The sequence below is a fragment of the Halobacillus sp. AWM4_238 genome, from assembly GCF_056158265.1.
This window is the reverse complement of sequence record NZ_JBSWSY010000002.1, coordinates 3905649-3957191: the sequence shown is the minus strand read 5'-3', so window position 1 is coordinate 3957191 and position 51543 is coordinate 3905649. Positions and strand designations below refer to the sequence as shown.

General features: G+C 43.3%; 58 protein-coding genes, 1 riboswitch and 1 other annotated feature (1 of these 60 cut by a window edge). Of the genes, 21 read left to right on the top strand and 37 right to left on the bottom strand.

Annotated elements, in window-relative coordinates; all coding sequences use genetic code 11:
- Positions 1 to 231: 231 nt before the first annotated feature.
- Entirely contained in the window at positions 232 to 1116 is an 885-nt protein-coding gene (locus tag ACXACN_RS19695) for a nucleotidyltransferase-like protein (RefSeq protein WP_474966770.1), read from the bottom strand.
- A gap of 132 nt (positions 1117 to 1248) precedes the next feature.
- On the opposite strand from ACXACN_RS19695, the gene ACXACN_RS19690 reads away from it, so the two are divergent.
- Complete coding sequence (locus ACXACN_RS19690; RefSeq protein ID WP_474966769.1) at positions 1249 to 1623, top strand: YgzB family protein; 375 nt, start codon at positions 1249 to 1251, stop codon at positions 1621 to 1623.
- A gap of 98 nt (positions 1624 to 1721) precedes the next feature.
- Here the strand turns inward: ACXACN_RS19690 and perR are convergent, their stop codons facing one another.
- The 5 genes from perR to ACXACN_RS19665 all read right to left on the bottom strand — a co-directional run bounded on the left by perR (position 1722) and on the right by ACXACN_RS19665 (position 4822).
- Positions 1722 to 2165, bottom strand: coding sequence for a peroxide-responsive transcriptional repressor PerR (perR, locus tag ACXACN_RS19685; protein WP_474966929.1), 444 nt, complete (start codon positions 2163 to 2165; stop codon positions 1722 to 1724).
- A gap of 120 nt (positions 2166 to 2285) precedes the next feature.
- Positions 2286 to 2843, bottom strand: coding sequence for a cob(I)yrinic acid a,c-diamide adenosyltransferase (locus ACXACN_RS19680; protein WP_474966767.1), 558 nt, complete (start codon positions 2841 to 2843; stop codon positions 2286 to 2288).
- A gap of 1 nt (position 2844) precedes the next feature.
- On the bottom strand, positions 2845 to 3798 hold the full coding sequence (locus ACXACN_RS19675) for a D-2-hydroxyacid dehydrogenase (protein ID WP_474966766.1): 954 nt from the start codon (positions 3796 to 3798) through the stop codon (positions 2845 to 2847).
- 79 nt (positions 3799 to 3877) lie between these two features.
- Positions 3878 to 4348, bottom strand: coding sequence for a thioredoxin-dependent thiol peroxidase (gene bcp, locus ACXACN_RS19670; protein ID WP_474966765.1), 471 nt, complete (start codon positions 4346 to 4348; stop codon positions 3878 to 3880).
- A gap of 63 nt (positions 4349 to 4411) precedes the next feature.
- Complete coding sequence (locus ACXACN_RS19665; protein WP_474966763.1) at positions 4412 to 4822, bottom strand: potassium channel family protein; 411 nt, start codon at positions 4820 to 4822, stop codon at positions 4412 to 4414.
- 190 nt (positions 4823 to 5012) lie between these two features.
- On the opposite strand from ACXACN_RS19665, the gene ACXACN_RS19660 reads away from it, so the two are divergent.
- The 3 genes from ACXACN_RS19660 (at position 5013) to ACXACN_RS19650 (ending at position 7990) form a co-directional block, all read left to right on the top strand.
- The gene (locus tag ACXACN_RS19660; RefSeq protein WP_085030712.1) at positions 5013 to 5099 is read left to right on the top strand and encodes a YjcZ family sporulation protein; all 87 of its coding nucleotides are present in this window, start codon (positions 5013 to 5015) and stop codon (positions 5097 to 5099) included.
- A gap of 198 nt (positions 5100 to 5297) precedes the next feature.
- On the top strand, positions 5298 to 6593 hold the full coding sequence (locus ACXACN_RS19655; RefSeq protein ID WP_474966762.1) for a glutamate-1-semialdehyde 2,1-aminomutase: 1296 nt from the start codon (positions 5298 to 5300) through the stop codon (positions 6591 to 6593).
- Between the two features lie 329 nt (positions 6594 to 6922).
- On the top strand, positions 6923 to 7990 hold the full coding sequence (locus tag ACXACN_RS19650) for an FUSC family protein (RefSeq protein WP_474966761.1): 1068 nt from the start codon (positions 6923 to 6925) through the stop codon (positions 7988 to 7990).
- A gap of 156 nt (positions 7991 to 8146) precedes the next feature.
- Here ACXACN_RS19650 and ACXACN_RS19645 read toward each other — a convergent pair whose 3' ends face one another.
- The 4 genes from ACXACN_RS19645 to ACXACN_RS19630 form a co-directional block, all read right to left on the bottom strand.
- Positions 8147 to 9919, bottom strand: coding sequence for an ABC transporter ATP-binding protein (locus ACXACN_RS19645; RefSeq protein WP_474966759.1), 1773 nt, complete (start codon positions 9917 to 9919; stop codon positions 8147 to 8149).
- A 69-nt stretch (positions 9920 to 9988) separates the two neighbouring features.
- Positions 9989 to 10516: a nucleoside tri-diphosphate phosphatase gene (gene ntdP, locus ACXACN_RS19640; RefSeq protein WP_474966758.1), complete on the bottom strand. Its 528-nt coding sequence runs from the start codon at positions 10514 to 10516 to the stop codon at positions 9989 to 9991.
- 878 nt (positions 10517 to 11394) lie between these two features.
- The gene (locus ACXACN_RS19635; protein ID WP_146818761.1) at positions 11395 to 11571 is read right to left on the bottom strand and encodes a gamma-type small acid-soluble spore protein; all 177 of its coding nucleotides are present in this window, start codon (positions 11569 to 11571) and stop codon (positions 11395 to 11397) included.
- Positions 11572 to 11684: 113 nt separating this feature from the next.
- The gene (locus ACXACN_RS19630; protein ID WP_474966757.1) at positions 11685 to 12758 is read right to left on the bottom strand and encodes a C40 family peptidase; all 1074 of its coding nucleotides are present in this window, start codon (positions 12756 to 12758) and stop codon (positions 11685 to 11687) included.
- Between the two features lie 264 nt (positions 12759 to 13022).
- Between ACXACN_RS19630 and ACXACN_RS19625 the strand changes: the two genes are divergently transcribed.
- Entirely contained in the window at positions 13023 to 13247 is a 225-nt protein-coding gene (locus tag ACXACN_RS19625) for a cytosolic protein (RefSeq protein WP_474966755.1), read from the top strand.
- Here ACXACN_RS19625 and mutY read toward each other — a convergent pair.
- Positions 13237 to 14325, bottom strand: coding sequence for an A/G-specific adenine glycosylase (gene mutY / locus ACXACN_RS19620; RefSeq protein WP_474966753.1), 1089 nt, complete (start codon positions 14323 to 14325; stop codon positions 13237 to 13239). The genes ACXACN_RS19625 and mutY overlap by 11 nt on opposite strands.
- A 64-nt stretch (positions 14326 to 14389) precedes the next feature.
- On the opposite strand from mutY, the gene ACXACN_RS19615 reads away from it, so the two are divergent.
- The gene (locus ACXACN_RS19615; RefSeq protein WP_474966752.1) at positions 14390 to 15379 is read left to right on the top strand and encodes a metal-dependent hydrolase; all 990 of its coding nucleotides are present in this window, start codon (positions 14390 to 14392) and stop codon (positions 15377 to 15379) included.
- Between the two features lie 63 nt (positions 15380 to 15442).
- Here ACXACN_RS19615 and ACXACN_RS19610 read toward each other — a convergent pair whose 3' ends face one another.
- Positions 15443 to 15709, bottom strand: a complete 267-nt coding sequence (locus ACXACN_RS19610; RefSeq protein WP_474966751.1) for a YfhJ family protein — start codon at positions 15707 to 15709, stop codon at positions 15443 to 15445.
- Between the two features lie 111 nt (positions 15710 to 15820).
- On the opposite strand from ACXACN_RS19610, the gene sspK reads away from it, so the two are divergent.
- Both sspK and ACXACN_RS19600 read left to right on the top strand, forming a co-directional pair.
- Positions 15821 to 15994, top strand: coding sequence for a small acid-soluble spore protein K (gene sspK / locus ACXACN_RS19605; RefSeq protein WP_089653803.1), 174 nt, complete (start codon positions 15821 to 15823; stop codon positions 15992 to 15994).
- A complete protein-coding gene (locus tag ACXACN_RS19600; protein WP_474966749.1) occupies positions 15987 to 16130 on the top strand; it encodes a YpzG family protein in 144 nt (47 codons plus the stop codon). Before sspK ends, ACXACN_RS19600 begins: the two co-directional genes overlap by 8 nt.
- Positions 16131 to 16168: 38 nt before the next feature.
- Here ACXACN_RS19600 and ACXACN_RS19595 read toward each other — a convergent pair whose 3' ends face one another.
- Positions 16169 to 16510 (bottom strand): YfhH family protein, encoded by a 342-nt coding sequence (locus ACXACN_RS19595; protein WP_474966747.1) that lies wholly within the window; start codon positions 16508 to 16510, stop codon positions 16169 to 16171.
- A gap of 90 nt (positions 16511 to 16600) precedes the next feature.
- Between ACXACN_RS19595 and ACXACN_RS19590 the strand changes: the two genes are divergently transcribed.
- Positions 16601 to 17260, top strand: coding sequence for an SDR family NAD(P)-dependent oxidoreductase (locus ACXACN_RS19590; protein ID WP_474966745.1), 660 nt, complete (start codon positions 16601 to 16603; stop codon positions 17258 to 17260).
- Between the two features lie 84 nt (positions 17261 to 17344).
- Here the strand turns inward: ACXACN_RS19590 and ACXACN_RS19585 are convergent, their stop codons facing one another.
- The 3 genes from ACXACN_RS19585 to glcT all read right to left on the bottom strand — a co-directional run bounded on the left by ACXACN_RS19585 (position 17345) and on the right by glcT (position 20776).
- Positions 17345 to 17611, bottom strand: coding sequence for a phosphocarrier protein HPr (locus ACXACN_RS19585; protein ID WP_089653809.1), 267 nt, complete (start codon positions 17609 to 17611; stop codon positions 17345 to 17347).
- A gap of 15 nt (positions 17612 to 17626) precedes the next feature.
- Positions 17627 to 19615 (bottom strand): glucose-specific PTS transporter subunit IIBC, encoded by a 1989-nt coding sequence (ptsG, locus tag ACXACN_RS19580; RefSeq protein ID WP_474966927.1) that lies wholly within the window; start codon positions 19613 to 19615, stop codon positions 17627 to 17629.
- A 318-nt stretch (positions 19616 to 19933) separates the two neighbouring features.
- The gene (glcT, locus tag ACXACN_RS19575) at positions 19934 to 20776 is read right to left on the bottom strand and encodes a glucose PTS transporter transcription antiterminator GlcT (RefSeq protein ID WP_474966743.1); all 843 of its coding nucleotides are present in this window, start codon (positions 20774 to 20776) and stop codon (positions 19934 to 19936) included.
- 186 nt (positions 20777 to 20962) lie between these two features.
- Here glcT and ACXACN_RS19570 point away from each other — a divergent pair, with 186 nt between their 5' ends.
- Entirely contained in the window at positions 20963 to 21781 is an 819-nt protein-coding gene (locus tag ACXACN_RS19570; RefSeq protein WP_474966741.1) for an HAD family hydrolase, read from the top strand.
- Between the two features lie 20 nt (positions 21782 to 21801).
- Here the strand turns inward: ACXACN_RS19570 and recX are convergent, their stop codons facing one another.
- Positions 21802 to 22614, bottom strand: coding sequence for a recombination regulator RecX (recX, locus tag ACXACN_RS19565; RefSeq protein ID WP_474966739.1), 813 nt, complete (start codon positions 22612 to 22614; stop codon positions 21802 to 21804).
- Positions 22615 to 22724: 110 nt separating this feature from the next.
- Here recX and ACXACN_RS19560 point away from each other — a divergent pair, with 110 nt between their 5' ends.
- The 5 genes from ACXACN_RS19560 (at position 22725) to ACXACN_RS19540 (ending at position 27366) form a co-directional block, all read left to right on the top strand.
- Entirely contained in the window at positions 22725 to 23627 is a 903-nt protein-coding gene (locus ACXACN_RS19560) for a TIGR01777 family oxidoreductase (RefSeq protein ID WP_474966737.1), read from the top strand.
- 92 nt (positions 23628 to 23719) lie between these two features.
- Positions 23720 to 24847 (top strand): amidohydrolase, encoded by a 1128-nt coding sequence (locus ACXACN_RS19555; RefSeq protein WP_474966735.1) that lies wholly within the window; start codon positions 23720 to 23722, stop codon positions 24845 to 24847.
- A 214-nt stretch (positions 24848 to 25061) separates the two neighbouring features.
- Positions 25062 to 25862 carry a DUF4397 domain-containing protein gene (locus ACXACN_RS19550; protein WP_474966734.1) on the top strand — a complete coding sequence of 267 codons (801 nt, stop codon included), beginning with the start codon at positions 25062 to 25064 and terminating at the stop codon, positions 25860 to 25862.
- A 1-nt stretch (position 25863) separates the two neighbouring features.
- Positions 25864 to 26544, top strand: coding sequence for a class F sortase (locus tag ACXACN_RS19545; RefSeq protein ID WP_474966732.1), 681 nt, complete (start codon positions 25864 to 25866; stop codon positions 26542 to 26544).
- A 273-nt stretch (positions 26545 to 26817) separates the two neighbouring features.
- Entirely contained in the window at positions 26818 to 27366 is a 549-nt protein-coding gene (locus tag ACXACN_RS19540) for a GNAT family N-acetyltransferase (protein WP_474966730.1), read from the top strand.
- A 199-nt stretch (positions 27367 to 27565) separates the two neighbouring features.
- Here the strand turns inward: ACXACN_RS19540 and ACXACN_RS19535 are convergent, their stop codons facing one another.
- The 4 genes from ACXACN_RS19535 to ACXACN_RS19520 all read right to left on the bottom strand — a co-directional run bounded on the left by ACXACN_RS19535 (position 27566) and on the right by ACXACN_RS19520 (position 30970).
- Positions 27566 to 28258 carry an RsiV family protein gene (locus tag ACXACN_RS19535; protein WP_474966728.1) on the bottom strand — a complete coding sequence of 231 codons (693 nt, stop codon included), beginning with the start codon at positions 28256 to 28258 and terminating at the stop codon, positions 27566 to 27568.
- Positions 28259 to 28419: 161 nt separating this feature from the next.
- Positions 28420 to 29421, bottom strand: a complete 1002-nt coding sequence (locus tag ACXACN_RS19530; RefSeq protein WP_474966726.1) for an aliphatic sulfonate ABC transporter substrate-binding protein — start codon at positions 29419 to 29421, stop codon at positions 28420 to 28422.
- An 18-nt stretch (positions 29422 to 29439) separates the two neighbouring features.
- A complete protein-coding gene (locus ACXACN_RS19525) occupies positions 29440 to 30198 on the bottom strand; it encodes an ABC transporter permease (protein WP_474966725.1) in 759 nt (252 codons plus the stop codon).
- A complete protein-coding gene (locus tag ACXACN_RS19520; RefSeq protein ID WP_474966723.1) occupies positions 30182 to 30970 on the bottom strand; it encodes an ABC transporter ATP-binding protein in 789 nt (262 codons plus the stop codon). Before ACXACN_RS19520 ends, ACXACN_RS19525 begins: the two co-directional genes overlap by 17 nt.
- A gap of 162 nt (positions 30971 to 31132) precedes the next feature.
- Between ACXACN_RS19520 and ACXACN_RS19515 the strand changes: the two genes are divergently transcribed.
- A complete protein-coding gene (locus tag ACXACN_RS19515; RefSeq protein ID WP_474966721.1) occupies positions 31133 to 31492 on the top strand; it encodes a Lin0512 family protein in 360 nt (119 codons plus the stop codon).
- Between the two features lie 91 nt (positions 31493 to 31583).
- On the opposite strand, the gene ACXACN_RS19510 is transcribed toward ACXACN_RS19515, so the two are convergent.
- From ACXACN_RS19510 to ACXACN_RS19485, 6 genes are all read right to left on the bottom strand, one after another.
- The gene (locus tag ACXACN_RS19510; protein ID WP_474966719.1) at positions 31584 to 32258 is read right to left on the bottom strand and encodes a TraR/DksA C4-type zinc finger protein; all 675 of its coding nucleotides are present in this window, start codon (positions 32256 to 32258) and stop codon (positions 31584 to 31586) included.
- Positions 32259 to 32358: 100 nt separating this feature from the next.
- On the bottom strand, positions 32359 to 33495 hold the full coding sequence (locus tag ACXACN_RS19505; RefSeq protein WP_474966717.1) for a bifunctional cystathionine gamma-lyase/homocysteine desulfhydrase: 1137 nt from the start codon (positions 33493 to 33495) through the stop codon (positions 32359 to 32361).
- Positions 33496 to 33499: 4 nt separating this feature from the next.
- On the bottom strand, positions 33500 to 34417 hold the full coding sequence (locus ACXACN_RS19500) for a PLP-dependent cysteine synthase family protein (RefSeq protein ID WP_474966716.1): 918 nt from the start codon (positions 34415 to 34417) through the stop codon (positions 33500 to 33502).
- Positions 34418 to 34440: 23 nt separating this feature from the next.
- The gene (locus tag ACXACN_RS19495) at positions 34441 to 34896 is read right to left on the bottom strand and encodes an S-ribosylhomocysteine lyase (RefSeq protein ID WP_474966714.1); all 456 of its coding nucleotides are present in this window, start codon (positions 34894 to 34896) and stop codon (positions 34441 to 34443) included.
- A 4-nt stretch (positions 34897 to 34900) separates the two neighbouring features.
- Positions 34901 to 35545, bottom strand: coding sequence for a class I SAM-dependent DNA methyltransferase (locus ACXACN_RS19490; RefSeq protein WP_474966712.1), 645 nt, complete (start codon positions 35543 to 35545; stop codon positions 34901 to 34903).
- A gap of 155 nt (positions 35546 to 35700) precedes the next feature.
- The gene (locus tag ACXACN_RS19485) at positions 35701 to 36873 is read right to left on the bottom strand and encodes a DEAD/DEAH box helicase (RefSeq protein ID WP_474966711.1); all 1173 of its coding nucleotides are present in this window, start codon (positions 36871 to 36873) and stop codon (positions 35701 to 35703) included.
- Between the two features lie 428 nt (positions 36874 to 37301).
- On the opposite strand from ACXACN_RS19485, the gene ACXACN_RS19480 reads away from it, so the two are divergent.
- Positions 37302 to 38489 (top strand): M14 family metallopeptidase, encoded by a 1188-nt coding sequence (locus ACXACN_RS19480; RefSeq protein ID WP_474966709.1) that lies wholly within the window; start codon positions 37302 to 37304, stop codon positions 38487 to 38489.
- Positions 38490 to 38572: 83 nt separating this feature from the next.
- Here the strand turns inward: ACXACN_RS19480 and ACXACN_RS19475 are convergent, their stop codons facing one another.
- From ACXACN_RS19475 to ACXACN_RS19465, 3 genes are all read right to left on the bottom strand, one after another.
- Positions 38573 to 38911, bottom strand: coding sequence for a hypothetical protein (locus tag ACXACN_RS19475; protein WP_474966708.1), 339 nt, complete (start codon positions 38909 to 38911; stop codon positions 38573 to 38575).
- 105 nt (positions 38912 to 39016) lie between these two features.
- The gene (gene argH, locus ACXACN_RS19470) at positions 39017 to 40390 is read right to left on the bottom strand and encodes an argininosuccinate lyase (RefSeq protein WP_474966707.1); all 1374 of its coding nucleotides are present in this window, start codon (positions 40388 to 40390) and stop codon (positions 39017 to 39019) included.
- Entirely contained in the window at positions 40383 to 41618 is a 1236-nt protein-coding gene (locus ACXACN_RS19465) for an argininosuccinate synthase (protein ID WP_474966706.1), read from the bottom strand. The genes argH and ACXACN_RS19465 overlap by 8 nt, the downstream gene beginning before the upstream one ends.
- Positions 41619 to 41670: 52 nt before the next feature.
- Positions 41671 to 41883 (bottom strand) — a binding site (T-box leader).
- 328 nt (positions 41884 to 42211) lie between these two features.
- Here ACXACN_RS19465 and ACXACN_RS19460 point away from each other — a divergent pair.
- The 4 genes from ACXACN_RS19460 to queE all read left to right on the top strand — a co-directional run bounded on the left by ACXACN_RS19460 (position 42212) and on the right by queE (position 44694).
- Positions 42212 to 42355: a hypothetical protein gene (locus ACXACN_RS19460; RefSeq protein WP_474966704.1), complete on the top strand. Its 144-nt coding sequence runs from the start codon at positions 42212 to 42214 to the stop codon at positions 42353 to 42355.
- Between the two features lie 353 nt (positions 42356 to 42708).
- Positions 42709 to 42753, top strand: a riboswitch (PreQ1 riboswitch).
- 87 nt (positions 42754 to 42840) lie between these two features.
- On the top strand, positions 42841 to 43506 hold the full coding sequence (gene queC / locus ACXACN_RS19455; protein ID WP_474966703.1) for a 7-cyano-7-deazaguanine synthase QueC: 666 nt from the start codon (positions 42841 to 42843) through the stop codon (positions 43504 to 43506).
- The gene (gene queD, locus ACXACN_RS19450; protein WP_474966701.1) at positions 43506 to 43973 is read left to right on the top strand and encodes a 6-carboxytetrahydropterin synthase QueD; all 468 of its coding nucleotides are present in this window, start codon (positions 43506 to 43508) and stop codon (positions 43971 to 43973) included. Before queC ends, queD begins: the two co-directional genes overlap by 1 nt.
- On the top strand, positions 43966 to 44694 hold the full coding sequence (gene queE / locus ACXACN_RS19445; RefSeq protein ID WP_474966700.1) for a 7-carboxy-7-deazaguanine synthase QueE: 729 nt from the start codon (positions 43966 to 43968) through the stop codon (positions 44692 to 44694). The genes queD and queE overlap by 8 nt, the downstream gene beginning before the upstream one ends.
- 44 nt (positions 44695 to 44738) lie before the next feature.
- On the opposite strand, the gene ACXACN_RS19440 is transcribed toward queE, so the two are convergent.
- From ACXACN_RS19440 to ACXACN_RS19410, 7 genes are all read right to left on the bottom strand, one after another.
- Positions 44739 to 44906 carry a YqaE/Pmp3 family membrane protein gene (locus ACXACN_RS19440; RefSeq protein ID WP_474966699.1) on the bottom strand — a complete coding sequence of 56 codons (168 nt, stop codon included), beginning with the start codon at positions 44904 to 44906 and terminating at the stop codon, positions 44739 to 44741.
- Positions 44907 to 44913: 7 nt separating this feature from the next.
- The gene (locus ACXACN_RS19435; protein WP_474966697.1) at positions 44914 to 45657 is read right to left on the bottom strand and encodes a phosphatase PAP2 family protein; all 744 of its coding nucleotides are present in this window, start codon (positions 45655 to 45657) and stop codon (positions 44914 to 44916) included.
- A 370-nt stretch (positions 45658 to 46027) separates the two neighbouring features.
- A complete protein-coding gene (locus tag ACXACN_RS19430; protein ID WP_474966696.1) occupies positions 46028 to 46816 on the bottom strand; it encodes an ABC transporter ATP-binding protein in 789 nt (262 codons plus the stop codon).
- 53 nt (positions 46817 to 46869) lie between these two features.
- Positions 46870 to 48051 carry an ABC transporter substrate-binding protein gene (locus tag ACXACN_RS19425; RefSeq protein WP_474966926.1) on the bottom strand — a complete coding sequence of 394 codons (1182 nt, stop codon included), beginning with the start codon at positions 48049 to 48051 and terminating at the stop codon, positions 46870 to 46872.
- Positions 48052 to 48145: 94 nt separating this feature from the next.
- The gene (locus ACXACN_RS19420) at positions 48146 to 49207 is read right to left on the bottom strand and encodes a branched-chain amino acid ABC transporter permease (RefSeq protein WP_474966694.1); all 1062 of its coding nucleotides are present in this window, start codon (positions 49205 to 49207) and stop codon (positions 48146 to 48148) included.
- A 4-nt stretch (positions 49208 to 49211) separates the two neighbouring features.
- Positions 49212 to 50096: a branched-chain amino acid ABC transporter permease gene (locus ACXACN_RS19415; RefSeq protein WP_474966692.1), complete on the bottom strand. Its 885-nt coding sequence runs from the start codon at positions 50094 to 50096 to the stop codon at positions 49212 to 49214.
- Position 50097: 1 nt separating this feature from the next.
- Positions 50098 to 51543, bottom strand: the 3' portion of a protein-coding gene (locus ACXACN_RS19410; RefSeq protein ID WP_474966691.1) for an AMP-binding protein. 438 nt of this gene lie beyond the right edge of the window; the window shows 1446 of its 1884 coding nt (coding positions 439–1884); the start codon falls outside the window, past its right edge; its stop codon occupies positions 50098 to 50100.

Genomic DNA, 51543 nt, shown 5'->3' with positions numbered 1-51543 from the left:
TCATGATTTTTTTGTGATCCGTTTTCGGCTTGTCACTCTCTTAATGCGACAAGTAATAATTTATCATGTCTGTCGTTTTGTGTCAACAACTTTTTTCATGATTTTGTTTGGCTCGTTGTCGCTCTCTTAATGCGACGCTTATTAATATAGCACGGGGTGAATTCTTCCGTCAATAACTTTTTCAAAAAAAAGATCCCCTCTTCTTTATCTGAATTAGAAGAGGGGGCTGTTTCATTTTTCTGCATATTGTTCGGCAGGCTTGTACCTTCTATGGAATATATGTGGTCCCTTCGTATCCTGCGGCACGACTTCAATGACATCGTAGTCCACAAGATACTCGATCATTGAAGATAAATCCAAAATATATTCTTGAATCTCAGGATGTACTTTCAGCTCACCGAACGACCAGGGCTCTTCTCTCTCATTCATCAATTGCAACAAATGCTGAGCACTTGCCCTCGCTCTCTTACTAATTGAGTGTTCAACAGCTAAAATCATCAACTGTATTCTTTTATCTGTTGGTTCACCACTTTCAATAAGTTCCTGGTAAAGTTTATAGATTTCCGGTTCAATTCGCTTCACCTGGTTCCACACGGTCACTTCAGGGTGAAAACCTTTTTCAATAATGGATAGCCTCGCTAAATAATGAAGAGAGTTAACCATACGACTGTATGAATCCAGGTACTGTTCAGAATCATACAAGTCTTTGGACTCACTATAACTACGAATTAATTTAGCAAATTCAATGGCTTTCTTTAGATTGCGGTTTTGTTGAGGGAACTCCCGCAAGTGTTCTTTCAAAACCGTCAGGTACTCATTTCTCTCAAAAATGATATGTCCGTTAATCACCCACTCTACAGCTCGGCGATACGAACTTGTATCGATCCAATGCTGTAGAAGCTTTTCATCCACAATATGCATTGCTGCTGATTTATTCTCAAATTCATAATGTTTTACATACCATAATTCCTCCGCGTCTCGGACAATAATGAATAGAATGACATCAAAATTATCCGTTACAGGACTAATCGGTTTCTTCTTTTCTAATATAAGAATGCCTAGTGTATTGCTTTGACTGGCTTTTTCTTGATAAATCGGGCGTAATAGATCTTCCATATTCTTTCCCCCACATTCAGTTTCCCTTTCTTTGTGTTTATTCGCTATGTTTAGGCAAAATCCTTTTTTCCTATTATATTTGCCTAATGAAAATATGCTATACTCGTGATAGATAGTAAGGAGGGACCCTGAGTGGCGTTAAAATACAGCAGCAAAATCAACAAGATTCGTTCCTTTGCTTTCTGGCTGATCTTCCTCGGTATCGGCGTAATGTACATTGGGTTGTTATTCAAAGATACGATGTGGGCGATGGCAACATTCATGATATTAGGCGTAGGTTTTGTCGGTCTCAGTACCGTCGTATACTTCTGGATCGGCATGCTGTCAACGAAGACCGTACAGATCGTTTGTCCGTCCTGTGAAAAACCAACCAAGATGCTCGGACGCGTGGATGCTTGTATGCATTGCGATCAACCTCTTACAATGGACAAGTCATTAGAAGGAAAAGATTTTGATGAGAAATACAATAAGAAACGGTACAAAAAGGAAACGCAAGGCCAGCAATAAATAAACGATAAAGTGACTTCGATCAAAAACCTCCGCTGCACATGCAGCGGAGGTTTTTTTATAGTAAATAAAAAACTGAAAGCCTTGCGCTTCCAGTTTTAGTGAGCGTTATCCGATTGGCATTCTGTACACGTTCCATAGACTTCCATGCGATGATGACTTACATTAAATCCAGTCACCTGTTCAGCTAATGATTCCACTTCGTTCAAACTTGGATAGTGGAAGTCAACGATTTTACCGCATGATTCGCAAATCGCATGATAGTGATCACTTGTATTACAATCAAAGCGGCTTGAAGAATCACCGTAAGTAAGCTCCCGTACGAGTCCATTTTCTCTAAATACACGGAGATTGTTATAAACCGTGGCTACACTCATATTTGGAAATTTACTTTCCAAAGCTTTGTAAATTTCATCAGCTGTTGGGTGAGTCATAGAATTCAGCAGGTATTCAAGCACCGCATGACGCTGTGGAGTAATTCGTACACCAGAGCCTTTCAGTGTATCAACGGCATCTTGGAGTCGATGGTCTGACACGGTCATGCACCTCGCTTTCATAAACTGATTCTTGATTTATAATATTATTAAATTAGAATCCTTACAATTAGTGTAACCTTACCTTTAAGGAATTGTCAATATTAAGCACCCTTAGAACGTAGGACTTCACACATCCGGATCTAATGGTGTTTCTGTTCCCCCAAGTTGAAGATTCACATAACGCGCCGCTACGAAAAGAAGGTCTGATAGTCGGTTCAAATACGACACGACCAATTCATTATCCAAATCTTCTTCAAGAGCCACGGCCATCCTTTCCGCTCTTCTAACCACAGTGCGAGCAAGATGAAGGGCGGCAGATGCCTGGTGGCCGGATGGCAGGATGAAATTTTTCAATGGTTCCAGTGACTGATCCCATTCATCAATGTGCTTTTCCAGCTCTTCAATATGCTCTTTCTTCAATTTCCACATAACATCTTTCCCTTTTGGTGTGGCCAGTTCTGCACCAACATGAAACAAAACCGTCTGGATTTTTTGGAAAGTCTGTAGAAAGGCCTCCTTATCGGTCCAATCTTCATTATTCAAATGGCTGAGCGCCAGACCGATCATCGAGTTCGCTTCATCACATGTTCCATAAGCCTCTACTCTGATATCATTTTTAGCTACACGTTGACCATATATTAAAGAGGTTTTCCCTTTATCCCCTGACCGTGTGTAAATCCTCATCTTAATACCCCCGTTTTGAATCGATAATATTTCGTAATTCTCCTTCTCCACTTAGAAAAACAGACAGATTCTCTTCAAAAAGATTAAATCCCCTTGGAACATAGTGAGGCGAGATCCCTGAAATGTGCGGTGTCACCGTTATGTTTTCTTCCTGCCATACCGGGTGATCTTCAGGTAAAGGTTCTTCTTCAAACACATCCAGAACCGCATGGGCAATATGGTTCTTACGCACCGCATGCAAAATCACTTCTGTTGAAACTAGATCCCCTCTCCCCATATTGAGGAAAATGGCGTGTTCAGGCATTTCTTTAAAATGTTTCTCCTCGAGTAAATATCTCGTATCCGGAGTACTCGGAAGAGCAGCCACAACGAAATCCCCGAGAGGAAGGACCAGTTCCATTTGTTGAACCGGAAAAGTTTGATCAAAATACGGTTTTTCATTTCCAGATTTAGATACACCGATGGTCTTTATTTGAAAGGCTTTCGCTAAACGAGCCACTTCTTGCTGAATAGCTCCTGTCCCTAACAATACCATCGTCTTTCCACTTATTTCGTGCATGACAGGGCGACGATTCCACTCTGCCTTTTGCTCTTGTTGTATGAGGATTTTCGCTTTTCGTGAGACTTGCAGCAACATGGAAATCGCGTACTCTGCCATAGGTTGTGCATGAATTCCCCTTACATTCGTGACAAGAATATCTCTTTTGGCAATTTCATCAAAAGGCATTCGGTCCATTCCTGCAGATAATACCATGATCCATTTCAGCTTTTTGGCAGACTGTATTTTTTCTCTATCCAAGTCTTCTCCATATGTAATGAAGACATCCGCTTCCTCGAGGTAATACTTCGCTTCATCCATCCCATGACAAAAAATAAAAGCCGCCTCAGGAAAACGCGTTTGCAGCCTAAGCTGGATTTCGTCTGGGACTCTTTTTATAGCAGAAACGATCTTCATGGTAACAACCCCTTCCCTTTTCTTTCTATATTAGATGAAAAAGAAACCATAGTCACTTATGGACTATGGTTTGATTCATTTATGATAGGTTTTCACGGATATACTCCAGAGCAGATTCTACGTGACCCTCAACTTTCACTTTGCGGTACTCTTCCTTAAGTACCCCTTCTTTATCAATGATAAAAGTGGATCGCTCAATGCCGTAGTATTCTTTACCGAAGTTTTTCTTCAGTTTCCAGACACCAAATTGTTCAGCTACTTGGTGATCTTCATCTGCAAGCAGAAGGAACGGGAGGTCATGTTTGTTAATGAATTTTTCGTGTGATTCCACTGGATCAGGGCTGACACCCAGGATGACGGCATCCAAATCCTCGAAGCTTTCGTGATGATCACGGAAATCACAGGCTTCTGTCGTGCAACCAGGAGTCATGTCTTTAGGGTAAAAATAAAGGACTACGTTTTTCCCTTTATAATCAGAAAGGGATACGGATTCGCCGCTGTTTGCTGGTAGTGTGAAGTCTTGTACTTGTTTTCCTTTTTCAACTGTCATTGAAGACCCTCCTAAATGGTTTCTACCACCTAGGTTACCTTAAATGCGGACAAACTTCCAACCTCAGCGTTCCTCTTTATGTTTCAACCAAACTTTTGCAACGAGCGCAGCCGGCAGAGTATAACCCACCATCGCCTCGATAATAGCAATCCACTTCCCGACCCCCACAGGCGTCAAGTCCCCATAACCGACTGTAAATAACGTCACCCCACTGAAATACACACTTCTGACTATTTCGTGTATCCAGTAATCGTATATAAATGGTGTGTCCGCCTTGTAAACTTCCATCCCTTGAAGGATCAGGGCTGCATAAATAACACCGAACCCCACCATGACAATGGTATACAACATCATGATGGACACAAAAAGTTGAAAGGAGAATATTTTGTGTTCAAATTCCAGGGAATGAAAAATCTGACGCAGGCTCACTCCAATCACAGCGAGGGAAAGAGCAGAGATGATGATCGTTATCATAGTTAAGCTCCTTAATAAAAAGAGTAAACAAGCCCTAATTGTTCATATGAGTGCCTAGGACTAATTATGCCCTCCCTCCTCCAGTCAAACTGGTTGAAGGTCCATTTTTCATGGAAAACCGGGCGAACGCACAGCCCGCAAGTCGAAGGCTGCATAAGATACAGTAAACAACGGAAAGGGGGAATTGTGAATGGGTTACGGATATGGCGGAGGCTTTGCGCTAATCGTTGTTCTTTTCATCCTTCTAATCATCGTTGGTGCAGCATTCCTATACTAAGAACAGCTCACACTGAACATTGCGTGTGTTCAGTGTTACTTTCCTCGTAATTGATCGGATTACTGTTTCAACGCTCTAGAGTGAAGGAACCTTTCAAAGGCTGCTTCCCGGATCCAAATACCGGGAAGCAGCTTTGTGATTCCGGATGGACAAGCATGCTACAATAAACAGTGAACAGCAATGTCTAGGAGGTTATTTATGAATATCAATCAATCGGAACAATTATATAAAGAAGCAACAGAACACATCGTCGGAGGTGTCAATTCGCCTTCCCGTGCTTATAAAGGTGTAGGGGGCGGGACTCCCGTTTATATGGACCGTGCACACGGATCACGTTTTTATGATGTCGATGGAAATGAATACATCGATTACCTAGGAGCATACGGACCGATTATCACTGGACATGCTCACCCACATATCACAGAAGCCATAACCAAAGCTGCACAGAACGGCGTGCTGTACGGAACACCAACTGTCCTTGAAAATCGTTTTGCTAAAATGCTAAAAGAAGCCATTCCTTCTTTGGATAAAGTGAGATTCGTCAATTCAGGTACAGAGGCCGTCATGACGACCATTCGAGTTGCCCGCGCCTATACAGGGAGAAACAAAATCATTAAATTTGCCGGCTGTTATCACGGTCACTCTGATTTAGTTCTTGTAGCCGCAGGTTCCGGTCCATCAACTCTTGGTACACCTGATTCCGCAGGCGTACCCGCATCAATTGCACAGGATGTCATCACCGTACCTTTTAATGACATCGAACCATTCAAACAAGCCATTGAAAAATTTGGTGATGAAATTGCCGGTGTACTCGTTGAACCCATCGTAGGAAACTTCGGAATCGTCGAACCTAAACCAGGCTTCCTAAAAGAAGTAAACGAACTCACTCACAACGCTGGCGCCTTAGTGATTTATGATGAGGTCATCACAGCTTTTCGTTTTACATACGGAAGCGCTCAGCAACTTTTAGATATAGAACCGGATATGACAGCCATGGGTAAAATCATTGGTGGAGGCCTTCCGATTGGTGCTTACGGTGGTCGTGCGGACATCATGGAACAAGTCGCTCCATTAGGCCCCGCGTACCAAGCAGGAACGATGGCAGGGAACCCTGCTTCCATGTCTGCAGGAATCGCATGCCTTGAGGTTCTTCAAGAGGACGGGGTGTATGATGAAATGGACAGGCTCAGTGCCCGTTTGGAAAAAGGAATTCTGGATCACGCCGAGGATTATGGAATTCAAATTCAAATCAATCGATTAAAAGGCGCGCTGACCGTATACTTCACAGATGAAAAAGTAGAAAACTATGAACAAGCAGAAAATACGAATGGAGACCAATTCGCCCGCTTCTTCAAACTTATGCTAGCTGAAGGGATCAATCTCGCTCCATCAAAATACGAAGCATGGTTCCTGACAACCGCTCATACGGATGAGGATATCGATCAAACATTAAAAGCGGTGGAAAAAACATTCCATACCATGGCTAACGACTAACCACTCTCTCCCCTGTACACCAGGGGAGATTTCTTTCGCTTCTTTTTTCTGAATATTTAGTTGATTAACTGGAAGGTTCATGCTATTATATATACATAATTCTGAATATTCCCACGAATTATGATCTTTGTTTCATTTCTTTCCCTTTTCATAGGTTCCAGCCTTGGCTGGTTCCCCTTTGGCTTATGCGGATGACGCATAAGCTTTTTCTTTTGTTCTCACTCATGTGAAATGATGTATAATGGGAGCATCCAACTTTACAAGTTGAAAGTCTTTCACAATGACTTTCAGTTACTAAGCTATTCTATGTTTAAAGGATGATGTCTTCCATGAAATTAGGCGCACGAATGATGAAGACAGGATTAGCTGTAGGGATTGCCCTTTATATTGGTCAATTGATCGGTTTCGTCTCTCCCCTACTTGCAGCAATCGCTGTCGTTTTTTCCATTCAACCTTCCATTTATCGATCTTATCAATCCATCATCGAACAAGTACAAGGCAACATAATTGGGGCACTGATCGCCATTATGGCCGTCTTTACGCTCGGCAACGACCCGTTTATCGTAGGGTTCGCCATCATCCTTGTCATCGGATTGACTACGACACTAAAAATGAACGAAAATACGATTGCTCTAGCTGTTGTCGCTGTCATCGCCTTGATGGACTCGACGGATCAGACCTTTTTATACTTCGCCGGTTCTAGGTTGTCTTCCATGTTGCTCGGTATTTTGGCTGCATTTATCGTCAATCTCGTTTTTCTTCCACCGCGATATGAAACACGACTATTTACCAAAATCGACCGTGCAACCAATGATATTCTGCAATGGTTGAGGGTGACGACAAGAAACTTGTCCGATGAACCCGCCCTCAAATATGAAATTACAAGAATTCAGGACGATATGCGTTGGGTTGACCATACCTATCTTCTCTATACAGAAGAAAGAACCTATTTTAAAGGAAGTCACTTCTCTAAGGGAAGAAAAATGGTACTCTTCCGTCAATTGATTACGACGACCAAAAAATCTTTTGATGTCCTGAAAGCTTTTTACCGACTGGAACATAAAATTGAACAGATTCCAGAACCGTTTCAAGATGCCGTCGTACAGGAACTTGATAAATTGATCAATGCACATGAAAAATTGATTCTTAGTCTTAAAGGCCGTATCAAACATACGCATAAACAGTCATTGAGGCGAATTGAAGAGCCTGACATTCCTTTGCTTGTCGAACGCCTGATGAGCGTTTATGAGAAAACCAACAATCCAGACAAACTCGTATTCCTTCCACTTGCCTCCCAATTGATGGAGTACCATTATCAGCTGGAGCGACTCAAAAAGTTATTGAAAAGTTACCAGGCCCACCATCAGGATGACTTTATTAAAACATCAGATAAATGAATATCAAAAGCCGAGCATGCCTAGCATGCTCGGCTTTTCTATTTGGATGTCCGTTTGGATCTCCATGTGAGATGTTTCCAACGTAATCCATAATGTCCCCGGTCCTTTTACATACAAAAGCTCAAGGTCCATGGTGTTTGAACCTTGAGCTTTAGATTACGTTCCCATATATTCTTGTTTGTGATCATCCAGCTCCTGCACTTGGTACAGGTCATAATAATGGCCTTGTTTCTTCATTAACTCCTGATGAGAACCGACTTCTACGATTTCACCGTTTTCAATGTGAACAATACGGTCCGCGTGGGTGATGGTAGAGAGTCTATGGGCCACGATAAATGTTGTCCGCTCAGAAGCTAAACGTTCAAGCGCATTTTGGATAAGGTTCTCACTTTCCAAATCAAGAGCAGACGTTGCTTCATCCAAGACAAGTAACGGCGGGTTTTTCAAGAAAACCCGGGCGATAGCGACCCTTTGTTTTTGACCACCAGACAATTTCACACCCCGTTCACCAACCAGCGTATCATAGCCATTTGGAAGGTCCATAATGAAATCATGAGCATTAGCTGCTTTGGCAGCCTCGACCACCTGTTCATCCGTGGCATCTGGATTTCCCATTCGTATATTCATCTCAATGGACTCACTGAAGAGGATATTATCCTGAAGGACCATCCCGATGTTGTCCCTGAGGGATCGCGCTTCAAAATCTCTAATATCTGTTCCATCAATAGAAATTCGCCCATCAGTGACATCGTAGAACCGAGGGATTAAACTGATCAGAGTCGACTTTCCTCCCCCACTCATCCCTACAAAAGCGATGGTCTCTCCTTGTTTGATGTCCAGATTGACATTTTTAAGGACGAGTGGATCGTCCTCATCATACCTAAAGGAGACATCCTCTACTTTGACATCCCCTCTTACATGTTCCATTTTCTTTGCATCAGGTTTATCGACGATATCGTATTTTTCATCCACAAATTCAAAAACCCGATCCATAGAAGCTATGGATTGTGTAAGGACGGTCGCTGAATTGACAAGGCGACGAAGCGGACTATACACCCGATCCATATACCCGACAAAAGCAACCATCGTACCAACAGTCAGGGAACCTGTGATGACTTGATAACCCGCGAAGGCAATGACTAATAATGGAGCAAGATCCGTAATCGTATTCGTCACGGAATAGGTGTAGGCATTCCAGTTTGTATGAGTGATCGCTTTATCAAGGAAGTTCTTATTCTTCACATCAAACTGTTCTTGTTCATGAGTCTCAAGAGCGAAACTCCTCGTTACAGGAACCCCTTGGACCCGTTCATGCAAATGGCCCTGAACTTCTGCAAGAGCCTGTGAGCGATCTCTGGTAAGCTTTCGTAACCTTGCATAGAAAAATTTGACCGCAAAGCCGTAAAAAGGAAACAAAGCAATCGATACCAACGTGAGCCACGGATCCATGGTCAACATGATAACAATCGCAATGATGATGGTAATCATGTCCAGCCATATATTCATAAGCCCCGTGATGACAAACGTTTTCGTCTGCTCCACATCATGAATGACGCGGGAAATGATTTCGCCTGTTTTCGTTTTCGAATAAAAACGTAGACTCAACCGCTGGATATGGTCGAAAAGCTTCTCTCTAATATCATATAAGATGTTACTTCCAATCCATTGCGCCATGTATTGCCTGATGTATTCAATGGGCGGACGCAAGATGAGAAAAACAAGAAAAGCACCTCCTAAAATGAGAAGCAGTTGATCCAATCTTTCCGCCTGGGTCATGTCCTCTGCATTGATGATATCATCAATTACATATTTAATAATGAGCGGCATCAACAAAGGGATAGAGAATTTAACGATTCCAATAAGTACAGTAAGAATGATTTTTCCTTTGTAGGGCTGCACAAATCGTAAATACCTTTTTATACTGTCCAAAACAACACCTTCTTTCTAAACCTTTCAAACAACAATGAAGCGCACTTTTTATAAGTGCGCAAACAGTCGTTATCTATACGTTAAATACCTTTCATACCACTGATCGATGAATTCCGGGGAGAACGGTCCTTTCCGTTGGCGGATCCACCTGATTAAAATATCGATGTTGTTATAGAGGATGCGATCCAGTACGTGAGGATAGTTCATCCTTTTTTTGTGAATTTCATATTCATCTTCATCGAGTATTTTATATGTCATATCCGGGAAAATTTTCACGTCCAGGTCATAATCAATATATTTGATCGTTTCCTCTTCATAAACGAAGGGAGAACTAATATTGCAGTAATAATAGACGCCATCATTTCTCAACATACCGATAATGTTAAACCAATACTTGGAATGAAAATAACAAATGGCCGGTTCCCTGGTAATCCACCTTCTGCCATCGCTTTCTGTTACTTCCGTACGGTCATTAGCCCCGATGATCACATGTCTTGTCCCTTTTAATATTGTGGTACTGTTCCAAACTCGGTGTAACTGCCCATTGTGCTTATAACTCTGGATTTCTATCCGTTTACCTGCTTCTGGGCCGGGCATACAATCCCCCCTTCCCTTTCTATTCCATATCACTTCTACCTATTATAACGACAAATGAAGTGGATTGAAAATAATTGCACCAAATACAAGCGTATCGAACCAAACCTCTCCCTCTAATCCATAGCAGCTCCCTATTCTTGAAAACTCAGTTTCGAGATGTTTGTGAGAGGTTCTAAGGGCTCCGGGAAAAGGTTCGCTTTCCATGGGGCGGGCGGTGAGCCTCCTCAGGCTACGCCTTCCGGGGTCTCACCTGTCCCACACGTCCCATAGGAGTCTCACCGTTTCCCTCCGCCCCTTGACCATAAGAGGATCTCGAAACTACTCACCTGATGAGCTGCTTTACCTACAATGAGTGGAGGATGTTAACTTCCATGGACACTATTCTGAATACGAAGCATGGTATAGAGATCATTATGCCTAACACCAATGTAGTAAGTGACACTCTTCCCTCCTACGCAGGAATGAAGCGCTATGGATCGAGTTTTCAGGTCCTGAGTACCCGACGCCGGGAGGTTAATATTCTCACCTTTATTCAATTATACAAGCTGATTTTTTCAGAAGTGATTTCGATAATCTCCCATAGCAAAGGGGCGGAGGGGAATGGCGAGACTCCTGCGGGAAAAAAGTGCTTGGTGAGACCCCACAGGACGCAGTCCGAGGAGGCTCACCGCGCTCCCGCGGAAAGCGAGCTATTCGCCGCAGCCCCATCCACTCAACAAAAGTCTCGAAATCGATTCTTCAAGTATCCTGCCATATAGTTGAATGAGGATAATAAAGATATGTAAATAAAAGAAGCCGCCCGCTTAGGGGGCGACTTCTTCAATCGGGGGATTGATACAGGCTAAAAAACAGCCTGGCCAACCTACCAACGACTCAGGTTACTTTTTCTTAGCCTGAGATTTTTGGTTCTGCTGCTGTACGTGCTGAGGATCAGTTTGTTGAGCAAATTCAGCTCCGTACTGGGATTTCCCTTGTGCAGCTTGTTGGTTTTGTTGTTTCACGTGGTTAACGTCTGTACCAGCTGCTGTTTTGTTTTGTTTCGGTTGCTTAGCCATGTTTATCACCTCCGCAAAAATTATTGTGTACAGGAGGTGGTCGTTTCATTCGAAAAAAACAAAAATTTTTATATAAAAAATACCGCTCCTTGGTTAAGGAGCGGATATAAGGATTAATGAGATAATCTTTTCGTTCCGATATAACGTTGGCTCCAGTAGTTACTGGACAAGGAACTAATTTCAACACCATTTGTAGATCCAGTGTGAATGAATTTGTTGTTCCCTACATAAATTCCGGCATGGGATGCGCCCGGCTTGTAAGTTTCAAAGAAGACAAGGTCCCCGACTTGACGGTTTGAACCACTTACAGAATCCATTCTGCTATCCGCATAGATTGACGCGACCGTACGAGGGATGTTGACACCTTCCTGTTCATAAACATAATGAAGGAAACCACTGCAATCGAATCCTGCAGGAGAAGTACCTGCCCACTGATACGGGGTACCAATATGCTTTTTAGCTTCTTGAATTAATCCATCTACAAATCCTGAGTTTGAAGATGATGTATTCGTGGTAGAAGTATGACTAGAACCTGATGATGAATCAGAAGAAGATCCGGATGATGCAGGTTCTCCAGTCACTTTCAACTTCTGACCTACATGAATGACATTCCCAGAAAGACCATTAAGACTCTTTAGGTTTGAAACAGAAGTTCCATGATTGTTCGCAATTAACCACAAGGAATCTCCACTTTGCACTGTGTACGTGCTTGTGGATTGGGAAGAACTGGAACTACTGCTACTTGAAGAACTAGTATTGCTGCTAGAGCTTGATGCACTTCCTGAAACCGAAAGCTTTTGACCAGGGTGAATAGTGTTACCAGACAAATTGTTAAGACTCTTCAGTTTAGAAACAGACATACCGTGACGATTAGCGATTAGCCATAAGGAATCTCCAGACTTTACAGTATATGTACCGTTAGAGCTTGAAGATGATGATGAACTGGATTGAGATGCAGCTGATGAATCTTTTTCAACAATCAAAGACTGACCGACATAGATCGTATTCGAACTAAGATCATTCCAAGATTTGATTTCTGAAATAGACCCGTCATATTGATAACTCAATTTCCAAAGTGAATCCCCAGATTTCACTTTATGCAATTCATCAGCAAAAACAGAAGTTCCCCACAAAGATGCCCCAATCAAAGCTCCACTGACAGCCGTTACCAATTTCTTTTTATTCATTATATGTTTACTCTCCCCTATGTAATAATTGTTTAAATTGTTTGGTCAAATAACCTAAGTCCTATTATTCACAAATGCCAACAATTTGTAAATACTCCAAAACTTCTACAAATATCAACATTTGCCCACAAGCCCTGTCATATAGGGGATGAACTTGTTTCGTTACAATTACTTTACAGGTTTGTTACATAGCGGTTTGCAGGACTTTTATTATGTATGACATCAATTTTTTTACATAAATTAATACCGAAGGAGGGTCTCTCTATGTATGTGGGACGAGATTTGTCCGCTCTAACTATGGAACCAAAGCAAGAATGGCAAGAGAAAGAACTCGGTTATTTTCACTATGCTCTTTCCCAATCCTCTCCATATTTGAATGCTGAAGGAATAACCCTTTTACGTGAAATCAATGAGGAAATAAAGCGCCGCGGGGGCTTGGAGCAGCAAGAAGCTACTTGGACCAGCGGCACTCATCCTGTCATCGATTAATATAAGGGTGAGCTTTTTGGTGGGACACCGGAAATGGATAGTCTTCCATGTCTTCAGGTGCAACAAAGATTGCCCGCTCATGGTCAAGGGTTCCTTCTTGGACAGTAACCTTGATGACTTCCATTTCCCAAATTAAATGAGAAAAGACATGCCTGATGCGATCGACTGACTCCCCTACTTCCACCTTCAGTCCATATTCACCATAAAACCAATTCCTCACCGCTTCATGGCCTACATCTTCAAGAGGAACCATTGGAAACTGCCACAAGGAAGCCAGCAGACCTGTGTTCGGTCTTTGCTCGATGAGCACTTCCCCTTTCTCATTTTGCACGAGAAGCAGTAAATAAGGAGATTTCTTTTGTTTCTTTTTAGACGCCTTAACAGGCAGCTCTGTTTCTACTCCTTCATCAAAGGCTCTACAGTGGTCTTGTACTGGACATAGCATACAGGAAGGGGTTTTAGGTGTGCAGATAAGTGCTCCAAGTTCCATCAATCCCTGGTTAAATGAAGAAGGATCCTCTTCCGATATTATCTGCTTCACAAGCTCTTCAAAAAGCTTCCTCGTGCTTTGTTTGCTAATATCATCTTCGACTCGAAGAATTCTTGATAACACCCTCATGACATTCCCATCCACAGCAGGTTCCGGAATATCATAAGCGATACTCAAAACAGCTCCTCGTGTGTAAGGACCCACGCCTTTGAGCTGACCTAACTCTTCAGGATTAGCTGGAACGATCCCCCCGTATTCAGATACAACTTCTCTCACTGCGTTTTGCAAATTTCGTGCACGGGAATAGTATCCTAGGCCCTCCCATGCTTTCAGGACCTCCTGTTCATCAGCCTCAGCTAGAGCTTTAGGTGTAGGGAACTTATCCATAAAATGATTAAAATAGGGAATGACCGTATCAACCCGTGTCTGTTGGAGCATAATTTCTGATACCCACACCCGGTAAGGGTCCTGATTTTCCCGCCATGGGAGAATCCTCTGTTCTTGTTTAAACCATTGAATAAGATCCTTTTTATAGGATTCCTTGTCGAAGTTATTTAAAATGTGATTCACTCTTTCAGTTCTTTTCATCTTTCTTCACCCTTCGTGATAAACTACTGTTGAAACGTCCGATCCGCCAAAGGAGGTATGGAACTTGGATACAGGCACACATGTCGTCATGGGCGTCGCATTGGGGGGACTGGCTACATTAGATCCCGTTGTCAATGCAGACCCAGACCTTTTCAATGCGGTTCTTATCGGAACGATGATCGGTTCACAGGCGCCCGATTCAGATACAATATTAAAATTAAGGAATAATGCGGTCTATATCCGGCACCACCGTGGCATCACACATTCCATTCCTGCTGTGATTCTATGGGGGATCAGTATTCCGAGCATCATTCACTTGTTCACTCCTGAGGTGGACTTTCTGCACCTCTGGCTTTGGACTTTTCTTGCTGTGATCTTACACGTATTCGTAGATGTTTTTAATGCTTATGGCACCCAGGCGTATCGCCCCATAACAAAAAGATGGGTCGCTTATGGGTTTATTAATACATTCGATCCTTATATTTTCACCCTGCATATCGCAGGCATCGTCGCATGGAATTTAGGTGCAAACCCAGGAACATTGTGGTTAATCTTATATTTTGTCATCGCTCTTTATTATTTGAAAAGGTACTTTGACAAAAGAGAACTGGTTCGTCTGATTCATGAAAACATCAAGGATGTCAAACAAATTGCCACCTCCCCCACTATTCAGCAGAATGTTTGGAGGATTGCCATCACTACAGACACTCATTATTATGTCGGGAGGGCCGAAAACGGACATTTAACCATCCTTGATACGTTCACTAATAAACCGATTGACTATGATGATCCCGTTATTCAAAAAGCATTGACCGATCATAACATCAAAGCCTTCTTATCGTTTTCTCCAGTATACAGGTATGAAATGAGCTATTATGATGAGTATACAGAAGTGAGGTTCATCGACCTTCGGTATCGCTCAAGGGGACGTTATCCTTTTGTAGCCTTAGCTCAAATTGATGATGAGCATGGGGACAATCTGAAAATACTCAATTCCTATACAGGATGGGTGTTTACAGAAGAAAAACTGCAGAACAAAGTAAGCCCGATGTAAAGGCATAAAAAAATAAAGAAGGAGTCTCTCAAGATGAGAGGCTCCTTTTCAAATCCTGCGTTATTAATGAAGATACCCTTTCTTCTCCAGCATCTTTTTGTACTTTGGATTTGTCGCGACAAATTCATGCAGTTTTGGGCCATAATGATGGATCCACTGCAGGACAATCTGTTCAGTTACCTGTTTCCCTTGGTAATCATGACCAGCTTTTGCTCGCGTCGATTCAAAATCTTCCCAAAGAAGTTCCACCCATGTTGTCGCTTCCTCTATCGTGAGCTCTGGATTCTTCTCATATAATTTTTCAGCTAAACGCTGGTAAATTTCATTCATGTGACCACTCCATATTTGGCAATGTTTACACTGCCATTGTAACACATACAGGCTTTAAGAAGGTACATACTAATATTGTCTCTTCATTGAGACTCATGAGGAGGGTGACTGATGCGTAATAAGGCAAAAAACTTCCCTAACGTAAAAATGACGCACGCCCCGGACGACCAAAGCGAATATCTCGCAAAGCGTCCAGACGGTACGATCAATAGCAAACCCCAAGAAAGAGCAGCTCGATCAAGACACCGTGACGTTAACGATGTAGGGAGGAATTACCATGGGTAAACGTAATTTCAAATCAAAAGCCTCTGGTATTTATTCACACCGCAGCATCAAACATTTAAGCAGTCGTGTGAATGGAGAAACAGAACAGACGCAAGCAGACCAAATCACTGAGATCCAAATGCGTAAACGCAACTAAAAATACCGGGCACGTCTAAAGCGTGCCCGGCTTTTTTTTTAGGTTTCATCCACTTTGTTTCCTAACATAGAAATCGGCAAAGCCTCTTGTTCATCGCTTATTTTCTCACCTTGGTTATTTTTCCTGTATCCCCAGGCAAAAACACCATTCATATATTCAATATAAAACGTATATCCAGGATCCCCTTCAATTTCATAGGTTTCTCCTGCCTTAAAATCATTTGGGTTCATCATATAGGATTTAGCCATAATGATTTTTCGTTCGTGAACGGCAAACTCGTTGACCATTCCTAATTGTTCCGCCTTTTGAGCTTTTTCCGTCAACTCAGCGATTTCAAGGCGCAATTCTTCATGCGTATATTCACTGTATCTTTTCTCCATGTTGTAACCTCCTCCGTACAAGCTCTCTTTACATTCTAGCAGGGTTTGGTCACAATGAATACAAAGCTATACACATAAGGAGAGATGAGAATGAAGAATGTTTGGATTACAGGGGCTGGAACAGGCTTGGGACGTGCTCTTGCCCAAATGTACGCAAAGAACGATTATAAAGTTTTCCTATCAGGAAGAACGGCTGAACATTTACAGGAAACGCAAAAAGAGATCATACAAAGAGGCGGAGAAGCTGAGGTCCTCATCTGTGATGTGACAGATCAATCATCAATCAGAGAAGCAGTGAATCAAATCGATTCCTTACATGTATTGATTAACAACGCTGGCCTTGGTCATTTTGGCGAGCTTTCTTCTTATACTGAAAAGAATATTGATCAACTCCTCAACACGAACGTAAAAGGTACCATTCTAACCACTCAACTCGCCGCTCCAATGTTGGAAGCTACCGAAGGTCGTGTGCTGAACATCATCTCCACTGCCGGCCTACGTGGGAAAAAGAACGAGAGTGTTTACTGTGCAAGTAAATTTGCTGTACGCGGATTCACTGAAAGCTTACACAAAGAATGGGAAGACGCTCCATTGACAGCGACAGCCGTGTACATGGGTGGAATGAACACCCCATTCTGGAACGAAACAGATCATGTGGCAAATCCAGAAAAGCTAAAAGGTCCTGAGGTCGTGGCTGAACAAATCTTTGAAGAGGATGACGGACGACAAGAAATTTTCATCGACCGCTAAATTGAGAAAAAGAGTCACTCCCACTAATTTTATCAATAAAAAAAGCTTGCCATAATGGCAAGCCTTTTTTATTAATCGAGGAGATTACTCTCCAAGACCTTCTTCTTTTGCTTTTGCTACAACAGCTTCAACAGCTTCCGCTTCATCAGAACCTTCTGCTTTGAACGTGACTTCAGCACCGTTTGGAATTCCCAGGGACATAACGCCCATGATGGACTTCATATTTACAGATTTACCTTTATACTCGATGTTCACATCGGATTGGTATTTTCCTGCTACTTGTACAAGTGCTGTCGCTGGACGTGCGTGTACGCCGTCAGCTGCTGTGATTTTCATTGTTTGTTCTGCCATGTTAAACTCTCCTCTTTATTCGTTTATTTCAATGATATCTGGATCATTGTGATTGACTTGACCTGATGCTTTGATGTTTACAGATTGGCCTTCTTGAAGGTTCGTAAAGACAATCGGCGTAACGATAGATGGAGCATTTTCTTTTACGAAATCCAGATCCACTTCCATCAGTGCCTGCCCTTGTTTCACTTCGTCTCCTTCAGAGATCTTAGCTGTAAATCCTTCCCCTTTCAATCCGACCGTATCGATTCCGATGTGGATCAGGATTTCCATACCATTTTCAGCTTCAAGCCCGATGGCATGTTTAGTAGGGAATACGTTCAGGACTTTACCGTTAATCGGTGAAACTATATTACCATCTTCCGGCTCAATTGCAAAGCCATCCCCCATCATTTTACCAGAGAACACTTGATCCGGCACTTCTGTAATCGGCATAATCTTTCCTTTGATCGGACTTACAAATTCCAGTTCCCCTTCAGTAACCGGAGCTTCTGCAGCTTTTTCGTCGTTCTTCATTTCAGAAGCATCTTCTCTAGATCTTGGTGTCTTACCGTCGATGATGTCTTGCATTTGGCCACGCAGTGTATCGGAAACAGGGCCGAAGATCGCCTGAATGTTGTTTCCAACTTCCATGACACCGGAAGCACCAAGTTTTTTCAATCGATTCTTGTTCACTTCGTTTTTATCATTAACAGAAACACGTAGTCGAGTGATACATGCATCCAGGTGATCGATATTCTTTTGTCCACCCATTGCTTCTAGAATTTCAAATGGAAGATCGCCTACTTCGCCATCCTCTTCTGCATCGTCGGCTTCATCTTCACGTCCAGGTGTCGCCAAGTTGAACTTGAGGATCGCCCAACGGAATCCAAAGTAGTAGACCACAGAGAATACGAGACCAACGATGATGACCCACCACCAGTCGGTACGGTTTGGTAGAACACCGAACAGAATGAAATCGATTAAACCACCAGAGAATGTCTGTCCAATTTTAACTCCAAGAATCTCCATAATCATGAAAGAGAAACCAGCAAATACAGCGTGAATCGCGAACAACAATGGAGCTACGAATAGGAAAGAGAACTCGATAGGTTCTGTGATTCCTGTTAAGAAAGAAGTCAAGGCTGCTGAAGCCATGATTCCTCCGACTACTTTTCTGCGCTCAGGTTTTGCCGTGTGATAAATGGCAAGAGCTGCAGCTGGAAGACCGAACATCATGAACGGGAACTTACCAACCATGAATGTTCCTGCAGTGAATTCAACTCCGTCTCTCAACTGTTCGAAGAAAATCGTCTGGTCCCCACGAATGACCTCACCAGCAGCATTGGTGTAAGAACCAAATTCAAACCAGAAAGGTGAATAGAAAATGTGGTGCAGTCCAAATGGAATCAAGGAACGCTCAATCAAACCAAAGAAGAAAGCAGATATCGTTTGGTTACCTTCCAACATTAAGTGGGATAGAGCATTCAATCCTGATTGTGCAAACGGCCATACCCACAGCATGATGATCCCTAAGAACAGGGAAGAAAAAGCGGTGATGATTGGCACGAAACGCTTCCCGGCAAAGAACCCGAGAAACTGTGGCAATTCAATATTAAAGAATCGGTTATACAGAGCAGCAGCCAAAATACCAACGATGATACCACCGAACACTCCCGTTTGAAGCGTTGGTATACCAAGAACTTCAGCATACGCCGGGTCTGAGGTCATGTCGGCATCGACATTTCCAAGTACCCCCATAACCACATTCATAATTAAGTAACCAATGATGGCAGCAAGTCCTGCTACCCCGTCCCCTTTCGCCAAGCCGATGGCTACACCGACAGCGAAGAGTAATGGTAAGTTCGCAAAAACAATTCCTCCGGCTTCAGCCATTACTTGTAGTAATGTTTGAACCCAAGGTGTTCCGAAGAATGGCACTTTATCTACAAAATTGTCTTGTGCAAAGCTTGTACCAAAGGCAAGAAGAATACCGGCCGCAGGTAGAAGTGCGACAGGAGTCATCAAAGCTTTACCGACTTTTTGCAATGTGCCGAAAGCATTCTTAAACAATGTGTTTTCCTCCTTTTTTTGTAACGCAAGCTCCAATTCCCCATAAAAAATCTCTTTAGAGAGATAAAACGTTTTCAACAAGAAAGGAACGATAAGCGCCCATCCTTGGACGCCGACTATGGATAAAAGCTCATTCTGCCTTTCTTGTACAGGACATAAAAAAAGCATGAGCACACGAGGGAAGTGGGTTCCATAAGGATAGTCCTATCCCTATGATAACCACTTCACCTTCATGTACTCATGCCTGATCGTGTCAGTAACACGTACGTTTTAGGTTTTATGGGTTAAACGCTGTAAATGGATCGTTAAATAGATCGCTTCCGACTCATCTACAGGTTTATTCAGTTGCTTTTGCATCACTTTTATCAGTTTCCAAGCTAAATTATAGCACACAGGATATTCTTCTTTCAACATGTTAGCTAAACGAATTTCATCTCCCACATGTTCGTCTTGATATACACGGTCGATGGCCCGGTGTAAATGCTGGACAAGCCTGTGGTAATCCACACTTTTTTTATCAATTTGAACTTCCATCGTACCTTCTACAAGCTGAACAAGGTGAGTGATGAGCTGATTGTGACGGTTCAGTTCTCTCAATGTCTTGTCCGTTACCGCACTGTGAATATGAAGAGCAATGAAGCCTACCTCCCCTTCCGGAAACTGAATGCCCATTTTATCGTAGATCATCGTCACGACTTCCATCGCAATTTGATATTCTTTCGGATATAGGGATTCAATTTCAAGTAAAAAAGGATTCGAAAATTGAAGGTCTTTTTTTGCTCGATTGATGGCGAAGGCAAGGTGATCGGTGAGCGCTACGTGGATATGCTGGTTGAGCTCCTGCCCCATCCTCGATTCTACGTGATGAAGGATATCACTCATAAAGTCAATCAAATTTTCATCGATGTACGGCAATAAACTCACATATTGTTCTTTTTCCTGTTCATTACTAAGCAAAAATGTCTTGTCGGCATTCTCGGAAGATATTTCGTCTCCTTTCTTCCGGTTAAAACCAATCCCCTTCCCAATTAACACCACTTCTTCATAAGTTGGGTGGGAAGCAATGACGACATTATTATTGAGCACTTTTTTTATCTTTATCTGCTTTTCCATAATGGTCCCCCACTTAAATTACACTAAAAGCGTTTTCAGTCATCTCATAACTTCTATCCTATATTTGATTTGTTTTTTTTACAAGTGGGATGCTAAAGAATAAGCTTTCCTCTTTGTGTGAAAGCGATTACGTCGTGTACAATCATTTAAGTGTTGGAGCACGCCTCCATGAAAGGAGTTGAAACGATGATCAAATTATTTGTCACAGACCTTGATGGTACTCTTCTTGGTGTTGATCATTATATAAAAAACGAAGATATTGATGCATTGAAGCAGCTGATCGATAACGGACCACCTCTTGCTGTCGCCTCCGGGCGTATGGACCATGAAATCGTAGAGGTTCTAAAACGTGTAGGTGTGAACGGTCACCGCGTGAGTCAAAATGGAGCTTTTGTATTCAACGATGAAGATACACAAATCCATGCAAAAACCTTTGAGTCAGAACTGGCACAACGAATCATACAGACGATCGATAAAGAACCGATGATCAAAACCGTTTCCACCGCAGATGAAACATTCACCAAGGAGTCGCACCCTTTTGTGGATATGATTTCTGAACAGATGTTCCACGACATCATCATTAAACCTGAATTAAATGAGGAAGTCGGCGAAACGATTACCTCTTCAAAAATTGCGTTACATGGAAAAGAAGAAGATATCCTGAAGGCTGCCGAAAGAATAAAAGAGATGTTCGGGGAAGAGATCGACAGTTTCGTCTCCCATGAAACCTGTGTCGATATGATGCCTAAATCCATCAACAAACAAACCGGTCTCAGACGGTTGATTGAAGGGCTTGGGATTAAACCCGAAGAAATCGCGTGTGTTGGTGATTCTTTCAATGATTTGAGTATGTTTGAAATGACACCTCATAGCTATGCCATGTCCACCGCACATGATGGGGTGAAGGAAAAGGCAGGTTCAGTCGTCAATCATGTGCATGAAGCGATTGAAGACTTGGATAAAAAAGGACTTCTAAGTAAGAAAGAACAAGCGGCTGACGTTTAAGTCAGACGGCTTGTTCTTTTTTATTCCTCCACATTCTCATCGATAAAACGATCAATAAGATCAAAGGTGAACCCTTTTCTGTATAATCCGCTTTTAATCTTCTGTTTCAATTCGTACCCTTCCGCTTTGGAGTGAAATTTACGAAGCAGCTTTTCTCCTTGATAAACGACCGCTTCCCACTCTGTGTCTTCTTCCTTATCTTCAGGTAAGTTCGCAAGTACTTCCTGAATAACATCCCCCTGAAATCCCTTTTGCATGAGCGTCTGCTGCACATTCTGAATTTGCTGACGGTAAGATTTCCGGCCATCGTTCTTCATTTTCTTTTCAGCGAATTTCAATGCCTTCTCATATTGCTTGTCAAAAGAATAATGTGTAATGGCTTCTTCTGCTTTCACGACAGCGACGCCTTTTTCTAACAATTCTTTCTTTAAGAGAAGTGGGCCTTTGCTGGATGTCATAATCCTTGTCCTTACTAGGGAGTTGGCAAACTCTTGATCATCCAACAAACGTTCCTTGTTCAACCGTGAAACGATTTCTTCTATATGCTCCGGGTCCGTCTCTTTATCTTTTAAATAATCACGGATTTCTTTTTCTGAACGCATGCGATAGCTTAAATAATTGATGGCAAGGGTATAGGATTTATGAAGCGTATCGGTCTGAATCAATGCCTGGATCAGGGCATTGTCAAGTTCCATGTTTTTCTGAAGACGATATTTCACGAGAACGTCTTCATCGACACTGAACCCGTACTCTTCTCCCTTTCCTTTATCAAGGAAGATATTGTATCGATTCTTATGCTTTTTCTGGGTCGTAATTTTCGTAAGTTTAGCCATCCGTTTCACCTCTCTACCTATATTTTATCATGTATTCCGGCTTTCGTATCGTCAAGCCGAGCCAAATGGAGTAAACTATTAACAACCTCACATGGACAGGAGGAATGAACATGAAGATCGCCATCACAGGTGGTACCGGATTTGTTGGTACTGTATTAAAAGAGAAGCTCGTTCAAGAAGGGCATGACGTGTACATATTGACACGGAGTCCTAAGAAGTACAAAGACACAGACCAAGTGACTTATGTTGGTTGGTTGAAAGAGGAATTCCACCCGGAGCAAGAGCTCCCTGTTCTCGATGCCATCGTAAACTTGGCAGGGGAATCATTGAACAGTGGACGCTGGACAGAGGAACGCAAGCAGTCAATCTTGGAAAGCCGCATCAAGTCAACAGAAGGCGTATTGGACTTGATTGATGAACTCCCTGAAAAGCCGGATGTGCTCGTCAACGCTTCTGCTGTAGGGTATTATGGCCAGTCAAAAACGAAAACCTTCACAGAAGAAACGACGGAACCCGGAAATGATTTTCTTGCTAATGTTGTGGAGGAGTGGGAGGCGCGCGCTTCACAAGCAGCCGAAAAAGGGATTCGTACGGTCTACGTCCGCTTCGGCATTATTTTAGGGGAACAAGGAGCACTTCCAAAAATGATTCTTCCTTATAAAATGATGATCGGGGGGAATTTAGGTTCAGGTGAGCAATGGATGTCATGGGTCCATATCGATGATGTGGTTGGACTTGTTCTTTTTGCTCTTGAAAATAACGAGATCCACGGACCCTTAAACGGAACGGCTCCCAACCCAAAAAGGAACAAAGACTTTGGTCAAACCCTTGGTGAGGTATTGAACCGCCCCCACTGGATCCCAGCTCCTGCCTTTGCACTGAAAGCTGCACTCGGGGATATGAGTACACTTCTTTTAGACGGACAATGTGTCATCCCTAAAAAAGCGATGGCTTCTGGTTACACGTTTCATTACCCGGAACTACAACCTGCCCTTTCATCTATTTTAAAATAAATCCTTCATGAGCAAAGATGATCTTTGCTCATTTTTGTTATCCCGCTTGTTTTTTTGAAGTATAATAATTGTATATCGAAAGGAAAGGCTGTATGTCTATGAACACGGTTATAAAAAATGTCAATATCCATCCCATTACATCCCCTTCTATCAAAAATGGTTATGTCCATGTAATGGATGGGAAAATACAGGATTATGGGGAAACGATTGATTTTCCGGAGCAAGCAGAATTCATCGATGGCAAAGGGCTGGATTTATACCCTGGATTCGTTGATGTCCACACCCATCTCGGCCTGTACGATGAGGGAACAGGTTGGGCTGGCAGTGATGCAAATGAAACGATTGAAGCGGTGACCCCCCACCTCAGAGCGATCGACGGGGCCCATCCCCTTGATCCTGCGTTTTTTAACGCGAGGAAAGCTGGCGTTACCACAGCCCATATCATGCCCGGAAGTGCGAATATGATTGGTGGAACAACCTCTGTGATCAAAACAGTGGGACATACGATCAACCATATGATCCTGAGACAGACAGCCGGCCTGAAACTCGCTTTAGGAGAAAACCCGAAACGCATACATTCCCAATCTAAAAATGCTTCCATTACTCGACTAGGCATCATGGGCACGCTGAGGGAAACCTTTTATGCAGCTATGAAAGATCCTGAACCAGGCCTCCGCGTAAAACCGATCCTTCAGGCATTGAACAAAGAGATTCCTGTGAGAATCCATGCGCATAGAGCAGATGATATCATTACAGCTTTGCGTTTTGCTGATGAATTTGATCTTGATTTAAGAATTGAGCATTGTACAGAAGGCCATTTGATTGCCGATCAGCTTGCAGGCAGAGAACTGCAAGTATCTGTTGGGCCAACCTTTACAAGGGCGTCCAAAATCGAGTTAAGGAATAAAACATGGCAGACATACAAAATTCTTCATGATCACGGGATCCGAGTATCTATAACGACGGATCACCCTTATACACCCATTCAATACTTGAATATATGCGCTGCACTCGCTGCAAGAGAAGGTCTGGACATCGAAGACGCACTTCGAGGCATCACCATCACTCCTGCTAAGAACCTTGGTGTCGATGACCGGGTGGGTTCGATTGAAAAAGGGAAAGACGCAGACCTCGTGTTGTGGAGCGGACATCCATTTGAGTATCTGTCCAAACCGATATGGACAATGATTGACGGGAAAATGGTATATTTCCAAGAATAGTGAAGCACTCTAACACCGGAAGGATTTTCCGGTGTTTTTTATGCTCTAAAAAACACATTGAGCATAGCAAAAGGTTTGAAAGTTGTACAAAGGGTGTATATGCTTTATATACAAAACTTATACAAGAGTTTTACAACGCGTTGTAAGATCCACCTAGTAGAAATTGCCGTTAAAGCAATCGGCAATGGATATAAAAAATTTAAGGAGTGGGAACATGAAAAAATTATTTTCTTCATTAGCTGCTGTCGTTTTGATTTTGGGAATCTTCGCACCTTCTGTTATGGCTGACGACCATGGTAAGAACGCCATGCTCCGTGTTTTACACGCATCTCCTGACGCCCCTGCTGTTGATGTCTATTTGAATGATGAGGCTGTAGTTGAAGGAGCTGAATTCAAAGCGGCTACCGATTACTTGGAAGTACCGGCAGGAGAACATACGGTAGAAATTTATGCAGCTGGTACAAAAGGTGAACAAGATCCTGTTATTTCTACAACTGTCAATGTAGAAGCAGACATGGCTTATACAGCTGCAGCCATTGATAACTTAGAAAACATTCAATTAAAGGCCATCCAAGATTCTATGGAAGCAACGGAAGGCAAGGCCAAAGTCCGTGTCGGTCACTTCATTCCTGGTGCGCCTGCCGTTGATGTAGGTCCAATCGGTGGAGACGCTCTTTTCTCTGGTGCTGAATTCCCAATGGTTACTGATTATATGGAAGTTGACCCAGGTTCCTACGACCTTGAAGTACGTACAACAGATGGAACACAGTTGATTGACCTTTCAGGTACAAACCTTGAAGCTGGGAAAGTTTACAGTGCTTTTGCTGTAGGAACAGTAGATAATCCAGAAGTACTGCTTCTTCAAGACTCTGCTGCTATGCCGACAATGATGCCTGCCACTGGTTTCGGTGGAACAGCTGACTCCGCATCTAACGCATGGATGTATGCAGCTCTACTAGGTGTACTAGCCATGGGTGCTGGCTTTATGCTGACACGTAAACGTTCAGAAGCCTAATATGGTTAAAAAACTTTTCCCTTTAACCCTGGGTCTCCTCGTATTTTTCATCAGTTACCAATGGCTGAATGAAGAACCTGTAGAGGAACCCAGGGTTCTTTCTACATCTGAAACAACACGCACCCAAGGTGTAGAATATGAAAAGGAAGCGATCGTTAGCGATCAATTAGAGAAGGCGCCAATCAAACAAAACTATACACCTGCTGTACAAGCTTCTACGGAACAATACGGCATCACACCGGACCGTATTGAAATCCCATCAATAAGTGTGGATGCCTCTGTTCAAGCTCTAGGCTACACACCAGAGGGCGGTATGGCGGTCCCGAGAAGCTTGTCTGATGTTGGATGGTTTGAACCAGGAACAATGCCTGGCAATCAAGGAAATGCGGTCATTGCCGGTCATGTGGATGGAAATAGCGGTCCCGCCGTTTTTTATGACCTTAAAGAATTGAATCCAGGGGATGAAGTCCATGTTTATGATGGTGACATGAAACTGACGTTTGAAGTTAGAAAAATCAAGTCCTATCCCTATAAGGATGCTCCGATCAGAGAAATATTCGGCCCCTCAAATTCACACGGATTGAATCTTATCACTTGCACAGGACCTTATGATGATGAGGCATCTACTTATTCAGAGAGATTAGCAGTGTTTACTGTCTTAACAAATCAAGAAAAACTTTAAATATTTGTAAAAATATCCACGTCCATTTTACAAAGTTTTTATTCACTTTTTTAACGGAGTGGATTATTATAAGTTTAGATGATATTTTATAAGCTTTTGGTGTAGGGAAGGCAAATGGTGCGCCACCAGTTATACACTGGTTCTAGTGGGTTCGATTCCCACCCCGAATTTTTGTGAGCAATTGATAAAAATTCGAGGGTGGTACGAACCGGCCAGTGAACGCCTATTTCCTATGCGTTCGGACCACCCTCCTCATTCAAGGAGGGATTTTTTATGCTAAAAAAGCGTGATTTACATGACGCCCCGGTTTTATTTGAGTTGATGAGCCATCCTGAAGTGTTTCCATACGTCCGGCACAAAGCAGCTTCCAGTGACGAATTCTACTTTTTGACCAAACAAACCATTGAAGCTGAAGATCGGGGGGAATTGATCTCACGTACCATCCTTGATGAGTGGGCACAACCTATCGGAACCATCAACCTGTTCGATATGCAGGACGGCAAAGGCTTTTTAGCTACATGGATCGGTCAGCCATATTTCGGAAAAGGGTACAATAAAATGGCAAAAGAAGCGTTTTTCGAGGAGTTATTCTTCCAATTGAATATCGAAGCTATTTTCATGAAGATCAGACGGACCAACGTCCGTTCTATGAAAGCTGCACTGAAAATACCCTATGTTGCCATTGGAAATGACACATACCCGGAAGTCCTAACATGGATTAACCGTTTAGAAGACGTTTATGACTTATATGTCATCACCAAAGATCAATACTTGTTCCATTATTATGGAGAGCAAAACGAAGAAGAAATGTTGGAAGCATAAGCTGGGCTTATGCTTCTTTCTTTTGTATCATCACGAATTTTAGCGTGTCTGTTATTAAGATTATCCACAAGGTTGTGCACAGTGTGCATAAGCGGTTCAAACACTTGATATACATAGGTGTGCTTTGCACTTACTGATGTGAGCAACTCTCACCACAAGATTGTTAATTCTGTGGATATCCCCACCGAATCCCCATAAATTAATGATTCAACTTGTGGATGAAAGTATAGGAAGGTAAAGGTGGAACACTTTTCTCTAGTTCCTCTTTAAGAATTCCTTTCAATGGAATCGATATCTCAGGAGTCCCGTGGACACCTGCGGCCACTTCAAATTTATTAAATACGAGCACAAGGTAATCATCCTTCACATAAAAAGCTGTGTTGTCTCTCACACCAGCAAAAGGCTCTTGTAAGTACATATCAGGATCAGCTTCCAGTACTTTTTTCACTTCCTTATTAAGGCGATCGATATACACCACATCTTTCAGTCTCTTCATCGATCCCCCTTGATCATCTTTGAAATTAATGGAAGTGACTGTTGAATTGTAACGATCACCTCGAGATATATGAGAGGTCATCACTACAGAATAAAAAGTCTTTTCTCTATATACAGATGTTTCTTCATAATAAAGATATGGGACACCCATCATTTCCCCGGCTCCTCTTTTTACATCTCTCAACGTATCTTCAAGTTTTTGAACGATTTGAAAATTCACAGTATCTTGGAGGTCTTTACTCTCCAAGTGCTCAAACCTTGGATAATCTACATGGACTTCCCAATCCTCCGTTACTTTATCTTTATGAACAATTTTATATTCGCTTTCCGCAGAAACCGACTGTCCCAGAATGAAAAGTATACCCATGATAAACATTACAATCGAAAAACGCTTCACAAATCATCCCTCCTGTACCTTTTAGTTTGACCTAAATTCCTAAAACTAAAGGGATGTTTTGAAGAATAACTCTCTTCATGGCGGTTGTTTTTAGGATCGTTATAAGGATCTTAAGGCAAAAAAAAAAGAGACGGGAAAACTCTCTCCCGTCTCTTTCCTACTCAATCAAGAAAACTTGTGTCCACCAGACCAGTCAAATCCGGCTTCTCTTTCAAAAACTCAAGTTCATAAGAAGAATCAGCGAACGCCTGCAAATGTTCTTCGTTTACATCGTATGTGAAGTCAATACGCTCCCAGGCGCGGTCAATGACGTCTTTGGAAAGTTCCTGATCCGTGATGTCTTTGATTTTATCGATGGCCATCTGTTTCGCTTCTTCTGGGTTTTCATTAATGAAGTCTGTGGCTTTTTTATGAGCTTCTACAATGCTTTCCACCATATCAGGATTCTCATCAACAAGTTTTTGCGAAGTGACGAACACCGCTGCAGGCAAAGTTTCACCAAAAGCAACTTGCGGTGTATCTACAAGGACTTTCCCGCTTCCTTCTTCCTCAATAGAAGATGCCCAAGGTTCGGGTACGGTAGCCACATCCACATTTTTCGTCTCAAACAAACTTGCATACGTCGCAGGTTTCCCTGTAACATGCTTCATCTCTCCATCAATACGATCAGAAGTCAAGCCGAATTCTTCTTTCATCATCGTCTCAAATTGCACATCGTGTGTACATCCTACCCTTGGAGAAACAAATGTCTTCCCTGCTAAATCTTCTGGGGATTCAATGCCTGCTCCTTCTCTAGCCATGATTACTGTACCACCTGTTGAACCTGCAGCAACGACATTGATTTTCGCTCCACTTGTGAAGTGGTTCATTGCTGGTCCCGGTCCTACAAGTCCTCCCTGTATATCTCCTGTTTCAATGGCCGTCATAAACGAGGATCCGTCAGGGAAGTATTGATACTTCACAGTGGTTCCACCCGGCAATGTTTCTGAATACAAATCCTTCGTTTCTGCCACCATTCCCGCTACGTGGTTAATATTTGGAAAATAGCCAATCGTAATTTCATTTGTACTCCCACCATTATCAGCGTTAGCTCCATCGCTTCCACAAGCAGCCATTACCAGGCTTAAGACAGCAAGAGCGACAATCGATAACCATTTTTTCATCTTCTCCTCAGCCCCTATCTATGTTTTCAATAAGCCCCAACGTTTCCTTACATTTCTTTCTAATTTAGAAAAGACAACCTGATCCACTATGGCACCAATGACACCAATAATAATGATAATAGCAATCACTTGATCCATGCGTGCATAATCTTGAGCATACCGTAACGAGTAACCCAATCCAGGACCATTGCTTAACAACTCACCAGCCATAAGCGCTCTCCAACTGAAAGCCCAGGCAAGTCTGACACCTGTCATAAAATATGGAATACTCGACGGGATCTCTACCCTGAAGAACAAACGGACTCCATTGGTCCCCATCGTCCGTGCAGCACGGACCAACTGTGGAGGGACGCTGTAAATCGCTGTACGTACATTTAAAGCCATGACAAACGTACCTCCAAGAACGACAACAAATACGACGGCAAATTCAGAAAAACCGAAAAGCATGATGGCAAGGGGTACCCATACGATACTTGGGATGCTTTGTAAGGCAATCAAATACATTCCGGCCGTTTCATCCGCTTGTTTGGATTTACCCAACAGTACACCTATAACTGTTCCAAACAAAATTGCGAGAGACAACCCCATAAATAAATGACGGAAGCTCGCTCCTAATGCCTTAATAAAATCGCCATCAGCAAATCCTTCATACAAAGCGACAGCCACTTTAATTGGTGATGGAAATACGATTTCTTCAAAAACGCCTAACGAATACACCATCTGCCACAATCCTAAAACGACAACTAGAAACCCAAGCCTTTTAATAGCTAGCTTCATTACGAAGTTCTTCCTTCAACACTTTATTGATTTCCTCTTCAAGCAAATCCATCACCTTGCGCTCAAGCTCAATGACCCTCTCATCTCCTCGTTTCCTAGGACGTGGAAGGTCGATGGAAAAGTCAGCAATGATCCGGCCCGGACGTGTTCCCATGACGACGACCCGATCAGACAATTTAATGGCTTCTTGTATGCTGTGGGTAACGAACAGGATTGTCTTTTGCGTCTCCTGCCAGATCTTCATCAATTCTTCGTGAAGAATATGTCTCGTCTGTTCATCCAGAGCGCCAAACGGTTCATCCATGAGCAGTACTTTCGGATCCATGGCAAGTGCTCTGGCAATCGCTACACGCTGCTGCATTCCTCCAGATAGCTCATGGGTGTAATTTTCCTTAAACTTGCTGAGGTGGACCATCTTTAAAAATCGATCCGCCCTATCCCCTGCCTCTTTTTTTGACCAGTGTCCCTTTAATGGAAAAAGGACATTCTCCTTTACGTTGAGCCAAGGAAAGAGTGAGGGCTGTTGGAAAACCATTCCGCGGTCCGGTCCTGCTTTCTTGATTTCTTCTCCTTCCAAGTGGATCGCCCCTGAAGTGACGTCTTCCAATCCTGCCACCATTGAAAGGAGCGTTGACTTCCCGCACCCAGACGGTCCTAGGAGTGAAACAAATTGATTCTCCTCAATATTCAAATCGATTCCAGAAAAGACCTCGAAACTGACTTCTTCCTTAGGATTAAAGGTCTTCCCCACTTGATCTATGGATAAAAACAATGCGTCACACCCTTATGGTTATAATTCCTATCAAAATAGTATGCTTTAAGTATATGATTAAGATTATACATATGTTCAGAATTGTGTGTCAACGATTTTAAAAGGAATCTTTTCTAATTGCTATCCCCTCTGTGTTAGGATGAAAATGAAAGGTGTGATTTCATGGATCAACTAATGTTCATCCAGACCGGAATGGGGACAGATGTCCACGGTCAAGATGTTACAAAAGCAGCCGTACGTGCAATAAAAAATGCCATCCATACAAACTCCATGCCAGGGATCCGCTCTGTCTTACCAGAACAGTCCTTGGATAATATGAAGATTAATGTCAAGCTTGCCCTTCCATGTGACTTCGATCAACTTGATCATGAAGAAGTGAAAAGAGCCATCCCTTACGGTGAAGTGAAAATTGACGTAGTGGAAGGCGGTATGCTGACAACAAGCGGCATTGTACTAGAAGAAAAAGAAGATAAAAATGATTTAATGTACATCGTGAACGCAGCCATCGAAGTAGGATATTGAAATCAAATCGCGAGGGAGTCTACCGGCATTGTAAGTTCCAAAAACATGAAAAAGCTTGAGAGTCATTGGTATACTCTCAAGCTTTGTTCCTTCAGTACGTTTCTTCTGCTTCATCCTGACTATCCATATACTTATCATAATGCTCATTACGCTGGAAACTAACCCCGTCAGGACCTGTATAACCATTCATATCTGTTGATACAAACGGTTCAAATTCCTCCACATAGCCCACACCATCCTGGTTGTCCATTAAAGATGAATCATCATAGGTCATGCTGCTCTGGTTAAAGGATGCCACCTGTTCATACGCATTTTGTTCATTGTAATCCGGGTCGTCATGATCCCTTCCGTAATTTGCTTCTAGATCGGAAAGAACATCCTCTTCAATCGGCCGGTCCATGGCAACCTCTTGATTATCTGACGCCGAAGCAATCGTTCTTGCAGTCGGAATGGCTTCCAAGCGCTCTTCAGGGATCTGCTCTCCCGTTTCCTCACAAATTCCATAGGTTCCTTTATCCATTTGTTTAAGGGAATATTGAATATCAGACAATTCCTCTTTTAAATGACCAAGCAATGCGATATCCTTTTCTCGTTCATATAGTTCCGTGCCTGAATCAGCCGGATGATTATCATATTGTGACAATTCCCCTGATGCCATATCACTCGCGAAGCCTCTCTCTAAACCAAAATGATTGTTGTCAATCAAACGTTGTTCAATTTCTCTTTTTCGTTCTTCCAATTGCTTTCTATAATGGGTGTAATCCATATCTTTTCACTCCTGATTGATGATTCCTTTTAGTTTGCTCAGGTGATATGGAGCTATACAAAAAGGAGCACTCCTTCATATAGGAGCGCTCCTTTTCCTACTATTTTCTTAACGCTTGTAAGAAATCTTCCTTGAGATCCTCCACATCTTCAAGTCCAATGGATACACGAACGAGTCCATCTGTGATGCCAAGCTCTGCACGACGCTCTTTAGGAATAGAAGCGTGAGTCATCATGGCAGGGACAGAAATAAGGCTTTCTACTGCTCCAAGGCTCTCTGCCAACGTGAAATAGTTAACGTTACGGAGCACTTGATCGGCTTTTTCCCCACTTCCAACGTCGAAGCTAATCATTCCACCATTGCCTCGTGCTTGCTTTTGATGCACGTCGCTTCCTTTATGATCGTCGAGACCTGGGTAATAAATGTCCGTCACTTCCGGAAGTTCTTGGAGAAACTCGACGAATTGTCGGGTGTTATCTTCAATTTCTTCCATTCGGATCCCGAGTGTCTTGATTCCTCTCATCAGAAGCCATGAATCTTGAGGTCCCAAAACTCCGCCCGTCGAGTTCAACACAAAATGGACGTCTTCTGCAAGCTCTTCATTGTTCACTACGACGAGTCCAGCGACGACATCACTGTGTCCTCCGAGATACTTTGTTGCACTATGCAAGACGATGTCAGCACCAAACTCGATGGGATTCTGCCAGTATGGTGTGCTGAAGGTATTATCGACGATAAACGTCAAGTTTTCTTCCTTCGCCAATGCCGACACTTTTTCCAAATCTGTTACTTTAAGCAGTGGATTTGTTGGTGTTTCAACATAGATGGCCTTTGTTTGATCCGTGATTGCTGACTTGATATTTCCAACGTCACTAGTATCAACAAAAGTTGCTTCCAAGCCAAAACGCTGTATGATTTTTGATACTAGACGGTACGTACCTCCATACACATCATCTGTAAATATCACATGGTCACCATGATTAAATGTCATAAGCACAGCTGTGATGGCAGCCATACCTGAACCAAAGGCGAATCCTTTGTGCCCACCTTCTAAATCCTTGATCAGTTCTTCCAAAGCAAAACGGGTCGGATTTCCCGTTCGGGAGTATTCATATCCGCGGTGCTGACCGACACCATCTTGTTTATAAGTACTCACCTGATAGATCGGAACGCTGACGGCTCCTGTCTTTTCATCCCCCGTAATTCCACCGTGGATGAGTTGTGTTTTTTTCCTCATGTCCTCACTCCTCATAGATCCCTTGACTTAAATATCGTTCGCTACTGTCTGGAAAGATGGTTACGATTCTTGCTCCTGGCTTCGCCCTTTCAGCTTCTCTGCATGCAGCTTCAAAGGCTGCGCCCGATGAACTGGCTACGAGCAAACCTTCGTTTAATGCCAATTCTCTTACACGTTGAAAAGCAAGATCATCCGGTATCGTATGAATCGCATCGAAATAATTCGTATCCATGTAAAAAGGTAGAAACTCCATCCCTATCCCTTCTGTAAGGTGAGGACCAGGTTCTCCTCCATTCAAAATCGATCCTTCTGGTTCAACGACCACCGTTTTGACTGATTCCATTTGTTCTTTTAAAAAACGGGAAGTGCCCATAAATGTCCCTCCCGTGCCAGCACCGGCAACGAAAATGTCGATCTCCCCGTTCATATCTTTTACTATTTCCGGTCCGAGGGATTCGTAATACGCATCTGGATTGGCTTGATTATGAAACTGCTGCGGACTGAAGGAATGAGGGATTTCGTTGCACAATTGTTCTGCTTTCTCAATAGCCCCCTTCATTCCTTTTTCAGTCGGGGTGTTTACGACTTCAGCCCCCAGCGCTCTCATCAGGGTTTGCTTCTCTTGACTGAACTTTTCCGGTGTTACAAAAAGAACCCGATACCCTTTTCCAATCGCAGCAAGCGCCAGGCCAATTCCGGTATTTCCCGCCGTGGGTTCAATGATTGTTCCCTCCGGCTTTAATAAGCCACGTTCTTCCGCATCCTTAATCAGTTTTAAACCCAGACGGTCTTTGATACTACCGCCTGGGTTCATGAATTCAAGCTTGGCAAAAATTCTAGCTTGATTCGGAATATCGGAATGAGTGAGTTCGATCATTGGTGTCTGACCAATTAATGATTGTATATTCTTCACGTAACCCATCGCATTCTCAACTCCCGTTATTATTAAAAGACTTCCGTCCATTCATCACGTTTTTCCAGTAGTTCTTTTGCCAGTTGCTGAGCACCTTCAAGACTGTGGCTCGCTGCAAAGCCGCACTGCACTTCGTTGCATGCCGGAACTTCTTCCGCTTCCAAAACATCTTGAAGAGTCTTCTCAATGACTTCGAGGACATTATCATAATTGTCGTCATTCAGAATGGCAATGTAGAAACCTGTTTGGCAGCCCATCGGTCCAATATCAATGATGCGATCGTGATGATTCCTGCTGTTTTCTGCCATCAAATGCTCAAGAGAATGAAGGGCAGGCATATCCATATGTTCCTGGTTTGGCTGCTTAATACGAAGATCATATTTGTAAATCTTATCTCCGTTCTCTCCTTCTGTAACTCCTACAAGACGTACGTAAGGGGCCTTAACTTTCGTGTGGTCAAGATTAAAGCTTTCAACGTTCATTGGCATATGATCATCCTTCTCCTTTTTTAGCCTGAATGAGCCAGGCGTATTTGTTCAGTTGTTCAAACGTTACCTCAAAACCGTTGATGACAAACATCTCTCTTAGTTCTTCTAGAAATGGGTAGTATTCTTCCTGCAAATCCTGCGCTAAATTTAAAAATCCTTGTCTTTCCGCGGTTTCGATCAACTGTTGTTTATGTTCAGCGTCCTTAAATATCGTGTCGATAAAAACGACTTCTCCATCATCTTCAAGACGATCTCGAAAGTTCTGGATCGCTTCCACTTTCTCATTCGTCGTCAAATGATGAAAAGCGAATGAACTGATAATGGACCGGATGGGTGTTAATAGTTTCGGGTAATCCAGAAAATTGCCATCATAGATAGCGGCTTCCGGGCATTTGACCTTAGCGATTCTTCGCATTTCAGAGGAAGGTTCAATCCCTAGAACAACCTTGTTCTGGTCGATAACCTTTCTCGTCAAATTCGCCGTCCCTACTCCGAATTCCATGACCGGGGATACGGAAAGTTCGGCTAAACGTCCCAACATTTGATCGTACCCTTCAAAGACTTCACGATATTCCGGATCTTTACCAGCTACTGTATCGTCATATGAACTCGCCCATTGATTAAATAGGTCGACGAATTCCATCCCCATAAATTTCATCTCTCCTCATTATTTATAATTCCAATGCGTTAACTCGGAATTATGTTTATAATGTATCATATTTCAAAAGGTTCCTCAATGTTATTGTTTTTCCAATAAAAAAGTTCATGAAAAAACCAGAGTCTTTAAGGGACTCTGGCTGTGGCTTATCTTCTTCTTTTTTTATGGCGGGAAGTTGTTTCTTCTACCTTTTCTCTTTTTCCAGGAGAAAGGTGCGCCATAGACCTTCTTTCTAGCTTCTGTTTAATATGCTGTTCTATTTGTTTTAATGCAGCTTTATCTTTTGGCGCTGCAAAAGTAATCGCTAATCCCTTGCCTCCCGCTCGCCCTGTTCTACCGATCCGGTGAATATAGCTCTCAGGATCCTGCGGAATATCATAATTGAATACGTGAGTAATGCCTTCCACATCCAGTCCCCTGGCCGCAACATCTGTAGCTACAAGATACTGAATTTTAGCATCCCGGAAGCGCTTCATGACTTTTTCTCTTTTGGCTTGAGAAAGGTCCCCGTGCAGCTCATCGGATTCATATCCTTTGGCAGTCAATGCATCATTCAGCTTTTTCGCTCTGCGTTTCGTTCTACAGAATATGACTGCAAGAAATGGCCTGTGTTCACTCATGATTTCAATAAGAGCGTCTTGTTTCGCTCGATCTGTTGTTTCATATAACAATTGTTTGATGTTAGAAACCGTCACTTTTTCCTCTTTCACTTCAATCCGCTCTGGGTTATGCGTTATTTTTTTGGCTAATGAATGGACTTGTGAAGTGATGGTCGCCGAAAATAACATCGTTTGCCTATTAGAACCACACTGGTTAATAATGTCCTGCACATCAGGAAGAAAGCCAGCTTCCAACATTTGATCAGCTTCATCAAGGACAAGCTGATGAATATTGGACAAGTCAACCGTTTCTCGTCTCAAATGATCCAATAATCGACCAGGAGTCGCAATGACTACATGGGCTTTTCCATTCAATTTGTTTGCTTGTTTAGCCACATCCTGACCACCATACACCGCAAGGACATGAGTTTTTTCGTTTTTAAGCTTGTTTACCTCATGCGTAATCTGCAATGCCAATTCTCTCGTCGGAGTGACAATGACAGCTTGTACAGCCTCCGAAGATGGATCTACTTTTTCTAAAATGGGCAAAACAAAGGCGAAAGTTTTCCCTGTTCCCGTCTGAGCTTGGGCAATGATGTCTTTTCCATCCATAAGAGGCGGAATCGCCTGTTCCTGTACAGGTGTTGGCGAAGCAATCCCCTGACGTTTCAGCTTATCAGTCAATTCTTTCGATATCCCTAATTTTTCAAATGGTTTCATTTATTGTTCACTACCTTCTATAAAATTCATTCCGTTATTTATTCCACATAAGCGCCCGCTTGTGGAATACTCAGTTTTGAGATAATCGGGGTTCGTTTACCGTGTTGGGCGTCAGGGGTGGAGGGGAATGGCGAGACTCCTGCGGGAAGAGAGTGTTTGGTGAGACCCCACAGGACGAAGTCCGAGGAGGCTCACCGCGCTCCCGCGGAAAGCGAGTCATTCCCCGCAGCCCCCATCTACTCAACAAAAGTCTCGAATTCAAGTCTTCAAGAATCCTGCCAGATCGTTGAATATGACCATTCCTTTATTGTACCTGAAAATAAGGGGTGATGTTGGGATAGGAGAAAATTGGTCGAGAGATGTTTGTTCATCAATTCTACCCTTTTCCATATAGATATAAAAAGGACTGCCAAAAAAGGGGGGCTCTTATGGACGTTATAGTGAGAAGTGGTGATACATTATGGTACTACTCCAACCTTTTTAACGTACCGTTGAACTTAATCATAGATTCCAATCCACAAGCGGATCCATCTTCGCTTCAAATCGGACAAACCATCCGCATCCCCGGTTATGAAACAAGCCCGTATCGCGTGCAAGCCGGAGACACCTTTTGGAAAATTGCCAGTGAACGAAGAATTTCATTGGATGCCATTGCTTTGTTGAACCCTTCCGTCAATCCTAGAATGCTTCAAATCGGTCAGGTTTTATCCCTCCCCGTTCAAGTAGCTTTCCGAGTTGTCGATGGAAACCGACCTTACGACTTTAACATACTCACGACTGATTTGAATGAACTTTACGAACTATACCCTTTTGTCAGAAGACAGACGATCGGAAATAGTGTGATGGGGAAAGATCTTATAGAACTTCAAATCGGCCGTGGTCCGAAAGTGGTTCATTGGAATGGGTCATTCCATGCGAATGAATGGATTACTACTGCAGTAATCATGCAATTTCTTAATGACTACTTGCTGGCACTAACAAATAAGGAGACTATACGGGGGCTTGAAATCCATCCTTTTTACGAGGAGATAACACTTTCTATTGTCCCAATGGTCGACCCTGATGGTGTGGACCTCGTTTTGAACGGACCGCCCGAAGGGGATTTTGGAGAATTAGCCTTAAGAATTAATGAGGGAAACACGGATTTTTCGGGATGGAAGGCAAATATCCGAGGGGTGGATTTGAATAACCAGTTCCCAGCCAAATGGGAGGTCGACGCAGCAAGGAAACCAACTTCTCCTGCTCCGAGAGATTTTCCTGGTGATCAACCGTTGACAGAGCCCGAGACGGTGGCGATGGCTGAGCTTGCAGGTGCCCGAAATTTCGAAAAGATGCTCGCTTTCCACACCCAGGGAGAAGTGATCTATTGGGGATACGAGGGTCTTGAACCTCCCCGTGCGATGACCATTGTAAATGAATTTGAAAGGGTAAGCGGCTATAAACCCATCCGTTTCATAGATAGCTTTTCGGGCTATAAGGATTGGTTTATTCAGGACTTTCGCCAACCTGGATTCACTGTAGAACTAGGGTTAGGGGTAAACCCCCTTCCCCTTGAACAGTTTGATGAAATTTACCAGGAAACAATAGGGATCTTTTTGGCAAGTATGTACATGTAGACATCTTGAAAATTTCTTTATAAACATCCCTCTAACATGAAAAACCCCTGCGGCATTCATACTGCTGCAGGGGTTTCTCTGTTTTAAAAGGCTTTTCTATCCATATGACCGTTGTGCTCTTTGATGACGTTAATCGCCCGGTCATACTCCTCTTCTTTAATAGAAAAATGGAGCACGTGAGTCAGATGCTTTTTATCAGATAAGGCACCTTCACGGTCATGTTTTGGTGAGGCGACCTCAGTAAAGTTGAAGGTGCCACCTCCTGAATTTGTTGAGCCGGCTACAGGAACGACAGGGGTCATATCTACATCCTCAGGAATGGCCTCCACTGTTTCCTGCTCGACCGATAATGATTGCAGTGATGCTTTTGCACTTTCTGCATCGTTTTCTGTTGAAAAATAAGCTTGAATTGTCTTTGCCATACGATCATCCCTCTCTATAAAAGGTGGTATGGTTATAGTATCCTTCCCTTATCCTTTTCAAACCTTTCCAAGCCTCTTAGCGTGGCAAACGAAAGAACACCTCTGTTAGGAGAGGTGTTCTTTCGCCAGCTGGATTTGCTTTTGCACTTGATCGAACCCCGTTCCTCCTTCACTGTTCCTTGCCGCTACGACTTGATTTGGGTTCAGCTTTTCAAAAATATCCGCTTCGAAAAGCGTGGAGAAGTCCTGATATTCCTCCAGAGTCAAGTCCAACAAGTACTTATCCTGTTGGATCGAATACAAAACGATTTTCCCGATTACTTCATGGGCTTCCCTGAACGGCAACCCTTTAACTGCCAAATAGTCTGCAATATCTGTGGCATTGGAATAGTCTTCATTGACCGCCTGCTTCATTTGATCTCCTTTGACCTGCATGGATGCAAGCATCGGAGCTAACAGGGATAAGGCCCCTTCAAGCGTTTCAACTGTATCGAACATTCCCTCTTTGTCTTCCTGCATATCTTTGTTGTATGCGAGAGGCAGCCCCTTCAGCAATGTAAGCAATCCCATCAAATGGCCATAAATCCTTCCCGTTTTCCCACGGAGCAGTTCAGGTACATCAGGATTCTTCTTCTGAGGCATAATGCTAGATCCTGTACAAAAAGCGTCATCCAATTCAACGAATTGAAACTCCTGACTCCCCCACAAAATTAATTCTTCAGACAAACGTGATATATGGGTAATCATTATGGAAGAAATCGATAAAAACTCAAGAATAAAATCGCGATCGCTGACTGCATCCAGGGAATTCGGATAAGGCTGATCGAACCCGAGAGCATCGGACGTCATTTTTCTGTCAATCGGATAGGGGGTCCCCGCAAGAGCTGCTGCCCCGAGGGGTGACCAGTTGATACGCTTCAGGCTATCCTTAAGCCGCTCTTTATCCCGCTCAAACATCCAAAAATAAGCCATTAAATGGTGACCAAACGAGACAGGCTGTGCACGCTGCAGATGGGTGTATCCTGGAAGAATCGTTTCCACATGCGTTTCCGCCTGCTTCACTAAGGAGGATTGCACCGCTTCTACTAGCTCCATCAACTCTTTCGTTTTTTCACGCAGATACAGGTGCATGTCCGTCGCCACTTGATCGTTCCGGCTTCTCCCGGTATGCAGCTTCCCTCCAACCGGTCCGATTTCGTCAATGAGTAATTTTTCTATATTCATATGAATATCTTCGTGTTCCACGGAAAAAGTGACTTCCTCTTTTTCCACTTTCTCTTTAATCGTTAGCAGACCTTCTTTGATTTGCATGACTTCATTATCCTGGATGATGTTACAGGCACCGAGCATTTCCACATGAGCGATACTTCCTTCAATATCCTGCAAAGCCAGTTTTTGATCAAAGGTGATGGAAGAGGTGTACTCTTCCACCAATTTATTTGTTGGCTTGGTAAAACGACCGCCCCACAATTTAGTCATGCTGGCTCACCACCGCCTGGTCCAGTAACTTCGCTCCTTTATGAACGTCCGCATGGACTTTTGTCGGCAATCCCCACAACTTAATGAATCCGACGGCTGCATTATGATCAAACGCATCTTCTTTCGAGTAAGTGGAGAGTTCTTCATTATATAAGCTTACCGGCGATTTCTTACCAATCACTGTATGATGCCCTTTGAACAACTTCACTTTAACGGTTCCAGTGACAACTTGTTGAGTAGAGTCAACGAATGCAGAAAGAGCTGGCTGAAGTGGAGAATACCATAGGCCGTCGTATATGATTTTGGAAAGTTGCTGATCAACGCTGACTTTGTATTGTGAAACCTCTCTTGTTTGTGTCAAAAATTCCAGTTCTTTATGGGCATTGATCAAAATCATGGCTGCAGGGTTCTCATATACCTCTCTCGATTTAATTCCTACAAGGCGATTTTCTGTATGATCAATTCTGCCAACCCCGTGTTTGCCTCCCAGTTCGTTTAAGTACTCAATTAGTGGAACAAGCTCCATTTTTTCTCCGTTCAGTCCGACAGGTTTCCCTTCAATGAAATCAATCTCAATCGTTTCCGGCTGATCGGGAGTCTTTTCAATCGGATTGGTCCAGGCATATGCCGCTTCCGGAGCTTCTTTCCAAGGATCCTCAAGTACTCCTGCTTCACAAGCACGGCCCCAAATGTTTGCATCGATGGAAAATGGGTTTTCCAGATTTACAGGGACCGGGATTCCGTTTTCTTCTGCATAAATGATTTGCTCATCACGTGTCATTCCCCACTCACGAACGGGAGCAATGACTTCAAGATCCGGGTTCAACGCTTGGATAGAAACTTCAAAACGCACCTGGTCGTTTCCCTTCCCTGTACAACCATGAGCGACAGCGACAGCTCCCTCCTGCTCGGCTACCTCTACGAGCAGTTTAGAAATCAGGGGACGAGAAAGGGCAGAAGATAATGGATATTTCCCTTCATAAAGAGCATTCGCTTTGAGGGCAGGCATCAAATACTCTTCAGCCAATATTTCTTTGGCATCCACCATGATCGCCTTGATCGCGCCTACATCAAGCGCCTTTTTACGAATTGTTTCCAAGTCCTTCCCTTCCCCAACATCTAGTCCTAGTGCAATGACATCATATCCATATTTCTCTTGAATCCATTTAACAGAAATCGATGTGTCCAATCCACCTGAATAAGCTAATACTACTTTTGGTTTTGTCATAGTGATTACCTCCTCGATTATTGTCCATAAAAAAATCCGTCTCCTACCTTGGGTAAGAGACGGATTTTGAATCATCCGCGGTGCCACTCTCATTGTCTGTATGTCAGACCAACTCGATGCTGATAACGGGGGCTCCCGGTCCTGGCTACTCGTTTCACCGAACATCTCAGAAGTGCGTTTCCGTATCAATCCGTCACCAGGCTTCCACCGCCCCCGGTTCGCTGTCGACCGTATTCATACGTACTCTCTTCGTCCACGAATGTATTTTTATAATTAATTGTTTATAATTATACAAAATCATATGCAGAAGTCAACAGATAAAACACATTTTCAAAGAAAGTTTCTCAGATTCCCATTTTCATAACCCCTCCTTCCACAAACGCTCCCTTTTCTTGAAGACTCAGTTTCGAGATGTTCCCGGGAGGCGTTACCTGGTAGAGCGTCAGGGGTGGCTGGGAAGCAACTCGCTTTCATAGTAAGGAGAAACGCCCCCTATACCTAGAGGAATGGGCTCCTATTCCCCAAATTATGGCAGGTATAAAGTGCTCTGTATCAAGCTTATAAATTCTGAAGGCCTGCTGAGGAGAGGTTATATGATCTATGGTCCTCAGTCATTCAAGCTGATTGTTCCAGTAGTGATTTCGAGAATCTTCCATGGCAAAGGGGCGGAGGGGAATGGCGAGACTCCTGTCTTAAGTGTGCAGGCGCCTCGATCAGCGGCGTATGGACTGGACTGAGCTGGCGGAGATAAAGGGAACACGAAGAACGAAGTGATTCGATGTTGACTTATCGTACAGAAGCGAGGGAAGTCTCACTAGCCGCTAGGCGCCGGAACCGGATATCTAAGAGGAAGAGAGTGCTTGGTGAGACCCCACAGGACGGCAGTCCGAGGAGGCTCACCGCGCTCCCGCGGAAAGCGAGCTATTCCCCGCAGCCCCATCCACTCAACAATAGTCTCGAAATCAAGTCTTCAAGAATCCTGCCATATTGTTTAATAATGCTCAGTAGATAATTTGGATATGTCAGGGTTTCCAGGGGAATATTCTCGTGTTAAGATGAGTAGGGTAAATTAAATAAAGTCTGCTTCAGGGCAGGAGAGGTTCTAGCGACACCCTCTATAAAAAACTAAGGATGGAACTGCACCTTGCCTTAGGTGCGGTTTTTTTAATGGTTTTGGGTGTGTAGAATTCTCTTTTTCGAGTATGAAAGGAGAATTTTTTTTATGGAAAAAAACAATAAAGCTGTGGTTGTATTCAGTGGCGGGCAGGACAGTACCACCTGTTTGTTCTGGGCATTGAAGAAGTTCGAATCTGTGGAAGTCGTTACGTTCGATTACAATCAACGGCATAAAGAAGAAATAGAAGTGGCGAAAGAAATCGCTGAAGATCAGCAGGTGCGTCACCATGTCCTTGATATGTCTTTACTTAACCAGCTCGCTCCTAATGCTTTAACACGGGATGATATTGAAGTGAAAGATGGGGAAGAGGGGGAACTTCCTTCTACTTTTGTGCCGGGAAGGAATCTATTATTCTTGTCTTTTGCTACAATTCTTGCGCGTCAGATTGGAGCAAAACATATGGTTACCGGAGTCTGTGAAACAGACTTCAGCGGTTACCCTGACTGCCGGGATGTTTTTGTTAAATCCTTGAATGTCACCTTGAATCTATCTATGGATGATGAATTCGTTATTCATACCCCGCTCATGTGGCTGGACAAAGCAGAAACTTGGGAAATGGCGGATGATTTGGGCGCTTTTGACTATGTCCGGGAGAAAACTTTGACATGCTACAACGGCGTACGCGGAGATGGGTGCGGGGAATGCCCGGCTTGTGAACTACGCAGGAATGGCCTTGATACGTATATCGCTAAAAAAGAGGTGACAGAATAATGTACGGCTTTACCATTGTTGAAAACTTGGAGAAAATCGATGATCACATCAAACGTCATGAGCTGAAATATCACCAAAAGCGCGTCCTCGTAAGCAAAGAATTCACTTTCGATGCTGCCCATCACTTGCATTGTTATGAAGGAAAATGCAAGAACCTTCATGGACACACGTATAAAGTGATATTTGGAGTGAGCGGCTTTGTTGATGACATTGGACTTGTCATTGATTTTGGTGACATCAAGAAGATTTGGAAAGAACAGATTGAAGTTCACCTTGATCACAGGTATTTGAATGATACACTTCCGAACATGAATACGACGGCGGAAAACATGGTCGTGTGGATCTATGAAAAAATGGAAGATGCCTTGAAAAACAATCCGAATAAATGTCGTGTTGAATTTGTGAAACTATATGAAACTCCGACGAGTTATGCAGAAGCAAGACGGGAGTGGATGATCGATGAATAAGTTTCCCGTACTCGAAATTTTCGGACCGACCATTCAAGGTGAAGGGATGGTCGTCGGTAGAAAAACGATGTTCGTCCGTACCGCCGGCTGTGATTATAGTTGTGCATGGTGCGACTCTGCTTTTACATGGGACGGAAGCGCCAAACATGACATTGAGCGTTTAACCTCGGAAGAAATCTTGAACCGACTTATAGAAATCGGAGGAGATCAATTCGATCATGTCACCATATCAGGTGGCAATCCGGCTCTATTAAAAAATTTATATGAACTGATTGGTCCGCTTCATGAAAGAAACATCGAAGTGGCCCTTGAGACACAGGGCAGCCGCTGGCAGGAATGGTTCACCCAAATTGATGACCTGACCCTCTCCCCTAAGCCCCCCAGTTCCAGGATGAAAACGGATTGGAGTATTTTGGATGATATCTTTAATCGACTGGAAGCTGCTGGCCGACAGAAGAACACGAGTATCAAGGTGGTCATTTTTAATAATGAGGACCTGACTTATGCCGAAAAAGTCCATGAACGTTATCCTCATGTCCCTTTCTTTTTGCAAGTCGGCAACGACGATTTGGAAGAAAAAGAAGCAGGAACATTAGCGAGTCACCTCCTCGATCAATATGAATGGCTGATCGACCAAGTGGTCGCCTCTTCCAAGCTGAATAAAGTTCGCGTTCTCCCACAAGTGCACGCACTTGTCTGGGGGAATAAGCGAGGGGTATAAAAGAAAAGCCTGACAGCATGTGTGTATGCTGTCAGGCTTTTTTCTTATCCTCGTTTTTTACCATCATAATGCCCCTTCACTACAACGGCTGCATGGACTGCTCCAGGGACAAAGAAAATCAAAGTTAATAATAAGTTTAATAGCGCCTTTAGTGGTTTACCTGTCAGCAAAACAGCTAAAGGTGGCAAAAATATGGCTAATATATACAACATGGTTCAATCACCCTTTCTCTTGCTTCCTTTCAGTCTTCCCTTCTGAGTGAGATTGAACACTCCCCGATTGTCTCCTTCTCTGATTCCATATCGTGATTTCAAGTGCCGCTATACACACAAGCAGCCATGCCAGACCGAATAACATCCCTCCTACGACATCTGTGAAAAAGTGCACGCCTAGATAAACCCGGGAAAGTCCGACAAGTGTAATCAATATACCCAGTGCTATATTAATGGTCCATTTCCAAGATTTCTTCAATGGACTGATGACGACTAAATAGATGAGAAACCCGTAAAAAACCACGGATCCTGTTGTATGTCCACTTGGAAAACTGAAACCCGTGCCATCATACTCGGCCAGCACTTCAGGACGTTGGCGCTCGAAGGTAATTTTCAATAATTTCGTCAGAGAACTAACCCCAATCATGACAATCACAAAATAAATGCCTACCCACCGACTAAATGGGGAGAAAAACAATAAAAAGATAAGCAAGGCTACAGATGCTATGGATATGAATAAAACGGAGCCCAAGTCCGTCGTCCATCCCCAAAACGTATCCAACCACGGGGTAGTGATGGACCTCACTACATCTGTCGCTGCCTGATCAACAACGAACTTTTCCTGTTCAAGGACATCTGCCGCAAGTTCAGTAAAGAAATAAACGGCTCCGCCCACCAATGCAAAGCCCGCTAAAATAATAATAATAGACGCTTTCGAAAGATCTGAAAGCTTTGTTCCTGAAAACAACATCTCAGTTCCTCCTGACTACCACTGATTCTTCTTACCCCCTTCCCCTAATTGAGAACGGTTAACCTTGGAATACAAATATCAATACTCTATAGATGCCACAGTTCAACGTAAACAATTAATATAAAACGATAGTTCTAGTCTTACCGGATCGTTACGAAGGAAAACATGAATATCAATGACATTGGCGATCAACGTCCTCATTTTTATTATTACTCTTTTTCCCATAATCTTAATTCATTAACAAGTTTCCGTTTTTTGCGACATAGTGTATCTGTTCTTCACTAGAATTATTTCCTGGACAATAAAAGACACTCCCTGTCCAGGAAGTGTCTTTACCGTATAAGCTTCTTCTTTTATTTTTGTTGCCTCTCTAGATCCATCGTTGTTTTTTCCTGTAGGATTTTACATCTCTATAATTTTTCCGCCCTTCTTCGCTCATACCCAGATAATGTTCTTGGACTTCCTGGTTAGAAAGAAGCTCAGATACCGGCGCTTCCATAACAGCCCGGCCGTCCTCTATAATATATCCATAATCTGCGATGGAGAGGGCTACATTTGCATTTTGCTCAACGACAAGGATAGACATCCCCTCTTCTTCATTGATCTGTTTGATGTTCTGAAAGATTTCTTTGACAAGAAGCGGCGCAATGCCAAGAGACGGTTCATCCAATAACAAAAGTTTCGGTTTCGCCATGATCCCTCTGCCGATGGCGAGCATTTGTTGTTCTCCCCCGGAAAGCAAACCCGCATGACGGGTGCGTAACGTCTTTAATTTTGGAAAATAATGATAGACACGATCCATATCTTTCTTAATATTCCTTCGGTCTTTTCTTGTATGAGCACCTGCTGTTAAATTTTCTTCAACCGTCAGATGCTTGAAAACTCTTCTTCCCTCCATGCTTTGAAAAATACCTTTTTGAACAATTTTATCTGGACTCATTGACGTAATGTCCTCTTCCTGATAAGTGATTTTCCCTTTTGTTACCTGACCATTATCTCCCCCAAGCAAACCAGAGATTGCTTTGAGTGTCGTTGATTTTCCAGCTCCGTTACTCCCCAACAATGCCACGATATCTCCATCAGGGACCTCGATGGACATCCCTTTTAATACTAAAATCATTTTAGAATAGACGACTTCGATATTATCCACTTTTAACATGCCGGTTCACCTTCCTTTAGAAAAAGGGGCCTCTATATGAGCCCCCTGCTTCTTTAATCTTCATGACTGAAATAATCGGTGATGACTTCAAATTTCCCGTTTTTCACTTCGGCTAGACGGACTTGATTCGTTCCCGCATGGTCTTCTTCTGAAAAAGTGACGGGAGCGGCTAGACCACCCAAATCCAAGTCTCTTATTTGTTCAATTCCTTTACGAATTCCTTCTCCATTCAGTTCTTCTGAATTCCCTATACCTTCAGCCATGATCTTGGCGGTTACCCATCCTTGAATGAATTTTTGGCTGACATCTTCCAGACTTTCCCCTTTGGACTGCAGGTGCTCTTCAACTTCAGCAAGCCCTTCCAAGTCTTCATAAGGAAAAGCGTGGGTGACGACCCCTAACATTCCCTCTGCCGCATCCCCAGCAATTTCTACAACGCCTTCACCTGTCGCCCAGTTCAAACCGATGAATTGGGTATCAATGCCAAGCGTCTGTGCTTCTCGTAAAATCGTAGCAGTTGCTCCCCAGGTTTGCTGAATAATCGCATAATCAGGGTTTGTTTCTTCCATATTCAACATTTGGGACTGTGCTTCTGTCGCTGTCACAGGTATGACTTGTTCATCCACAACTTCCACGCCTGCCTCAGCCGCATATGCTTTAATATCCTCAATCGGTGAACGCCCGAACGCGGTATCGTTGTAAAGGAGAGCAAGCGTTGGATTGTCACCTTCGTGATTTTCCTTGATCCATTTCACCACAGCTCGTCCTTGATCAGAATATGTAGCAGCTGTCAAAAAGTTGTAGGGACTCTCCTCTAAATTCTTCAAGTTTTCCGAATAGGAAGCAGAGAAATACGGAAGTTGGTCATTGGCTACTTGCTGACGAAGCGCTTCTGTATCCGCCGTCCCCCAGCCAAGAATAGCCGATACATCATCTTTGTCACGCAACTCTTGGTACAAACGCTGTCCTTTTGCCATATCGTAGGCGTAATCGTCACCAATCAGTTCGACTTTGACACCTTCTATTCCACCTTTACTATTGAGATAGTCAAAGTAAGCTTTCTCACCTTCTGAATATGGGGTTCCGACATCACCCGTACCTCCTGTAATATCAAAGAGAGCTCCAATTTTTACAGTGTTTCCATCAGAAGCTTCAGCATCTCCTCCAGAGGCACCTTCATCTCCAGCACAAGCAGCCATGATACCCACCAACAGAACGAAACACAACAAGAGCATGGTCGATTTTACATACGTTTTAATCAATTCCCCAACTCCCTTTCTATGGTTAGATTGTCTAAAATTAAAGTAGAAAGATCTATCTCTCCATTTGCTAATATGAAAATGGCCAAACTTTGAAGTAGTTTTTGATATTACTCCAAATATGCGCCAAGCCTCCAGGTTCAAAGATGAGAAACAAAATGATGGCTGCCCCAAAGGCAAGTTCCTGGAAAGCGGCTAGCGTGTTTTGCATATCCGGCATATAGACAGCGATATAATCCATTACAAAACCGAGCCCCACAGGCAAGAGTGTAATAAAAACAGCACCGAGGATCGCTCCAAGGATGCTCCCAAGGCCACCCACTAAGATCATCGCCAAGTATTGGATCGATACCGTAATACTATAAAGTTCCGGGCTTACAATCATCGTATAGTGAGCAAGCAGTGCGCCAGCAATCCCAACAAAAAAGGAACTGATGGCAAAGGAAAGTACCTTGTAAGTGAACAAATTAATGCCCATAATTTCTGCCGCTACATCCCGGTCGCGCACAGCTAGAAACGCTCTACCCGTACGGCTGCGGAATAAATTCAAGGAATATACGATGGTAAAAAGCAGAATGATCAGGCACAAATAGTAGTAACTGCTTGCAGACATTAAAGAAAAGCTTCCAATGGATGGCCGCTGAAGCACCATTCCAGAGGTCCCGCCAGTCAAGCCTGTCCACCGGCTGATGATAAACAAAATGATGAACTGAGCAGCCAGGGTTGCAATCGCTAAATAAAGTCCTTTCAGTCGCAGGGATGGTATTCCGAACAATGCCCCTACAGAAGCCGTAACAAGACCTGCGACAGGTAAAGCCACCCAAAAGCTCAGCCCTAACGTACTTGTCAAAATGGCTGATGTATAACCACCCACACCAAGGAAGGCACCGACACCGATCGAGATTTGTCCTGTAAATCCTGTCAATATGTTTAATCCGATGGCACCGATCGAAGCAATCGCACATAACGTTGCAAGTCCAATGACATAATTATCAGCAAGTAACGGAAACAAGAAAGCCAGAATCGCGAGACCAAGCATTCTGATTTTCACACGTCTGATTGAAAAAATGGCCATATCTTTCTCGTAACGGGTCTTGTAGTTGCCACATTCCATCACAAATGGATTTTTCATATCGTCACACCCTTTCCATTCCACCTTTTCCAAAGAGACCGTACGGTTTGATCATTAAAATTAAGATGACAACGATGAATGGGAACACTTCTTTCAACCCCCCACCAACAAGAGGGTCAATGTATCCACCTGCCATGCTCTGCAAAATTCCTATGATAAATCCACCCACGATGGCCCCAGGGATACTATCCAATCCTCCAAGTATGACCACGGGCAAAACGGTAAGGCCGATCACACTCATGGTGGCGTTCACTCCATTAATATTTCCAAGCAATACACCACCGACAGCTGCGACGATACATGCAATCGCCCATGTAATGGCAAATACCCGCTTCACGTTGATCCCCATGCTGGCAGCTGCCTGGAGATCATCCGCTACAGCACGCATCGCCACTCCCATTTTTGAGAACTTGAAAAAGATCGTAAAAGCAAGGAGTAGAATCATAACAATAATGAACGACCATAAATAGACCGGCGTAATCAGAACTTCACCGAACGTAACCGGGGTGTTCGGAAAGAGATTTGGATACACGCGCGTCTGGTGACCCCATACCATATGGACCAACCCTGCAAGCAGGTTACCGAGCCCAATCGTCGCCATAATGACCGAAATGGTCGGGGCATTCAGTAACGGTCTAAGTACGACTCTCTCAACCATTAACCCCAGCACCCCACACACGCCAAGGGTAACAGCAAGAGCTACTAAAAAGGGGAGTTTCAAAGCAGTGACCAGCGTCAAACAAATATAGGAACCAATAAGAACAAACTCTCCATTTGCGAGATTCAAAGCATCACTGGCTTTATAGATGAGTACAAACCCTAAAGCTACAAGCGCATAAATACTTCCTACTACAATGCCACTGACAAGCATTTGCATAAAAAAAGTCAACTCATGCCACCCCCTGTGATCGATCCAATAAGATAACCGGGACGATTTCCCCTTCATCCGCTTCTTCAGGATAAAGATTTGAAAGTGTATCGAACTGCCCGGAGTCGTTATATAACGCAGCTAAATACCGCTTGTAATGCTTTTCCACCGTTCTTTTTACCGTTTTTTGTGTCGAAGTCATTTCCCTCTCACTTAGTCCTAACTCTTCAGGAAGGATGACGAACCGTTTAATTCGACTTTCTTCAGGTAAGGATGCCATGATTTCAATGACTTGATCCCTAATAAGATCAATGATCTCCGGATGCATGGTCAAATCCCGGTAACTCGTATACGAAATTTGATTCTTTTCTGCCCAACGCCCCACACTTGCCCGGTGGATCGTAATCATGGCCGTTAAATAGGAACGCCCCTCTCCGAAGACAACCGCTTCTTGTAAGTAATTACTTTTCCGAAGCTCACTCTCAACTTCACTGGATGACAATCCATCGGTCGAATCCAAGGCCAAGCGCTCCTCCATTCTCCCGCGTATTTCCAATTCACCTGACCTCAGGATATCCCCGTAGTCCCCAGTTGAAAATTCCGTCACAGGATGATCGCCGAGATAGCCGGCAAAGACTTGGAGACCCTCCGCTTGTATTTCGCCTCTGGAGGCTATGTTCATGGATAACCCAGGCAGCGGTTTCCCAGCCCCTGCTGCTGTCCATTCCCCATCCCTCTGAATGGTGGCATATCCTGTTGTTTCGACTAACCCATACGTTTGTTTCACATTGACCCCCAGTCCTTGGAAAAATTCATAGGCATCTTCATTCAACCGGCCGCCAGTCACATAGGCGCGTTTTAAACGGGAGAGTCCTAAATGGTCACGTATAGCACTGTACATAAAGAAGTCATTGATCGAGTATTTCAGTTTCGATAAAAAAGAGACCGAACGGTTGCTCAATTTTGCTCGTGCATTTTTTTCTATGCCAGTTTCAGTGAGTTCATAGATCTTTTTCTTCAAACGTGTGGAATCATTGATTCGAATTCGGAAGCGGGTCAGCATATTCTCAAATGTTCTTGGAGGTGCTTGGATCAAGTGTGGGCCGATTTCTCTTAAATCGTTTAAAATAGTGGATGGTTCTTCAGGGAAATTGATCGTCATGCCTCTTGTCAGAGACAGTCCGACCGCCATCACTTGTTCACAAATCCAAGCAAGCGATAAGAAGGATAAGTAGTCATCATCGGCTTTAACGGGGTCTACTTCATGAAGAGATAAAGCCGTTTGAATCAAGTTGGTATGTGTGAAGGTCGCGGCTTTCGGGTCACGCGTCACCCCGGACGTGAATGTAATGAAAGCAATGTCGAGTGGTTGTACTTTTTGAATTTGATGCTCAAAAAAAGTCGGGTCTTCACTGGCGCGGGTTCTACCCACGGCCTGAACGTTTTTTAGATGGATAAGCTTTTCATG

Bases quoted from the DNA above. Each gene is read 5' to 3' on its own strand.
- ACXACN_RS19490 (WP_474966712.1), bottom strand. From the start codon at position 35,545: ATGGGGATGGAATTCGTCGACCTATTTAATCAATGGGCGAGTTCATAT.
- ACXACN_RS19505 (WP_474966717.1), bottom strand. From the start codon at position 33,495: ATGAGGAAAAAAACACAACTCATCCACGGTGGAATTACGGGGGATGAA.
- bcp (WP_474966765.1), bottom strand. From the start codon at position 4,348: ATGACAGTTGAAAAAGGAAAACAAGTACAAGACTTCACACTACCAGCA.
- ACXACN_RS19650 (WP_474966761.1), top strand. From the start codon at position 6,923: ATGAAATTAGGCGCACGAATGATGAAGACAGGATTAGCTGTAGGGATT.
- ACXACN_RS19595 (WP_474966747.1), bottom strand. From the start codon at position 16,510: ATGGAGAAAAGATACAGTGAATATACGCATGAAGAATTGCGCCTTGAA.
- ACXACN_RS19695 (WP_474966770.1), bottom strand. From the start codon at position 1,116: ATGGAAGATCTATTACGCCCGATTTATCAAGAAAAAGCCAGTCAAAGC.
- mutY (WP_474966753.1), bottom strand. From the start codon at position 14,325: ATGAAAAGAACTGAAAGAGTGAATCACATTTTAAATAACTTCGACAAG.
- ACXACN_RS19425 (WP_474966926.1), bottom strand. From the start codon at position 48,051: ATGCTCTTGTTGTGTTTCGTTCTGTTGGTGGGTATCATGGCTGCTTGT.
- ACXACN_RS19510 (WP_474966719.1), bottom strand. From the start codon at position 32,258: ATGGATTACACCCATTATAGAAAGCAATTGGAAGAACGAAAAAGAGAA.
- ACXACN_RS19555 (WP_474966735.1), top strand. From the start codon at position 23,720: ATGTCTATGAACACGGTTATAAAAAATGTCAATATCCATCCCATTACA.
- ACXACN_RS19430 (WP_474966696.1), bottom strand. From the start codon at position 46,816: ATGTTAAAAGTGGATAATATCGAAGTCGTCTATTCTAAAATGATTTTA.
- perR (WP_474966929.1), bottom strand. From the start codon at position 2,165: ATGACCGTGTCAGACCATCGACTCCAAGATGCCGTTGATACACTGAAA.
- queD (WP_474966701.1), top strand. From the start codon at position 43,506: ATGTACGGCTTTACCATTGTTGAAAACTTGGAGAAAATCGATGATCAC.
- ACXACN_RS19525 (WP_474966725.1), bottom strand. From the start codon at position 30,198: ATGAAGCTAGCTATTAAAAGGCTTGGGTTTCTAGTTGTCGTTTTAGGA.
- ACXACN_RS19530 (WP_474966726.1), bottom strand. From the start codon at position 29,421: ATGAAAAAATGGTTATCGATTGTCGCTCTTGCTGTCTTAAGCCTGGTA.
- argH (WP_474966707.1), bottom strand. From the start codon at position 40,390: ATGACTAAATTGTGGGGCGGTCGTTTTACCAAGCCAACAAATAAATTG.
- ACXACN_RS19545 (WP_474966732.1), top strand. From the start codon at position 25,864: ATGGTTAAAAAACTTTTCCCTTTAACCCTGGGTCTCCTCGTATTTTTC.
- queC (WP_474966703.1), top strand. From the start codon at position 42,841: ATGGAAAAAAACAATAAAGCTGTGGTTGTATTCAGTGGCGGGCAGGAC.
- ACXACN_RS19680 (WP_474966767.1), bottom strand. From the start codon at position 2,843: ATGAGGATTTACACACGGTCAGGGGATAAAGGGAAAACCTCTTTAATA.
- ACXACN_RS19435 (WP_474966697.1), bottom strand. From the start codon at position 45,657: ATGTTGTTTTCAGGAACAAAGCTTTCAGATCTTTCGAAAGCGTCTATT.
- ACXACN_RS19590 (WP_474966745.1), top strand. From the start codon at position 16,601: ATGAAGAATGTTTGGATTACAGGGGCTGGAACAGGCTTGGGACGTGCT.
- ACXACN_RS19660 (WP_085030712.1), top strand. From the start codon at position 5,013: ATGGGTTACGGATATGGCGGAGGCTTTGCGCTAATCGTTGTTCTTTTC.
- ACXACN_RS19485 (WP_474966711.1), bottom strand. From the start codon at position 36,873: ATGAAACCATTTGAAAAATTAGGGATATCGAAAGAATTGACTGATAAG.
- ptsG (WP_474966927.1), bottom strand. From the start codon at position 19,615: ATGACTCCTGTCGCACTTCTACCTGCGGCCGGTATTCTTCTTGCCTTT.
- ACXACN_RS19540 (WP_474966730.1), top strand. From the start codon at position 26,818: ATGCTAAAAAAGCGTGATTTACATGACGCCCCGGTTTTATTTGAGTTG.
- ACXACN_RS19475 (WP_474966708.1), bottom strand. From the start codon at position 38,911: ATGGCAAAGACAATTCAAGCTTATTTTTCAACAGAAAACGATGCAGAA.
- ACXACN_RS19630 (WP_474966757.1), bottom strand. From the start codon at position 12,758: ATGAATAAAAAGAAATTGGTAACGGCTGTCAGTGGAGCTTTGATTGGG.
- ACXACN_RS19560 (WP_474966737.1), top strand. From the start codon at position 22,725: ATGAAGATCGCCATCACAGGTGGTACCGGATTTGTTGGTACTGTATTA.
- sspK (WP_089653803.1), top strand. From the start codon at position 15,821: ATGCGTAATAAGGCAAAAAACTTCCCTAACGTAAAAATGACGCACGCC.
- ACXACN_RS19655 (WP_474966762.1), top strand. From the start codon at position 5,298: ATGAATATCAATCAATCGGAACAATTATATAAAGAAGCAACAGAACAC.
- queE (WP_474966700.1), top strand. From the start codon at position 43,966: ATGAATAAGTTTCCCGTACTCGAAATTTTCGGACCGACCATTCAAGGT.
- ACXACN_RS19495 (WP_474966714.1), bottom strand. From the start codon at position 34,896: ATGCCAATGAACGTTGAAAGCTTTAATCTTGACCACACGAAAGTTAAG.
- ntdP (WP_474966758.1), bottom strand. From the start codon at position 10,516: ATGCCCGGCCCAGAAGCAGGTAAACGGATAGAAATCCAGAGTTATAAG.
- ACXACN_RS19460 (WP_474966704.1), top strand. From the start codon at position 42,212: ATGATCTATGGTCCTCAGTCATTCAAGCTGATTGTTCCAGTAGTGATT.
- ACXACN_RS19585 (WP_089653809.1), bottom strand. From the start codon at position 17,611: ATGGCAGAACAAACAATGAAAATCACAGCAGCTGACGGCGTACACGCA.
- ACXACN_RS19665 (WP_474966763.1), bottom strand. From the start codon at position 4,822: ATGATAACGATCATCATCTCTGCTCTTTCCCTCGCTGTGATTGGAGTG.
- ACXACN_RS19675 (WP_474966766.1), bottom strand. From the start codon at position 3,798: ATGAAGATCGTTTCTGCTATAAAAAGAGTCCCAGACGAAATCCAGCTT.
- ACXACN_RS19465 (WP_474966706.1), bottom strand. From the start codon at position 41,618: ATGACAAAACCAAAAGTAGTATTAGCTTATTCAGGTGGATTGGACACA.
- ACXACN_RS19570 (WP_474966741.1), top strand. From the start codon at position 20,963: ATGATCAAATTATTTGTCACAGACCTTGATGGTACTCTTCTTGGTGTT.
- ACXACN_RS19610 (WP_474966751.1), bottom strand. From the start codon at position 15,709: ATGAATGAAATTTACCAGCGTTTAGCTGAAAAATTATATGAGAAGAAT.
- glcT (WP_474966743.1), bottom strand. From the start codon at position 20,776: ATGGAAAAGCAGATAAAGATAAAAAAAGTGCTCAATAATAATGTCGTC.
- ACXACN_RS19625 (WP_474966755.1), top strand. From the start codon at position 13,023: ATGTATGTGGGACGAGATTTGTCCGCTCTAACTATGGAACCAAAGCAA.
- ACXACN_RS19480 (WP_474966709.1), top strand. From the start codon at position 37,302: ATGGACGTTATAGTGAGAAGTGGTGATACATTATGGTACTACTCCAAC.
- ACXACN_RS19440 (WP_474966699.1), bottom strand. From the start codon at position 44,906: ATGTTGTATATATTAGCCATATTTTTGCCACCTTTAGCTGTTTTGCTG.
- recX (WP_474966739.1), bottom strand. From the start codon at position 22,614: ATGGCTAAACTTACGAAAATTACGACCCAGAAAAAGCATAAGAATCGA.
- ACXACN_RS19515 (WP_474966721.1), top strand. From the start codon at position 31,133: ATGGATCAACTAATGTTCATCCAGACCGGAATGGGGACAGATGTCCAC.
- ACXACN_RS19550 (WP_474966734.1), top strand. From the start codon at position 25,062: ATGAAAAAATTATTTTCTTCATTAGCTGCTGTCGTTTTGATTTTGGGA.
- ACXACN_RS19500 (WP_474966716.1), bottom strand. From the start codon at position 34,417: ATGGGTTACGTGAAGAATATACAATCATTAATTGGTCAGACACCAATG.
- ACXACN_RS19600 (WP_474966749.1), top strand. From the start codon at position 15,987: ATGGGTAAACGTAATTTCAAATCAAAAGCCTCTGGTATTTATTCACAC.
- ACXACN_RS19420 (WP_474966694.1), bottom strand. From the start codon at position 49,207: ATGAAAAATCCATTTGTGATGGAATGTGGCAACTACAAGACCCGTTAC.
- ACXACN_RS19635 (WP_146818761.1), bottom strand. From the start codon at position 11,571: ATGGCTAAGCAACCGAAACAAAACAAAACAGCAGCTGGTACAGACGTT.